We start from the raw sequence: 57,671 nt of genomic DNA, 5'->3' as shown, positions 1-57,671 counted from the left end.
GGTTCGCCTGAGCGCTGCACAGCAATCAGACCTGGCACCTGTCCCGCCAAGTTATTGCTTAAACTCCTTGTAGGCATTCTTAACTCTTCTCCTTTCACAGTAGCCACAGAACTCACCAAACTCTCCTTCTTCTGAACACCAAAACCAACTACTACCACTTCATCCAAAGCCTCAGAATCTTCTTGAAGCATCACTTCATAGAACTCCTTATCAGTAACGGTAATGATACTCTCCTCATAACCAACAAAAGTCACCCGTATCTTAGGCTCAGAGGTTATTAGATCAATGCTAAAAGTTCCATCTATTTCAGTAGCCACCCCATTAGTGGTCCCCACTTCCAGCACATTGGCCCCGGGAATAGTGACACCATTTGGATCTTTAACCACCCCCCTAATGGTCCTTTCCTCCTTTTCTAGATTTAACTCCCCTCGGCCCTTAATAATGGTGATTGTTTCTCCTCGAAGCCTATAGTCTAGGCCTTTGTCCTTAAGTATCTTCTCCAATACATCTTCCACTTTCGATTCTCTCAAGGAGACACTGATTTTATCTGCATCATTAAGGTCCTTTTCATTGTAAAAGAAACTATAACCTGATTGTTCGGACACCCTATCCAAAACACTCTTTAATGGCTGATCTTTTACGGAAAGAGATATTTGTTGGGCATTGGTTGAGGCATATACCCCCACCTGAAAAACCATCATCAATACTAATATCAATTTCATAGTTATTAAAATTTTGGGCAATCTGGCCCTGCCCCTCCGTGAAAACGGAAGTAGGTTATCGTACAATAATTCCATACTTTTGTAATGGTTTGGTTGTTAATAAAATTTTGAGAGATTTTGCTAATGCCTTACTTCAACCGGGAGTGTTGGCGCACTCTCGGTTTACTTTTGCCTAGCCTATGAGCTATCCATTTCCATGATTTATTTTTTTTATTTCATTACCATCACCTTGATAGTTTTATCTTTCAACTGAAGTTTCACAGGACTAACATCTTGAATAATCATCAACACCTGGTCTAAAGGTGTCTCTCTGCTAATTTTTCCAGAAAACTGATTTTCCTTTAGTTTTTTCATTTCACCACTCACCTTTACCCCATACCAGCGTCCTATTTCCCTGAACACCTCTGAAAGTGCAGCTTTTTCAAAAAGAAACATATTGTTTTTCCAGGCCAATACCTGTGTCATATCTACTGCTGTCTTTTTCAGATTAAAGCCATCGGCAACAGCCCCTTCACCCGGCTTCAAAATTTCTTTCTGTCCATTTTGGGAAAATTTCACCTTCCCCTCAACAAGTACCGTATTCGTTTTCCCAAAAAAGGATTTGACATTGAACTTTGTCCCTAGTACTTCCACCAAACTGCTTTCCGCTTCTACAATAAATGGTCTGTTTGGATCATGCGTAACTTCAAAAAATGCCTCCCCTTGCATGACTACCTTACGTTGATGAGAACTAAAATCAGGAGAAAAAGAAAGTTGCGATTGTGCATTTATCAAAGCCTCCGTTCCATCTGTAAAAGTAACCGCGAGATTTTTTTGGGCGGGCACCCTTAATTGATATAACCCTTTGGACTTAGTATCAGGATTTAATTGAATGAAGGAAACCTTTTGGTCATTTCCTTCTATAAAAAAATCTTCTCCATCTTTAATACTTATGTTTTTTGAGGTCAAGGGAATTTCCCGGCCATCTGATAAGCTCAGTATAACATGGTCAGAGGACTGCATGAAAAGATTATTCTTATTGTCTCCTTGAAAATCGGTGAAAAGCCCACTGCTGTTATAAAACAATCCATATCCCAGTCCGATTAAGCCAATAACTAAAACAGCAGCATATTTAAGAAGAGAAGAGTGGAAAGCATTTCTTTTTTTACGGTTACTTACATTTTCCCAGGCCTTGTCTACGTCAAGACCTTCCATAAAATCCAATTTTTCCTGGACCTTGTCCGCTTTTTTATAATAATCTAGCAGTCCTTTATACTCTTCTTTTTCAAGCAAAAAAAACAGCCTTTCTTCCTCCTCTTTCGACGTCTTCTTTTGAAGAAATCTTTCAATCAATCCTGCCAATTCAAAAGTTTCTTTATTCATATTCTTAGGTATTTCCCTTATTACACTACCTAAGAAACTTTAATCTGAAAAATGGGTGAAAAAAGAATTAAAAAAATTTAAAATATTATTTCAACAATTAATTATTTCATGAAAACAATAGCAAAACCAATAAAACTGTGTCACCTAGCTTTTCCCTTAAAAGCATCAAACCACGCTGCTTTTGGGTTTTCACGGTATTCACGCTTACCTGCAGAATATCTGCTATTTGAGGATTCTTCAGTCCTTCCAAATACCCCATCCTAATTACTAAGCCACAACCTTTTGGTAATTCATTTATAGCTTCATGGAGTCTACCGAGTATTTCTGCATGAATGATATCTCCCATGCTATCAGTAAAACCGTCATGACTCATCAGATAATGATGACGATGTTTATCCTTGACTTTTTGATGCCTGAAATTATTCAAACATGCATTTTTAACAGAAGTATATAAGAATGACTTAATCGCATGGGATTGGTTAGAGATACTAGATTTTTTTTCCATATATACATGAAACACATCTTGTACAATGTCTTCCGCATCCCCCTCATCCTCCAAAAAATTCATAGCATAAGCACAAAGTCTAGGATAATATTTCCTAAATAACAATTCCACTTCCCTCATATCAAGTATTGCTTTATCAACCCTATAGCTACTTTTATCAATACCATAATGAGGTTTTTGATAAAGTTCAGGGCAAAATTATTCGAGACAAATCAATAAAGTTTATCAAGATTTTATTTGAAATAATTGTATCAATCTACAAAAAAAACATAAAAGAAAAATAACATGCTAAAATAGTATAAAAACATGCAAAGTTTTTATGTGACAAAATTTTCATCACTAAATCCCCTATTTTAAAACATGATTTTCTTATCTAGAAAAGTGGTTTTAATTGAATAATTAAAAAATGGCTATTCCAAAGTAAACACAAATAAAACAGTGATAACAAGTCCTAGACCCGTTACCACTTTTTACTTACGTTTAAATAGAATAATATCTCTAAATAGTATTCTTTGCCTTTATATCAAAAAACACAAAGTCATTTATTAAATCAAATCCTTAATAAAAGGATCTTCATAGTTTTCAATAAAGGCCAGGATATTATCATAATTCACAAAGTCTTCTTTTGGATGGGCGGTGGTCAATACCACTGCTTTCATCCCTGCATTTTGGGCTGCCTCCACACCTTTTGGGGCATCTTCAAAGACAATACAATCCTCCGCTTCTACACCAAGGGCCTCAGCACCCAATAAAAAAGTCTCTGGATGGGGCTTGCTTACCGCTACATTATCAGCCGTGATAATGGCCGAAAAATAATCCCTAAGGTTCAAGTGATCCAAAACAAAATCCACATTAAAAGGAATAGCTGCAGAACCAATGGCCATTTGCACACTTTTACTTTTGGCCCTTTCAAAAAATCCATCCAAGCCTGGAATGAGCTTCATATGGGGTAAATATTCCTTTTGGTACCTTCTCTCCTTTTCCATGGACCAATCCTCCGCTTCCTGCGGGGTAAACTTGTTCTTACCGAATACTCGCTCCAACACCTCTGGATTTTTCCCGTACATCTCCTGCTTTACTTCATCCCAGGAAAGATCCGCTCCCAAATCCTCATTAAATAGCTTATACCAAGCCTTGGTATGAAAGTGCATGTCATCAATTATGGTCCCGTTTAGGTCAAAAATAAAAGTCATTTCCTTATTGCGCATCATGTTAATGGTTTACTCGTGATAGTAGGTATTATTAAGTTGATCAAACATCTTAAAAAAATAAATGGTTTCCGATTCATATTTTTATTATCAGAAATCCATGCAGATCAATAAGCTTCAAAATACATTTAATCCTATATGTATATCCGCAATTGCACCACTGTATATTGAATAGTACGATAATCTTTCAAAAAGTATTTGAAAGTCCCGAGAAATTAGATTTTATTCCGTGCAAACCTGTCTTCCACCAGGTAGATCTGTGGAATTCGTGAGAAATAAAGCTACTGGTGTGAAAATGGATAACCATATAATTCTCAAAAAAAATTGGACATTAAACTGTCTTAGGCTACTTTTAAAGATACTGACCGGATGTATCAAATCCCAGATCAATTTTATTAGAATTATCCATGACGGACTTCACAAAACCTTTTTCTGAATTACCCACAACACTACAAAAAGAACTGACAGCACAGTTCAAAGAAATAAATTTCCCCAAACAAAAAAGGCTTTACCTACAGAATCACTCTGGAATTGAGGGCTTTGATTTTATTGTAAAGGGAGGCTATGAAGGGTATTTTTATGATAGAAATCAAAAGAAGAGAAGAGTAGAACAATATGGTCCTGGGACATGGTTCGGAGGAATTTCCTATTTATATAATAAAGGCATAAGCCTACAAACTGTAGACACGCTTCCTAATACCCGAATACTCAGGTTAAGTCATGACCAATTTTCTATGATTTGTGAACAATACCCAGCATTCAGGAATCACTTTGTCAGGGAATTTGGAGAAAGGATGCTGGACATGGAGTTTGTCCATTTTATTAAAGGGGCCACCTACTACCCCCAGCAAAACAACATTACTTCGGACAGTTTTTATTCCCACAAAGTGGATTCACTCAATCCCAGGGAATTGGTCACTTGTCATGAAAACACTCCCATCACTGAGGTTGCTCAAATTATGGGAAGAGAAAAAACAAGCTGTATCTTCATCCGCAACATGGAGGGGAAAATCGCTGGATACATTACCGATATCACCCTTAGGGATCAAGTAATCGCCCAAGGTTTATCTACCGAAAACCCTATCCAATCCATCATGAAAAGGGATATTGTCTCCATTGATACAGAAGCCTATATCTATGAATCCCTACTCTTGATGTTTCAGACCAAAACCAGGTATTTGTTGGTTGAAAGGAATGGGGAATACGTTGGCTTTATTTCCAGGACCAAATTATTGAGTGAACAGTCCCAATCACCATTTCTGTTTATTCAATCTGTAAAACAAGCTACCACCACAGCAGAATTAAAGGAAAAATGGTCCCAGGTTCCTGCCATCGTAGAGCAACTGTTACAAAGAGGAGTAAGGTCCGAAACAGTCAATGAAGTCATCACCACTGTATCGGATACCATTGCCCTTAGGGTTATTGATGAGGTCCTTCATGAAGTGGGGCCAGCCCCCTCAAAGTTTGTATTTATGGTACTGGGCAGCGAGGGGCGCAAGGAACAAACCCTCAAAACAGACCAAGACAACGCCATTATCTACGAAGACAAAGCCAATGAACAACGGGAATTGGTACGGGAATATTTTCTGGACTTTGCAGACAAGGTTTCCGAAAAGCTAGATGCCATAGGCTTTAGCTTTTGCAAAGGTGGCTTTATGGCCAAAAACCCCAAATGGACCCATTCCCTCTCCCATTGGAAGCGGAACTATGATTCTTGGATGAAAGAATCCACCCAGGAAACGGTCATGAAATATTCCACTTTTTTTGACAAAAGACCTATTTATGGGGATTTCACTATTTTGGATGAGCTCCATGAATACATGGACAAGCAACTCGATGTTCCTTTGGAAAGGTTTTTTTATAATATGGCCACCAATGCTTTGCAATACGAACCGCCGTTGACCTTTTTTAGGGGAATAAGAACTTTCACTGTGGGTGAGCAAAAGGTTTTTGATATCAAAAAAGCCATGACGCCCATAGTAGATATCACCCGCGTATTTGCCTTAAAGCATAAAATATTCCTTACCAATACTGGTGAGCGACTTGATGCGCTTACAAAAGCCGGACATATTACCGAAGAAGAACTATTGGAACTAAAACAAGCCTATTATTATCTAATGAGTCTGAGATTAGACAGACAGGCCAAACAGATCATGCTAGACAAAATGCAACCGGAAAACTTCGTCGATATTGAGGGACTTACCAAAATAGAAAGGGTAACGATCATTGAAATTTTCAAGGTGATCAAAAACTTCCAAATGAAGGTTAAAATAGCATTCACCAATACGATCTTCTAATTTTTTCACCATTTCCATTTTTGGGGCATTAGTCATTACTTTATTATCCTGCCCCTCTAACAATTTTTCTCTGGATTTTTAACTGATTTTTCTCATTCAACGCACTAGACACTTCTAATAAAGTGTGCTTTTTAGTAAATTATTACACTGGACTTTGCATTAGACATTTTCTAAATGAATCAATGATTTTATCGATTCTGGATATTAAGATGACTGATGCATTCTTCAGGTTTTTAATTAAACCCGGATTATCCAATGGACTTTATAGACTACTATCAAATCCTGGGCATCAACAAGAATGCCTCTCAAGACGAAATCAAAAAAGCCTATCGGAAGCTGGCAAGGAAATATCACCCTGACCTCAACCCAAATGATAAGGCTGCAGAAAAAAAATTCAAGGAAATCAACGAGGCCAATGAAGTCTTGGGCAAGCCAGAAAACCGAAAAAAGTATGACCAATACGGTAAGGACTGGAAGCATGCAGAACAATTCGAAAAAGCACAACAAGAAGGATATGGCAGACCTCATACCGGGGAGCATTCCTTTGGCGGGGACTTTGGGGGATTTTCTGGGGGAGATTATTCTGATTTCTTCGAGTCCTTGTTTGGACAGGGCCGAGGAGCTGGATTTGGATCGCGAGGACAGCATGTCAAATATAAAGGGGCAGACCTTCGAGCTGAGCTTCAGCTGGACCTAAAGGAAATCTACCATACACATAAGCGTACCCTTACCATTAATGGCAAGAAAATCAGGCTGACCATACCTGCAGGAGTAGAAAATGGGCAGGTCATCAAAATCAAAGGACATGGCGCAGAAGGTGTCAATGGTGGCCCCAAGGGAGATTTATATATCACATTTAACATTATCAATAATACCTCTTTCAAACGTCACGAAAGCAACCTTTATAGTACGGTTGATCTGGATCTTTATACGGCCTTATTAGGTGGAGACATTACAGTGAACACCTTTGATGGCAAAGTAAAATTGAAGGTAAAACCTGAAACTTCAAATGGCACCAAAGTTAGGCTTAAGGGCAAGGGTTTTCCCAAATACAAAAAAGAGGGACAGTATGGAGATCTATATATCACTTATAATATAAAAATGCCACAACAACTCAGTGATAAGGAAAAGGAATTAATCAAGGAATTGGCTAAAATTCGAAACAAATGATACCCGAAGGATATATCAGTATAGAACGTTTGAGCAGTCTTTATAAGGTAAGCTTAACATTCTTTGAAGAATTGGATGATTATGGTTTGGTAAGGTTCCAAACCCTGGAGCATTTAAGGTGTGTTCATGAGGACGAAATAAAAAAAATTGAGACAATCATCAGACTCCACCATGAACTAGAAATTAACACCCCCGGTATAGAAACCATCTTACATTTATTAAAAAAAGTGGAGAACCTACAGGAGGAGCTACAAAGAATTCAAAACAGGCTTGACCTTTATGAGGATTAAAAGCTATAAAAGAAAAAGCACCGAGGCTAAGGTTTATAAAACTTTGCCTTGGTGCTTTATAATATATTAAAGGCTAATAAAACCCGCTATTTTCACTTACTTTCTTTGATCACGTTAGAAATCAAAGCTACTTTTTCTATTGGCTCAGAAGCATTGGAATAGATTCTAACGATACTTCTCTGTTTCCCCATTTTCCCAGCAGAATTAAAAGTCACCTTAATCTCAGCAGACTTTCCAGGAGCCACTGGCTCTTTTGGCCATTTTGGCACAGTACATCCACATGTTGCTGCGACATTGGAGATTTTCAAAACCTCAGTACCTGTATTGGTGAATTTGAAAGTATGCTCCACCTTGGTTCCTTGTGAAATATCTCCAAAGTTCTTTTCGGTTTCTTCGAAAGTGATCACAGGTCCCTTCACTGCCTCTTCTTTGGCTTCAGCTTTTTCAGTTTGTGCTTGAACTGCAAAAGCAGCAAAGGCTACAAAAAACATTAAAACTAATTTTTTCATCATAGTCTGTATTTGGTAATTAAAATTTCAGTTCAATTTCCATTCCAAAGATAGGATATACCTTAAAGAATTCGATAGTCTAACGTTAGTCTACCGGGTAAAAGTTTCGATTTTTTAACTAATAACCAAGTTCGGCTTTCAAAAAAACATTGGAAACATCGCTATCCCGGATTACTGTACAAAAAATCGGGGATTAAAATTGACCAAAAACAGCTCATCTGTAGCCCTGGTCAAAGCCGTATACAGCCACCTGATATACTCGGTATCTAACTGCTCTTCTGTTACATATCCCTGATCAACAAAAACTGCATCCCATTGCCCTCCCTGGCTTTTATGACAGGTAAGCGCATACGCAAACTTTACCTGCAATGCGTTTAAATAGGGATCTTTTTTTATGTACTCACTGCGTTCTTTTTTATTTTCGACTCCTGCATAATCTTCCACTACCTGACGGTAAAGCTCTCGGGATGCTTCTGCTCCCAATGAGGTGGTAGAGGTATAAAGCGTATCCAAGATAACTTTCGCTTCAAAAAAGGGCTCCTCAGGGTAATCTATCAACCTCAATTCCAAAGTAGCAAACCGTAATCCATAATTTTCCTCAAAGGACCTGATCTTAACCACTTCCACAAAATCCCCATTGGCCAAAAAGCTGACTTTGTCTGATTCTGCCATATAGGTATAATTATTCCTGACGATCATTAGCATGTCTCCAGTAGAAATCTCCTCCTCGTAAAAATGAATAGCCTGACGGATATATTGATTAAACTGCACAGCCGTTTTATTGGAACGGGTCACCACTATGGTATTTTCGACCCCATATTTATCATAGGCATATCTCAATCCTTCCTCAAGACGTTCACTGGTCATCCTATAAAAATCATGAAATCCCTTTACCTTAAAGGATATTATTGGCTCCTTCCTCAATACTTCGGACCTCAGTTTAGTGGCATTATACAGAATACCAGAATCCAATTGCTGTCGCATCACTTCAGTCAACTCTGCCTCTAAGACATCCAAACCAAAATGATGCCCCATATATCCTCCATCCAGCGCAGGACTGTTCTTAGACCCAACGGGAGGCAATTGGGCGGTATCACCAATCAATATCAACCGGTTTGAGGGATGCTGAAAGACAAATTGTATCAAATCCCGGAGCAAATTACCTCCCCCCAACTCATCATCAGCCAACATAGAGGCCTCATCCACGATAAACACGGTCTTCTTATAATAATTCTTTTGGAGATCAAAACCAGTCCCAATCATCCCTTCTTTGGATTTTGGCCTATAAATGATCTTATGAATAGTAAAGCCCATTCTTCCTGAATAAGAAGACATTACTTTGGCTGCTCGACCCGTAGGCGCCATTAATAAAGAGCGCAGCCCCATTTTGGAAAGGGACTTCACTACTGCAGCAATCACGGATGTCTTCCCTGTTCCTGCATAGCCTCGAAGAATAAAAGTAGCTTTCCGGTCAAATCCGGGGTCAAAAAATGTATCCATCAGCCCAAAAAATTGAGACTGTCCATTTGTAGGCTGATGAGGGAAATTTTGCCGCATCATTACCGAAGGCTTTGGGATATGTTCCTTATCTTTATTCATCAAAAGCGAATCTACGGCTTATATGCAGAATATTGAAAAAGATATCCATGAGAAATTTGGTGGAAGATTGCGCACCAGGGTCAATGGTATTTTGATTGAAGAGGATAAAATCCTGATGGTCAAACATAGAATGGGAGAAAACAAAAGCTTTTGGAACGTGCCTGGAGGAGGAATGGATTATAACTCCAACGCAGCAGAAAATCTCCAAAGAGAATACTTAGAGGAAACAGGCCTTGAGATTGAAGTAATGGACTTCCTTACGGTAACAGAATTCCTCCAACCACCCCTTCATGCCATAGAGCTATTTTTTGAAGTAAAGCGAAAATCAGGGAATCTTATCAAGGGAATTGACCCTGAAATGCCACCCGACAGACAAGTCATTGAGGCCGTTGAATTTATGAGCATAAATGCTATCAAAGCGATAAAAAATTCAGAAAAACACCAACTTTTTTGGAATTTAAATTCGCTGAAAGACATAAGAATATGGAAAGGATATTTTAATTTTGAAAATAAATGCATAAAATAGCATCCTATTATATACCATCAACCTTTATATAAGAAGAATAAATCGACTGAAAAATGAATCTGACTAAAATCTTATCAATTGTTTTTCTATTAGCTGCATTGGCAGTGGGATATAGACTCTACAAAGGCGTAGACGATGTCATGCAAGAAGAAAAACGTATAGCACGTATCGAAGCAAGGGTAATTGAAAAATTACAAATGTTGAGAGAAGCGCAAATTGCATATTTAGCTTCCAATGGTGAATATGCCGGAAATTGGTCGGACCTGAAGAACTTCATTGAAGAAGGCCAAATTTTTATCATTCAGAAAACTGAAGAAACCAAATTATTGGATTATGGTGAGGAAGAAATCACCATTACCTATGACACTTTGGGAGCAGTTAATGTAATGGATTCTCTTTTCAATGAGAGAAAATATCCTGAATTCAACCTTAACGCACTTAATGTCGTACCAGGTTCAGGCGGAAAAACATTCACTTTCTTTGCTGATAAAGTTGAAAGAGGAGCTAACAAAATCTTGATTGATGTATTTGAAATTAAAGATCCTGCTCCTGTTAATCCAGAAAGAAGAGCCAACAACAATGAAAAAGCTTTGAGAGTGGGATCTAGAAATGATGCATCTACTTCAGGTAACTGGGAATAATTTTGACTAAGTCAATAGAAAATAATCTAGTAGAATTTTATAGCGATAAGCTTGATGTAAGTGCTACATCAAGCTTATCGCTTTTATTATGCACAGAAAACTTTACCGTGATAGCCAAAAATCAAAACGGTTCTATTCTGGGCGTAAACTCTTATACACTTGATTCAGAGGATGCCCTCGACCAAATAATCAACTCAGATAATTTCATCCAAGCACTACCTGATGATGCTGAAAGCAGGCTTTTTGTTTATAATGAAAAATTCTGCTTGGTTCCTGGTATGCTATTCTCACCGAAAGAAAAAAGCACCTACCTTTCTTTTAGTGCCGAATTGGTGAATCAAGAAGTTTTCTATGATGGGTTAGAAAACAATAAAACCATTTTAGTGGGCAGTATTGACCTAGAAATCGCTCAAAAGCTCAGCCAAAAACTCCCCAAGCTAAAGTTCAGCCATGGAAGTGCATTGATCCTGGATTACTTGCTATTGGAAAAATCAGAGATGCTCAACCAGGAGATTTCTATAGTCATCGAAAAGGAACAGGTATATATTGCCGGTTTCGCCAATAAGGAACTTAAGTTGTTCAACCACTTTGAAATAATGGACAACCAGGATTTCCTAAAATACACGTTCAGTGTGCTCCACCAATTGGCTTTTGTCCGTATGCACTGTAAAACCACCATTATAGGCAATTTAGAGGATGTGCATGTACAAGAAGATGTACTAAAGCAATACTTTAAAAACCTGGTGATAACAACCCCAAGAACCAACCTAAATTACCTCACAGGAGCTGAATCTTATAAGGAAACCAAAAGACTGGCAGCCTTCTGGGCCAATTGACAATAAAACCATGAAAAAAATTGCGATTTTTCCAGGATCATTCGATCCCTACACCAATGGACATCATGATATTGTCATGAGAGGATTGGAAATTTTTGACGAGATCATCATCAGCATTGGATATAATTCTTCTAAAGCTACTCGGTACTTTGACATTGATCTAATGGTCGAAAAAATCGAAAGCGTTTACAAAGATATACCCAATGTCAAAGTAGTGGTTTATAACGAGCTTACTTCCAACTTGGCCAAAAGTCATGACGCCAATTTTCTGATCAGAGGCTTGAGAAACACCACTGATTTTGAATATGAAAACACCATTTCCCAAATGAACCGCTACCTCAATGAAAAGCTGGAAACAGTCTTTCTGATCACATCTCCACAATATGCTGCGGTGAGCTCAACGGTGATCAGAGAAGTACACAAATATGGGGGAAATGTAAGCGAGTTTCTGCCTTACGAAGTGTGAACCTTAGGCACGCGCTTCAAAAAACGTTTGTAAAGATATCTCATAGAAGGATAAGAATTCACCAAGGCCACCTTGGCTTCCTGATGACTTAACCACTTGATATCATCAATACCTTCTTCTTTCTGAGGTTTCATCTGGCTATCATCCTTACATTCCATCGCAAACCAATAAGTTTTCTTAAGGATACTTTTTCTATTTTGAGTATAGGTATGCCAAGTTTTGCAAATCAATTCTCCCCTTTTCACATCAATAGCACATTCCTCCTCCACTTCTCTCACAGCACACTCCTCCGGAGTCTCTCCCTTTTCAAACTTACCTTTGGGTAAATCCCATTTCCCAAGCCGATGTATAAACAATATCTGCTCACCTTTGGTCACCACGCCTCCTGCTGCTTTGACAATACTGAACCTACTTTTAATAAACTTCTTCAGTGTAGCCACATCTTCAGCAACTATGGTAATGGAATCAAGGTTTTTCAGCTTTCTAGTTCTAAGCAAATACAAAAGCTTGACAATAATATCCTTGGAAGGATGTGTAATCAACACATCATCATGGAAATCCGCATAAGCAGGCAGGTCCTTGGGATTATCGTATACACATTCAAAGGTTTTATCTTTATGCAATTTATCCGTTGAGAGGATATCCAAAGGCTTATCGTTGATGAAAATTCTCATAAGACTAATGTTTCGAGTCAAAATTGCACAATTTTCTTAGCCATCACAATAGTCCTTACATATTTATGAATTAATTTTGGGCCATGGAATTATTCAGCAAAGACATTGCGGGTCAAGTAGCCCGCAAACTACTCGATATCAAAGCCATTAGGTTACAGCCTCAAGAACCATTTACCTGGGCCTCAGGATGGAAATCTCCTATCTATTGTGACAACCGTCTTTCACTTTCTTTTCCGGAAGTAAGGACCTTTATCAAATCCCAATTAGTAGAAGCCATTAAAGCCAATTTCCCTGAGGTTGAAGGCATTGCTGGCGTCGCCACTGCAGGAATTCCCCAAGGTGCCCTGATTGCAGAGGAAATGGATCTACCTTTCATCTATGTCCGCTCCAAGCCAAAAGGCCACGGAATGGAAAATATGATTGAAGGAAAAGTCACCAAAGGAATGAAAGTGGTGGTTATTGAAGACCTTGTTTCTACTGGTGGAAGTTCTTTAAAAGCAGTAGAAGCATTGAAAGCAGCAGGTTTTGAAGTACTGGGAATGGCTGCCATTTTCACTTACGGCTTTGACCTCGCAGCTAAAAACTTTGAAAATGCTGGTGTCAAACTGGTTTGCCTAAGCGATTACGAAGCCATGCTACCACAAGCTGTGGCTGACAACTATGCATCCGATGAAGATTTACAATCTTTAGCAGAATGGAGACAAGCTCCTGATGCATGGGGCAAATAAAATAGAAACACCCTCTATAAATCATTCAAAGCCCATCACTGACATTATAAAGTGGTGGGCTTTTTTTTTTAAAAGATTTATTCTAAGAAAGCTTCGGCTACTAATTATTCTTTTTTCACCAAACAGTATAGCCTCCTATCCTACGCCAATCCAATTCTTCCTAATTACCATAGGTCTACAATCATGACCTTACATGGAGATTCCCATATCTTTTAACAAAAAAAATATACTAGTCCCGAAATATTGAATATTATTGCAATAGGTAATATTAAAAAGAAAATGAAAACAAAACAGACTATTAAAACTTACGCAATAGTTTTATTTACTTTTGTATTCAGCTTTTATAATTCTTCCATTTTTGCTCAGCAAAGCACAAATTCGCAGGAGGATCAATCCATCAGGATAGCTGACACAAAAAAACTCAACAACACGACGATCGAGATCAGTCTAAACAATCATCAAAAAATACTTATTGATTTTTATGGTGATCATATTTTTAGGCTATTTCAAGACAATTCTGGAAAGGGATTGAGGGCTCCAGAAGCCAAACCGGAAGCCCAAATTTTGGTTAATAATCCAAGAAAAGAGGTAAAATCTCTCCAAATATCGCAAGACAGTGATCAGGTATCCATCTCCACAGATAAGATCCAACTTTCTATTGACAAAAACACCTTGCTTTTTGAGATCACCAATTTGGAATCCAAAAAGCTCATCCTAGAAAGCTTAGAACCTATCACTTTTGCAAAGGACCAAGTTAGCATCACTCTTAAAGAAAGTACAAACGAATACTTTTATGGTGGTGGGGTTCAAAACGGCCGGTTCTCTCATAAGGGCAAAAAAATCTCCATTGAAAACCAAAACAGCTGGACGGATGGAGGAGTGGCATCGCCCACTCCTTTCTTTTGGTCTTCAAAAGGCTATGGCATGATGTGGTACACCTTTAAAAAAGGTGAATATGACTTTGGAGCAAAAGAGGAAGGAAAAGTAATATTATCACATGAAACCGATTATCTTGATGTATTTTTCATGATCAATGACGGGGCAAACAAGCTTCTAAATGACTTTTACCAATTGACTGGTAATCCTGTCCTCATTCCAAAATTTGGTTTTTATCAAGGTCACCTTAACGCCTATAACAGAGATTATTGGAAGGAAGATGAAAAAGGGATTCTTTTTGAAGACGGCAAAAGATACAAGGAAAGCCAAAAAGACAATGGAGGGATCAAAGAATCCTTGAACGGGGAGAAGGACAATTACCAGTTCTCTGCAAGAGCAGTCATTGACCGCTACAGTGACCATGATATGCCTTTAGGCTGGATATTGCCTAACGATGGATATGGTGCAGGATACGGACAGACCGAAAGCTTGGACGGAAATATCCAAAACCTGAAAGACTTGGGGGATTACGCTCGCAAGCACGGGGTAGAAATAGGTTTATGGACCCAGTCTGACCTTCACCCGAAAGAAGGTATCAGCGCTCTTTTGCAAAGGGATATCATTAAGGAAGTGAGGGATGCCGGGGTAAGGGTACTCAAAACCGATGTTGCCTGGGTAGGTGCCGGATATTCATTTGGCTTAAATGGAGTTGCCGATGTAGGACAAATCATGCCTGAATATGGAAATAATGCCAGACCATTCATCATATCCCTTGATGGTTGGGCAGGTACGCAACGATACGCAGGCATTTGGTCTGGTGATCAAACTGGGGGCTTATGGGAATACATCAGGTTCCACATCCCTACTTATATTGGGTCTGGACTTTCTGGACAACCAAATATCTCTTCTGATATGGATGGTATATTTGGAGGCAAAAATCCATTTGTTAACGCAAGGGATTTCCAATGGAAGACCTTCACGCCAATGGAACTTAATATGGATGGATGGGGAGCCAACCCAAAATATCCACAGGCCTTGGGAGAACCCACTACTTCCATCAACAGAAATTACCTAAAACTCAAATCCGAGCTGATGCCATATACTTACAGCATCGCTAAAGAGGCTGTCAATGGTTTGCCAATGGTCAGGGCCATGTTCTTGGAAGAGCAAAACAGCTTTACTCAGGGAAAAGCCACCCAATATCAATTCATGTTTGGTCCTAGCTTTTTAATAGCTCCTATCTACCAAGAAACAAAAATAGATGAGCAAGGAAATGATATTAGGAATGGCATCTATTTACCGGAAGGACTTTGGGTCGATTATTTCTCTGGCGAGCAATATGAGGGCAACCAAATCATCAACAGCTTTGAGAGTCCAATCTGGAAATTACCTGTATTTGTTAAAAGAGGAGCCATCATTCCGATGACCAACCCTAACAATAATGTTTCAGAGATTAACAAAGATCATCGCATCTTTGAAATCTATCCATTTGAGTATTCTTCTTTCACTGAATATGATGACGATGGGATCACTGAAGCCTACAAAAACGGTGAAGGCACTCACACCCTGATTGAATCAGATGTGGACACTAAAAACAGGTTAAAAATCACCGTGCACCCAACCGAAGGGCATTTCGATGGATTCTTAAAAGACAAATCCACCGAGTTCAGGATCAACCTTACACAAGCTCCTAAAAAAGTCACCCTAAACATTGCTAACAAAAAAGTAAAATTAAAGAAGGCTAAAAGCCTGGATGAATTTAAAAGCCTAAGCAATACTTACTTCTATCAGGAGCGCCCTGACTTCAACCAGTTCTCAACACCAGGGACTGAACTGGCCAAGCTGTCTATCATCAAAAATCCACAACTTTTGGTAAAGACAGAAAAAACGGACATCAGTAATCACGGCATTGAAATCCAGCTAAAAGGCTTCAAGTTTGCCCCAGAAAACACCCAAAAAGTACATACTGGACCACTATCAACACCGGAAAACGCAGGTGTAAAAGAGGAAAATAGGGAAGCCTATACACTAATACCAAGTTGGAACAAAGTCCCAAATAGCGACTATTATGAGATCGACTTTGAAGGCATGAGATATTCAACCATCAGGGACACTGAACACCTTTTTGAGGGACTGGAGGCCGAAACAGATTATACATTTAAACTACGCGCGGTAAATAAAGAAGGCTTTTCAGATTGGGTGGAATTTAGTGCTACCACCAAATCAAACCCACTGGAATTTGCTATTCAAGGCATTAAAGGAGAAACAAGTGCTGATAACCAAGGAGGTTATCAAATAGACAAACTATTTGATTTCGATGAGGGAAACACTTGGCATACCAAATGGGGTGAAAATTCCATTCCTTTTGATATGATCATTGACCTCAAATCCTTCAATCAACTGGATAAACTGCATTACTTGCCAAGAAGAACTGGCGGCAACGGAATCATACTTAAAGGGAAGATTTACTTCAGTAATGACAAATCCAATTGGACGCTAGCGGGTAATATAGATTGGGAAAAAGACCATGAAACTAAGGTGTTCAATTTTGACAAACAACCTACTGCAAGATACATCAAACTAGAAATCACTGAAGGTGTTGGTGATTATGGATCCGGTCGGGAAATGTATATCTTCAAAGTTCCAGGTTCGGAAAGTTATATCCCAGGCGACATCAATAACGACGGTTTGATTGATGAAAATGACCTCACCTCTTATATCAATTATACTGGACTTAGACAGGGGGATTCCGACTTTGAAGGTTATGTAAGTATCGGGGATGTCAATAAAAATGAGCTCATTGATGCATATGACATTTCTCTTGTAACCACTCAACTTGAAGGTGGAGCTGACCTATCAGCTAATGATGAACTTAGCGGTAAAATAGAGATAAACACAAATAAGGTTAATTACAAGCTTAACGAAATTGTTGAGATCACTGTAAAAGGAACTGATTTGAATGCTGTCAACGCCCTTAGCTTTGCATTAGCCTATGATTCGGAAAGCTATGAGTTTATTAGTACTACTCCACTTAATATGGGCGAAATGGAAAACATAACCAATAACAGACTCCATAGCAATGGAGAACAGGTGCTGTACCCAACCTTTGTAAATTTGGGAACGAAAGCCACTTTAAAAGGTAATTCGGAACTATTCCTAATTAAGTTTAGAGCCAAAAAGCCATTAAAATTCAACTTAGAGACTGAAAAAGGCCTGTTAGTTGACCCCTCATTAAATACCATCAAATTTTAAAAGTAAAAGCCCCGGAAATCCCGGGGCTTTTACTTTTAAAACTTTTCTTCTACACCCAAGCCAAAAAGGGCAAAATCATATTTTACCGGATCATCAAAATCAAATTCCCGAAGTCTTTCCGTCAGTTCCAAAGCAGTCAACCAATCTGTTTGTTTCCGTTCTATCAGCCCTAATTTTCTAGCTACCCTATCCACATGTAAGTCGCAAGGACAAATTAATTGAAAAGGTTTGATTTTATCCCAAATCCCAAAATCCACTCCCTTATCGTCATGGCGAACCATCCACCTCAAAAACATATTGATCCGCTTACATGCCGCCTTTCTCTTGGGAGTAGCCACATGCTTTCTGGTGCGCTGAGGGGCATTGGGATCTTTAAAAAAGAACTCATGGAAATTACTCAGCAATTCACCCATAATATCCGCTTCATTCCTCCATCCCAATACAAAGGCTTCCTCCAAACTCTCATGATGAGTAAAGAAATCTTTAAAGAAACTAATAAACCAAAGGGTATCTATATCATTAAATGTCCTATGCTTAAAATCCAAGAAAGGCTTTAAGTCTGACTCCTTATGATTTAGCATAAAGTCATAAGGAGCATTGTCCATCATTTCCATCAACTCCAAGCACTTATTGATAATGGTTTTTCGCTGTCCCCATGCCAATGTCGCTGCAAAGAAACCTGCAATTTCAATATCTTGTTTTCTGCTAAACCTATGGGGAATAGAAATGGGGTCGAGTGTAATAAAATCAGGCTGGTTATAGAAGGATGTTTTTTCCTCCAAAAAATCTTTTAAATCCATAAACTTATTAAAGCGCTACTTTCACTTCTCCTCCCTGAGTTCCGTCAAACCATTTGAAAGACAATTGATTCTCTTCCTTTTCTGCCAAATGCCAATCAAAGCATTTGATATTGGTCAAAGGAGTTAAGCGGTCCTCCTCAGGCTCATAAAGACAAACTTCAAAATCAGGAAGTTTCTTGGGATCAACGGTATTCCACCTTTCCATCAAATAGCCTTCTTCTATGATCCTTATTTTTCCTCCAAAATAATGATCCTCTAATACAGAAGGCACTCCATCTTTTCTTCTCAACTGATAACAAGACGGTCCAAACATAATTTGCTTATGTAATTTCCCTTCTATCAAATCCACTTCCTTGGTAAGCTGTTTCCAATCAGGGATATTGATTTCCTTAATGGATTCTTTTCTTTTTATCTTGGTTAGCAATGTGGAAATTCCCGAGAAAAAGTAAGTAATCCCAATAAATACTATTCCAAAAGTGGCAAGAATAGGATAGGAAATAACGAATATCAAATTCCAGATAAACCTGAAAATATGATGAAATATGAGTTGTACTTTATTCATTCGGCAGTTCAAACTTAAGGCAAAAATAGGCTTTTTATTAGCAATAATCAAAATGCTCATTATCAGTACTAAAAACAAAAAAAAGACCCCATTAACAATGAGGTCTTCTTTTTATTACCGGTTAAAGCAGATTTAGTAGGATACTTCTACCCTAAATCTGTTATTTACCGCCCTGAGTTGATCAAATGCAGCTTGGGATAATTTGATCAAAAGTTTATCATTATCTCCTGTATCAGGCAACTTGCCCACTACCCTTGCAAAAATCATCACATCATTTTCTTCATTTCTAATTCGCATGATCGTTCCTACAGGAGCTTTTCTGTGCAATACCAAATATTTTTTGTGATTCCCAGTTCCCTGAATGACTTCGGCCTGTCCTGATTCTTTGATATTCTTATATTCAGTACTTTCCTCAGAAGCTTTTTCCACTTTATAACTTGAGGTAGCAGTAACAGTACTTTCTTCATCTTCTACTTGACTCACCTCAGTCATTGGAGTAGCATTATTTACTGCTCCTTCCTTCCTTCCTACCTTGAGCTTCTGGCCTTCTTTTAGGTTATTTGAAGAAAGCGCATTCCAATTAATAAGATCTCCCATATTAGCATTATAACGCTTGGAGATGGAATATAAAGTTTCCCCCTCTTTCACAGCATGAGTAATCCATCCCACTTCCGCATCAGCAGGGATATTTTCAATTCTTTCAGTAACTGCAGGCGTGTTTTCCTCAGCCACCTTCTTGTCCACTTTTTCTTTTTTCTCTTCTACTTTTTTCTCTTTACCCTTCTTTTTCCCTTCTTCCATCATCTTCTTGCGCTCTTCTGGCAAATCTTCTACCTTGGTAGGTATTGCCCTTACTTCAGGGGCTTCCCTTTCCACCACTTCCTGAACTGGCTTCACTCCCTCAATAACCAACCCTTGACCAACACTTAAATCATTTCCCTTGAGTTCGTTCCATTTTTTGACATCATCAACTGCAACAGCATATTGAGTAGCAATAGCAAAAAGGGTTTCTCCAGGTCCCACCTTATGAAGCACAGCTCCTTCAGGCAGCGTTGCCTTTGGGATAAAAGGCACCTTAATACGCTGGCCAATTTTAAGTCCCTGCTTTAATTCGCTATTATTTTGAATAATCTCCCCTACAGGAGTCTCATACCTCCTTGAAATAGAAAACAATGTTTCCTTTGCCTTAACTTCATGGATGATAAAAGTTTTATCGCCTATTTTCTCTACTCCCACTGAATCAATAGCCACATTTCCGGCATAAGCGGCACTGGTAAATACCAGAAACAAAAGAATTATAAAACTTGACTTAATTATTAATCGCTCCATACTCACTTTAAAACTCATATATTTTTCAATTATCGATTCACACCTTCCATGCCTAGCATGACATTAGGCAATACGCAAATTACTACAAAAATATTGCTAAATTTTTCATTAAAAAGAAAAAAGCTGGAGATCTACTACAATTGTTTGCACCTGTATTAAGTTCAAAACTGCTATATTTAATATTACCTTTAATTTAGGGTATTCATATACAAAGCATTATATTTCATTAAGCGTACCGTACACCACCTTAACTTATTGGTGGTAAACAAACTGGACAGCTATAAGTTGCATTTAAATCAAACCATGAAAAATTATTTTATATTCATTTGCATCATTTTTTCTTCCTTGATCATCAACGCATTTGCTTTTCAAGAAGATGATCAAAAAAAAGTTGTCTATGTGCTGGAAATAATGGACAATATTGATCCTCGTATGAACCGTAAGGTGAGACTTGCTCTAGAAGATGCCAAATCAAAAGAAGCAGATTATTTTCTGGTTCATATGGACACATATGGTGGGGCAGTAAATGATGCTGATGATATCCGTACCTTATTGCTGGAATCAAAAATCCCCACTTTGGTCTTTATAGACAAAGACGCAGCCTCTGCTGGAGCCTTGATCTCCATAGCTTGCGATAGCATCTATATGGCTCCGGGGGCAAGTATTGGTGCTGCCACAGTAGTCATGGGGGGCGGAGGAGATGCTGCTCCGGACAAGTACCAATCTTATATGCGCTCCATGATGAGAAGTACAGCTGAAGCCAATGGCAGAAACCCTAAAATCGCAGAAGCTATGGTGGATGAAAAGCTAGCAGTTGAAGGTATTTCCGAAGCTGGTTCGGTCATCACCTTTTCAGTATCAGAGGCCATAGAAAATGGATTTTGTGAGGCACAGGTAAATTCAATTGAAGAAATCATAGAAAAACAGCAAGTCGATAATTACGAGATTATCGAATATGAACTAAACACCAGTGAAACTATCATATCTTTCTTCTTAAATCCAGCCGTGAGTGGCTTCCTGATCTTAGTCATTTTTGCTGGTATTTATTTTGAAATCCAAACACCTGGGGTGGGCTTCCCATTAGCTGCATCAATTATAGCTGTGACCCTCTATTTTATCCCTTATTATCTAACTGGCCTGGCAGAAAATTGGGAAATCGTCGTATTTATTTTAGGTATCATATTACTCGCATTGGAATTATTTGTGATACCGGGATTTGGTGTCGCAGGCATACTTGGAATCATAGGCATTCTTACAGGTCTCACCCTCGGCATGATCCCTAATGATATATTCGACTTCACCTTTGTACCATCAGGAGAATTATTCATCGCTATTGTTACCGTCGTGCTATCTGCAGTAATCGCTATAGGTCTGATTTTCATAATGGCACCTAAGGTAAACCAATGGAAAGCGTTCAGCCATATCGCTTTGGCCGATACCCAAGACAAAAAAGCGGGCTACACTTCTTCATGGTATGGGGAGGAATTATTAGGCAAAGAAGGCCTTACCCATACCCGACTTATGCCAAGTGGAAAAATCATTATTGAAGACGACATCTATGATGCCCATTCAAGAGGAGAATTTATTGACAAGGGAGAAAAAATCAAAGTTATCAGTACAGAAGGCACATCCCTTACGGTCAAAAAACAATAAGGCTTAAATTGATCTCATTTGAAATTTATCTTTTATTAAAATTCTTTAAGTTTGTTCTTCCAAGAGTAGCATCATGAACGAATTTCAAACAATTTACCAAGCTATTGGTGAAGAGAAAATCAAAGAATTAACTAGGTATTTTTATGAAGGGGTTGAGTTCAATGAAGCCCTTCGATCCATTTACCCAGAAGACCTGGCCCCTGCTGAAGAACGGTTATATTTGTTCCTTCTTCAGGTATTTGGAGGTCCCACTACCTATTCTGAGGAAAGAGGACATCCTAGATTACGCATGAGACACCTGCAGTGGGCCATCGATGATAAAATGCGGAATCACTGGCTCAACAATATGCTCAGTGCGCTTGACAGAATTGATGTGGATCAAAACGTAAAAGAATTGATGATGAGTTACTTTGTAAAAGTAGCCAACCATATGATCAACAGACAGTAAAACATGGTATTTTTTAGAAGAATATATTCTATTTACGGTACGATTATCTTCATCCTTTCCTTTGTACTGCTTTTGCCCCTGTTTCTAATTACCATTGAAATCCCCAAACTGCAAAAATATGGACGGAGACTGAATGGCATATGGTCCAGGATCTTCTTTACAGGACTCTTTATGAGGGTCAAAGTCCAAAATAGACACTTACTCAAATCCCACAAACAATACATCATCATTGCCAACCATTTCTCTTATCTTGACATTCCCGTAATTGGTTTGATGTCCAAAGATGCCATGTTTATAGGCAAAAGCTCATTGGGAAAGGTTCCTTTATTTGGTTATATGTTTCGAAAGTTGCATATAGCAGTAGACAGGTCCAGCTTCAGGAGCCGGGGAGAAACGCTCAAACGGACCATGGAGGCCATTGACCAAGGCTCTAGCATTATTATTTTCCCTGAAGGAGGGATTAGATCTAAGCACCCACCAGAAATGGCTGACTTCAAAGATGGCGCTTTTAATATTGCTTTTGAAAAACAAATCCCTGTAATTCCTGTAACTTTATCCTATAATCATTTAATTTTGCCCGACGATAACAAATTCTTATTGAACTATAAACCGATGAAGGTGGTCATCCATCCTCCAGTTTTTCCTAAGGGAGAGACAAAACAGGCCATAGCTGAGATGAAAGCTACTTGCTTGAATTTGATACAGGAACAGCTCTGGAGGGACAATGGAACAAAAACAGATCAAGCATCTAATTCAGCTACCACACCAAAAGAACATAAATCATGAAAATCGACACCAATACACTAAAGAAAATCGCTCACTTGGCGAGGTTGGAATTTGATGAGAACAGTGCAAAAAAAATGACCCGTGATATGAGCCAAATCTTGGACTGGGTAGAGCACTTAGAACAAGTAGATACTGAAGGAGTAGAACCCATCACTACTATGAGTTCTGAAATCAATGTATTAAGAGAGGATGCAGAAGGCAAGCACTTAGAGCATGAAAAAGGCCTAAAAAATGCCCCTCAAAGAGATTCTGATTATTTCCGTGTTCCTAAGGTCCTTGAATAATGCCCAATCAATCATTGGAAAAAAAACATAATATCATCTTTTTAGGACTGCCAATCGCCCTTTGTGTCATTGGCAGTTTTCTTTTATTGTATCAATATTTTTTCGCTTGGAATGAAGCCCTGCCCATCCAAGCGGGAATCTTCTCTGAAATGGTAGAAATTCCCCTGGATATTTTCAATTGGGGAATCGAAAGATATTCTCTTGAGGCAGAAAATTACTTGATCTTCCAAAATTTTGAGACCTTACTCCCTCCAACACAAATACCAAAAACCTTAACTTTTGGCATCATTACATGGTTATTGATTAGTTTGGGAATCAGTCTAATCACTACATTTAAGCGCTATCACTTTATTGGCGCAATGGCATTGTTAATTTTTTTATTAACGATTTCTGGAGTCAATTCATTAAACATCGGAGGAATAAGCAGCAATATAGCACTTATCACCCTATTGGCAGGAACGATCATTCCAGCAATGTTGATACATATTTTCTATGACCACATATCCCTGCTTAAACGCACATTAATCATAAGCCCTATTGCCATCATCACCCTTTTGGGGCTCATTGCAAGTAGTTCTGTGACAGCTCCTATGCTATTGATGTCAGAAAATATCAGCTTGGTAGCTATGGCAATTACAGCCATCTTCCTCCTCTATATTGGTCACAGTTTGATCAACAGCTTCTTTTTGATGTTGGCAAAGCTCAATCAGGGTATAGGGCTTAAAATTTCTTGGCACTTAACTGTTTTTACACTTGTATATGTTGGATTGCTTGTTTTTATATTACTTGATTTAACAGGCAACCTCGAACTCCCCTTCCGTGCCCCTATATTTCCAGTATTTCTTTTAGCAGGATTACTTGGCTGGTTCGAAACAAGATCAAAAATCAACCAGATCAATCAACCTTATTCCTTGGCAATTATCGGTCAATCACTTTATTGGATTGGATTTGGAATCAGTGCTTTTATATTCTGGAAAGCCCAGTTTTCAGCTAACCGACCCTTATTGGACTTCTTGAACCACTGGACGGTTTATACCCAGCTGGCCTTTTCTTTATTATTCTTCATTTACCTTTTGGCCAATTTTACCGGTTTTATGAATTCGGGAAAACCTGTTGCGGATGTCATTTACAGACCAAAGTTTTTTGCCTATCACCATATGAGGATTGGTGCTATCATGGCCCTTTTTTCGCTAATCGTATTTTCTGACGCGATTATAGGTCCACAAATAAGCACGAGCTCAACCAATTTCTCAGCGGACTATTATTATGCCAGCGAAAGACCTACAGAGGCCCGCATCCTCTATGAAAATAGTTGGATCAGGTACAGAAAGAATGAAAAAGCCAAAGTAGCCACTATCCTTTTATACCTAAAAGAAAACCAATCTACCATTGCAAAAAAACACATGGAAGAAAGCCTTGAATGGAGCCCTTCTGTACATGAAATTATCTTGGCAGCCAATTATGCCCACAACAGGAACAGGTATTTTGATGCCGTATTCTACCTTCAAAAAGGACTGGAATTCTTCCCTGGCAATACTTACTTAGAAAACAACCTTGCCTTACTGCTAAGTAAAGGCAATAAGGCCCAAGAATCATTTGAACTTATCACCAAGGCTGCAAGTAAAAACCAATCCGCCTATGCGAATATGATCGGTTTACAGGTAAAGCATCTTATCAACTTTGACCAGGAAAAAAATCCCAAGGACGACCTCATAGCCCAAATCAACACCATGGCGATGAATAATCTCAAGGGGAATTTGGCTACATTCGATCTTCAAGCAGACCAATCGGAGCACATAACCTTAAAGCAAGCTATTATACGCAATCAATGGAGTAATAGACCCAAAACAAAATTGGAGGAAGACCTATCCCTTATTGAAATATTGCAAGAAGCGGCCAAGACCACCGAGGACCTTAAACAGTTAAAAATATCAAGAGTGATCAGGTTCTATCAAAGCGGTAAAATTGGAGAAGCTTTGAAGCACCTCAATGGATTGATGCTGGATGATAAAAACTCAGCGGGATATTATCATGCCTTAGCTGCTAAAATCTTAATCGGCCAAGGAGACTTGGAAAAATCGGCCAAGGAATTGGTACTGGCAGAGGAATATGGATTCAGGAATTTCAAGAGTAGCTTAATCCCTATTTTACACTATGGCAAGCAGCCTTCAAAGGCTCTTGAAATTGCAGAAAAGTATAATACCAGCTTTCCAGCCTGGCTGGACCTTGAAGCTGAAGAAAAAGGAAAACCAAATACGGAAATGAAATATTTCCAATTCCTGTCCGAACTGATAAAGGGGACCAAACAGGATTTTCTCCAAAAAATTGAAACATTGCCTAACCACTCTATGAAGCCTATTTTGGCCCATGAAATTTTAACTAAAAAAGGACATTGGCTGAACAAACAGGAAATCAATATCCTAAAAGACTATTTACTTAAACAAAAGGAAATTGACCAAGACTATATTCAAGAGCTTTCAGAAACACTGATATCCAAAAAATATCCTTCATCAGTTTCAAACTCTAAATTGGCCCAAATAACAACTTCCCAAGGGAAAAGTGAACCTAATCCTTATAATACCCCTTTTGTTTTGATGAAAGTGGCGCAGATCAATGACCCTGTAGTCCAATATGAATTATTAAGAGATGCTGCAGACTTCAATTCCGATCCCATCCTATGGATTGAAATGATCAAAAAGAGTGAAAAGATAGGTCTTGGCAATTATGGTCAGGCTGCTTTGAAGGAACTTTCAGGTTGGGTAGATGAAAATACTGTACAAAACTTGCGGGTTCAAAGCCAATAATTTCCATTTAGATAAATTAACAGTATTAATAAAAACATTTTCTCTTAAAACTGTATCTTTAGGGAAAGAACAAATTTTATTTTTATCATGGGGAAAATTATTAAAACAAGCGAGATCAAGAAGACCTATATCATGGGGGCTGAACAGGTTAAGGCATTAAAATCTGTTTCCATCGATATTGAAAAGGGAGAATATGTAGCCTTTATGGGACCTTCCGGATCTGGAAAATCTACCTTGATGAATATCATAGGATGTTTGGACACCCCTACTGCAGGCAAATATATTTTGAACAATAAGGATGTCAGTGATATGTCGGAAAATGAACTGGCCGAAATCCGAAACAAGGAGATTGGTTTTGTTTTCCAAACTTTTAATCTTTTACCAAGAGCAACATGTCTCGAGAATGTCGCCCTGCCGCTTATCTATGCTGGTTTCAACAAATCTGACCGAGAAGACAAAGCTTATATGGCCTTAAAAAGCGTTGGTCTGGAAGACCGCGTAAACCATAAGCCAAACGAACTTTCTGGTGGACAAAGACAACGGGTCGCCATCGCCCGCGCTCTGGTCAATGATCCCAGTATTATTCTGGCAGATGAGCCTACGGGAAACTTGGATACAAAAACGTCTTATGATATCATGAACCTCTTTCATGAACTTCACAAAAAAGGCAATACCATTATTATGGTTACCCACGAAGACGATATTGCTCATTATGCTCACCGTATCGTCAGGTTAAGGGATGGGTTGGTCGAAAAAGATGAAATCAACTCCAATCCAACAACAATTAATTTTCAAGTTGTCACCGAATAAGGCTATAAAAATCAAAAGTTAATGCTTAATTTTGCATTTCGATTAATTGGTTAAAACCAGTATTCGCAGTGTTTTGTTTTCCCTATACATAAACAGCTTAGCCTGTTGAGTAAAACGATCAAAAGTAAAAAAACATTTAAATGAAAGTTTACACTAAAGGAGGAGACAAAGGGCTAACATCTTTATTAGGAGGCAAAAGAGTATCTAAAGCCCATATAAGGATCGAATCATATGGCACTGTAGACGAACTAAATGCCTATATAGGCTTATTAAGAGATCAGGAAATCAATAAATCTCGAAGTGAGATTCTGAAAGGAATTCAAGACCGGTTATTTACCATAGGCGCTGCCTTGGCAACAGACCCCAATAAAAAAGGGATCAAAAAACCAGACATTCTGGAAGAGGACATCCTTGGATTGGAGAATGAAATCGATAAAATGGAGGCTAACCTACCTCCACTAAAACATTTCATTTTACCTGGAGGACATACTGTAGTGTCATTTTGCCATATTGCCCGTACAGTATGTAGAAGAGCAGAAAGAAATGTGATTGCCCTGAAAGATCTTGAGCCAGTTGATGAAGTAATTATTAAATATTTAAATAGACTTTCCGATTATCTATTCGTTATAGGAAGAGTTATTTCTCAGGAATTAGAAGTAGGAGAAGTTACGTGGGAACCTAGAGTTTAAAACCATGAACAAGACAATTGACATCCAAATTACTAAAACAAACAATTCAAAATTAGCAGGAACTAATTTTGAAAATCTTTCATTCGGTCAAATAATGAGCGACCATATGTTTGTGGCCGATTATATAGATGGTGAATGGAAAAACTTCAGCATCCAACCTTATGCCCCACTTGAACTCAATCCAGCGAATGCTACCCTACATTATGGACAGTCCGTCTTTGAAGGATTAAAAGCTTACAAGAACGACAATAATGAAATCCTACTTTTCAGAGCTGATGCCAACCAAAGAAGGCTTAATGAATCAGCCGTAAGAATGTGTATACCTGAACTCCCTGAAGAGATTTTCATGGAAGGACTTAGAGAACTTCTAGAAGTGGACAGGGATTGGGTTCCTGCCCAGGCAGGCTGTTCTTTATATATCAGACCTTTTATCTTTGCTACAGATGATTACTTAGGGATCAGGCCATCAAAATCTTATAAATTCATGATTTTCACTTGTCCTGTTGGTCATTATTATGCCAAGCCTGTATCAGTGAAAGTAGAGACAAAATATACCAGGGCTGCTGAAGGAGGAACTGGTCAGGCAAAAGCCGCCGGAAATTATGCTGGCTCACTTTACCCTGCGCTATTAGCACAAGAACAAGGCTATGACCAATTATTATGGACAGACGGTAAGCACCATGAAAACATCGAAGAGAGCGGCACGATGAACGTCATGTTTATTATCAATGATGTTTTGATTACCGCACCTACCACAAAAGGAACTATATTAAAAGGGATCACAAGAGAATCCGTACTTACCTTGGCACATGAAATGGGGCTTAAAGTTGAAGAAAGGTTCTTATCTACCTCCGAGCTAAAAGAGGCATTGGAAGCCAATACGCTCCAAGAAGCATTTGGAACCGGAACCGCTGCAACTATTGCTCACATTGACAGGATCAATGTAAATGGCCAAGACTATATTTTACCAGAGAAACCCACTACTGCATTCTCTTATAAAGTATTGGAAACATTGGATGCTTTAAAATATGGAAGAATTGCAGACACGCATGGATGGATCATAAAGATTTAAATGAACAATAATTTTCAAAAAGGCTTTCTCCAGTACGGGGAAAGCCTTTTATTATCAAGCCCTTTAATACCCCAAAACCATTCATACCTTTAAAGGCCGACCAATATTTTTAGCATAATGAAAAATTCTCACTACGCCTACACCTGTTTATTTATCTTTTTTTACTTGATTTTAGGCCTAAGCCAAAGTGAAGCCCAACGCTACTTGATTCTACAAAAAGGAGCTAAGCAAAAGTCTAGAATTGTTTATAACGAAGGTGATCTGATCACCTATAAACCTAAAGAGGTTGGCTACTTTATGAATGACAGAATTATCGAAATCACGAGGGAATTCATAGTTTTAAGCGAAAATATTATCAGGCCTGAAAACATTGAAGCTGTAGACATTCGCTATACAGATGAAAGAAACAGGACAATCAGGACCTTGAGCACCCTTACCGCGGCAGCTGCAGGGCTTTTGCTCACCGCAGAAACCATAAACAGTCTTTACCGAGAAGGGAACCTAAACTATTCTAAAGGTACTTTGATCGTATCCGGTTCTCTCCTAGTCAGTAGTTTCATTCTCTCAAAACTCAAAAAAAAGGTTTTTAAAAATGAGGGCAGAAACAAAATACAAATCATCTATCTGGACATTGACACCCCTGATCCGATTGATGAATAAGGCTTTGCAAACCCTAAGCCTGCTTAGTAGCATAGCCAGCTATTGTACATTCATTTGGAATTAGGTAAACCCATAAAATTTACCGAAATTCGCATTTCAAATTAAATTTAAACCAATATTTTATGACATCAGACCAGTTGAAAGACTTGAAGGCGCGTATCACGGCCTTAAGGAGGTATCTTTGACTACGATCGTAAGAAAGCAGAAATAGAAGATTTTGAGGCAGTCTCTGCCCAACCAGATTTTTGGAACGACCCTACCGAGGCCGAAAAGACCATGAAGCAAATCCAGTCCAGAAAAGCTTGGACAACTGCTTATGAAAAAGCAGAAACCCTTGTGCAGGACTTGGAAGTATTACATGAGTTTTATACGGCTGGAGATGTAAAAGAAGAAGAAATCAAAAGGGACTATCAAAAAGCCCTTGATGAAATTGAAGACCTAGAGCTCAAAAAGATGCTTAGCGGTGAAGAAGACCAGCTAAGTGCCCTCATGGAAATCAACCCTGGAGCAGGCGGCACAGAGAGTAATGACTGGGCCTCCATACTCATGAGGATGTATATCATGTGGGGAGAGAAAAATGGCTATAAAGTCAAAGAAGTAGATCTCCAAGAAGGTGATGTAGCAGGAATTAAATCTGTCACCCTGGAATTCGAAGGACCGTTGGCCTATGGGTTTTTGAAATCTGAAATCGGAGTTCATAGACTTGTAAGAATTTCTCCATTTGACAGTGGTGGCAGACGCCACACTTCATTTGCCTCTGTTTATGTTTATCCTGTGGTAGATGAATCCATTGAAATCGACATCAATCCCTCTGACATCGAGCTGCATACTTCTCGATCAGGAGGAGCCGGAGGACAAAATGTCAACAAGGTGGAAACCAAGGTGCAGCTAACGCATAAACCTACTGGAATTGTGGTGGTTTGCCAGATAGAACGCTCCCAACTGGCCAACAGAGAAAAGGCCATGCAAATGCTTAAATCACGTCTTTATCAAATGGAGATGGAAAAGCGCAATGCAGAAAGAGCAAAAATTGAAGCTGGCAAAATGAAGATTGACTTTGGATCCCAGATCCGAAACTATGTACTGCACCCATACAAATTGATCAAGGATGCCCGTACAGGCCATGAAACTTCAGACGTCCAATCTGTACTGGACGGAGGGCTTAATGAGTTCATTAAAGCTTATCTTTTAGCACAAAGTGAAGAAGAGGCCAGTGACAATTGACACCATTCTATCATCAAATGATTTGAAAGCGCACCGGTAATATACTGGTGTGCTTTTCAATTTATTGACCTTGTTTAAATGATCGTAAAAAAATTCATACCACCATTTTTTACCCTGCAGTTCCTGCAACTCTGCTTTAGCTCATTTCTCTTTTTTGCTAGCTTCAATATGATAATTCCTGAGCTTCCGGAATACCTGAGTAAATTAGGCGGGGAAGAATACAAAGGACTAATCATATCCCTATTCACATTGACTGCAGGACTGTCCAGGCCTTTTAGCGGTAAGCTGGCCGATAAGGTTGGCCGGGTGCCAGTAATGATCTTTGGAGCCGCCGTCTGTTTTGTAGTCAGCTTACTTTACCCCTTGATCAGTAGTGTAGCAGGCTTTCTTCTATTAAGGTTTTTCCACGGATTTAGTACTGGATTCACCCCTACCGGCATCGCCGCTTATGTTGCCGACATCGTTCCATTTAATAGGCGTGGAGAAGCCATGGGCTTACAATCCCTGTTCAGTTCCTTGGGAATGGCAGCAGGACCTGCTTTTGGAGGACTTATAGGAGAACTTTATGGAATCACCCCTCTTTTCTACTGCTCATCAGCTGTGGCTACCATTTCCATTTTATTATTGATCAAATTAAAGGAAACCATTCCTCACAAAGAACCCTTACAACTGGAACATATTTACTTGAAGAAAAGTGAAATTCTGGAAAGAAGGGTATTTCCTCCAACCTTCGTATTGTTCTTCAGTTATATTTCTTTTGGCATTGTACTGACGATCATCCCTGATTTCTCTGCTTATCTAGAAATTCAAAACAAAGGGATTTTCTTTGCTGTATTCACCCTTAGCTCACTCATCATTAGACTTTTGGCAGGAAGGGCCTCAGACAAATATGGAAGGATCCCCGTATTAAAGCTGGCTACACTATGCCTCGCATCTGCCATGACGGCCATTGCATTTAGCCAATCCAGTGAAATGCTTCTATTTTCAGGCATACTTTTCGGCTTTGCCATAGGCATGACCTCTCCTACTATTGCTGCTTGGACCATAGACCTTTCCCTGCCTGATTACAGAGGCCGGGCTTTGGCTACCATGTATATTGCGCTGGAAGCCGGTATAGGTATCGGTGCACTGGCCTCCGGCTGGGTCTATGCCAATAAAAACGAAAACTTCCCTTTGGTATTTATGATAGGCACGGGTGGTGCAATCATCGCACTACTCTTTTTGCTAATCAGAAAAGCAAATATCAAACCTGATCTTCAACCTGATTAATACACCTTTGGTTTTTAAGCAAAGCCTTTATATCCTGCTTATCCCAATTGGCTTTTATCTCACTGAGATTGGTTTCATAGTTTTGTTTGAACTTACGCCGATAAATGGCTTCTACAAATCTTCTGACATCGGTAGGCGTTTCCAAAATAAGTTTAGGAACCTTACAAGGCTTATCATCCTCGCCTTTTGCCACCATAGTAAAATAACAGGTATTGGTGTGTTTTACCGTTCCAGCTTTGACATCCTCCGATATCACTTTAATTCCGACAATCATGGAACTGTTTCCTACGTAATTCACCGATGCTTTCAAAGATACGAGCTCACCAACCTCTACGGGTTGCAAAAAATCTACTGTATCTACTGAAACAGTCACACAATACCCTCCACTATGTTTGCTGGCAGTAACATAGGCCACCTTATCCATCAATGACAATAATATTCCTCCGTGTATTTTCCCACCAAAATTAGCATATGAAGGAATCATCAATTCTGTAATGGTGGTTCTGGAAAAGGCTGAAGCTCGTGCCGTTTCTTTGATCGTACTCATGGTTGGTCGGGTTATTAATAAACTATAAAGTCGTGAATATAAAACAAAAATATAGCACTCTCCATTTTTACCTTATTTTATATCAAAACAATCCGTTCAAACCAAGCTTCACCTAGCCCTTTTTAGCAATCCCCTTTTCTTGATACATTAAGCTTAAACTTAATTTATTGAATCTAAGCAATAACAATCCTCCTGTAATGGTCAACCCAATCAAAAGACCATACCAAACACCTCTTTCAGCCAGCCCCCAATGAAACGCTAACAAATAACCTAAAGGTAATGCGATCACCCAGTAGGCAATCAAAGTAAAAATTGTAGGCACCTTTACATCTGCCATGCCCCTTAATGCACCCAAACCCACTACCTGAATCCCATCAGAAAGCTGAAACAAACCTGCTATAACCAACAAACTAGCTGTCACCTCCAATACCTGAACATCATCTATATACAATAAGGGAAGATAATTCCTAAGCGAGATAAAAGCGATCGCAAAAACACTCATAAAGATCGTCACCATTCCAAAAATAGTAAAACCAGCCTCCCGAAGGGTTTTAATATCCTTTCGCCCCAACTGATTACCTACCCTTACTGTTGCAGCTGCAGAAAGTCCAGAAGCCATCATATAACTTATTGAGGCCAAATTAATAGCGATTTGGTGAGAGGCTAAAGCATTTACTCCTATCCATCCCATCATTATTGCTGCCGTACTAAATGCCCCCACTTCAAAAACAAATTGAAACCCAGTTGGTAAACCCAATCTCAACATTTTGGAAAACATAGGAAAATACAGTTTCCTGAAATCAAATTTAATACGGTAGGCCTTAAATCGTTTTGAATTCCAAACGAAGTACCACATGATCAATAGCATCAGCACCCTGGAAATCAAAGTTGCCCAACCGGCCCCATTTAAGCCCATTTCTGGAAAACCCCACTTTCCATATATCAAAAGCCAGTTTAAGCCTACATTGATCAGGTTACAAAAAACAGTAATCATCATAGCTTGTTTTGTCTGACTGAGACCTTCAGCAAATTGACGGAAGGTCTGAAAAAACATCAATGGAATCAAAGACATACTGATAATCCCCAAAAAGGGAATCCCGAGGTCCACCACCTCTTCAGGCTGTTCCATATGATATAATAATGGAGCAGCCATTACAATCACCAAAAAAAGAAATATCCCTGTAAAGCCATTGATCGCAAATCCATGATTGAAAACCCTCGTAATTATCCTTGGCTTACCTTCTCCATCAGCAGCCGCTACCAAAGGAGTAATCGCCATCGAAACACCGGTTCCAAACATCATGATCACAAAAAATATACTATTGGCCAAGGATGCAGCAGCCAATGGAACCGCACCCAAACGCCCAACCATTACACTATCCGCCACACCTACCATTACCTGACCAAGCTGACTTAACATCACAGGGTAAGCCAAGTAATAGGTCCTTGAAAAATGCTCTTTAAAATTTAGTTGCCTTAACATCATTGGCTTATTCTTACAACCCTAAATTAGACTTACCCCTATTCAACAAAAAGGTCATAGGCCAAACATCCTGCCCACCTTTAGTAAAACCGCCACACTGATTACATCAGTTATCTCTCCCCGCATCACCATATCCAACACCTCTTTAAGGGGCAGTTTCTGAACCCGTATATCTTCTGTATCCTCATGCTCCGTTTCTCCAAAACTCAAGTCCTCAGCCAAGAAAGCAAAACCCTCTTCATCAGTAACAGAATTTGAAGTATGAAACCTCATTATTTCTGTCCATTTTGAAGCCCTTACTCCTGTCTCTTCCCTCAACTCACGTTTAGCACTTTCCAGCAAGTCCTCTCCAATGGGCCCACCACCTTCAGGGATTTCCCAGCTATACTCATCTATGGTATACCTATATTGACCAACCAGCCAAGTATTCAAATCCTTGTCTACCGGAACAATAGCCATACACTTATTCAAGAATTTCACCTTCCCATAAAGCCCATCACTCCCTCCAGGCGTAATTACCTCATGCTCTTCCAACTCTATCCAAGGGTTGGAATATATAGTTTTCTTACTTTTCGTTTTCCAGGGATTTTCTTCCATAACAGTAAAGATCAATCAAAAAAAAAAGGGCGACCAAAAAGCCACCCTTCTATAATTATGAAACTTTTATCTTACATAGGGATTGGCAAAACTTTACTATCCTTGAAAGTAGAAAGAATAACCATAGACTGCATAGAATCCACCTCTTTAATCTCACTCACTTTCTCCAACATCAACTTCTGATAAGAAGTAATATCCTTAGATATAATTTTCAAGATAAAATCACCTGTACCAGTAATATGATGACACTCAATCACCTCTGGAACCGCATCAATTTCCTTCATAAAGGCATCGATATTGGCTTTATTATGACCGATCAAACTCACCAAAACAAATGTGCTTACTCCCAAACCAATTCTTTCAGGATCAAGCTTCGCGTGATAGCTTTTGATAATTCCTGACTGCTCCAATTTCTTTACACGCTCCAAGGTTGGAGCGGGAGATAGACCAATATCCTTTGAAAGTTGAGCATTGGTAATTTTCGCATTAGCCTGAAGGATTTCTAGGATTTTGCGGTCAATTTTGTCGAATTTTACTTTTATGCTATTATCCATGTTCTATAGTATTTGCAAAATTTTATGTCGTGCAAAGGTAATATATTTTCAAATTATTTTAAAAGAATTCACTACAAAAAACGGTAGCAAATGCAAAATATTGTTAATTCTTCCTCTATATATTTAAAACTTTTCCACTGATTAGCAATATTAAATAATGAATTTTCAAATTATCTCCTGATTACTACATTAGTGAACGACCGATTTTAAATTAAAGTTTATTCTTTTTTAAAAAATCTCGCGCTTCCTTATGAACGGGGTGTTTTCTTTTGGCGTATTTCTTTACTTTTTTAAGGTATTCTTTAGCTTCTTCCCCATTATTTTCTTTGGCATAAATTTTACCTAAATTCAATAAAGCATAGAGATAATATCCACTTTCCTGATTCTCTGATTCCTCTCCAAATTCAGCAGTTTTGATATAATATTTTTTCGCCTCATCTAGCCTATTGTTTTTATGATAAAACTGGGCTATAAAAAAGGCAGCATACCTTCCACTGTTTGACTCATAACCAGTTTCTCCATTTTCTATGGCAGCCAATATTTCCTCAGAAACCTCCTTAGCCTCCAATTCCTTCCCTAAAGCATATAATTGCCTGGCATAAAACCGGTGAAAATATGGATTGTGAGGATATTTATTATGTAAATAATCTGTTATTTGAAGCGCATCAAATGGCCGCTTTTCCTCAGAAGCATATAGCCTGAACAAAAAATACTGAGCCTCCACCCTCGCGTAAAAAGAATTTGCAGCAACTTCCTCCAATTGACGAAGCCCTAAAGCCTTATCTCCTTTCGGAAACAGGGACATCACTGGCCTCAATAAAGGATAATTCTCCGGAATCCAAACGGAAAAATAATTATACAAAGCATCTCCCAATAATAACTCAGGGCTTAATTCTTCTTCTCCCTTGCTCATCTCCATATACTTCAATGCATTTTTACCTGCAAAAGCAGTAGCCGTCCAACTTTCTCGCTCGCTCAACAAACGTCCCTTAAAACCATAGGCAGCAGCTAAAAAAAAACTGGCTTCTTTATTTTCAGGATCTTCCTCCAACAATGCTTCTGCTTTCTCTATGGTCTCATCCATAAATCTAAAAAACAGGTCATCGTATTGTTCGCTTTCTGTATCAGGAATAATCTTCCACCACTGGCTTAAACCCATCAAAAAATACGGAAGGGGATGGTCCGGATAGTTATAACGCATAACAGCAAAGCCCTTCTCAGCAGTTTCAAAATCGAAATCATACATACTGTTGATCGCTTCTGTAATGCGAAATTGCAGGCCTTTATTGAGTAAAAGATATTCTTGTTTTCCCTTCAGACCGGTTGAATCTGAATGCACCTGCCCTCCATAACACACAGAAGTAAGGAAGACCAAAACAATTAAAAGGTATTTACTAAATTGCATATATATTTTTTTCCAAAATTACGATGAATTCCCTGCATTCAAGAATAAATTCTGCTGAATCCACCCAATTTCATTCATGTATAACGGGGATACCTATTCCAGATTATTTCCTTTTGAAATTATTTTCACCTTTTTCTGGATTCAGGACAAAACGCAAGAAACTATTAGTAAGTTTCGTTTCCTTGAACTTTTTATCAAAAATCTCTATTCACATCCCCTTTCACTCTAGCTACCATAATATCAACTACTTAAAAAAGAAATTTCCTAATACAATTCAATAAAAAACACCTACTAAAAGAACACCCCTAGGAGCAAGCTAAATATCTAGCATAAAATTTGTCATGCAAAACGCCTCTTTTTTTTGACTACATAACTAGTTAAAGGCTAAAATCATTTTTTTTCGGTCTAAATCCCCTTTTAATGGGATGTAAATTTTTAAAAATGCGATAAAACCTGTAATCTCGTATTATAAAAGAAACCAACTAGAATAATACTAACCACATATTAAAATGAAGAGAATCAGCATCATAGCACTTTTCACTTGTATCACCCTTTCCTTTACCACTTATGCTCAAAATGCACCTAACCAGGTAGAGGATAGCAAATCTCTGAATGGCGGTACAATTGAAAGCCAATTTGATTACCTTAACTCCATCTCCAACAATTACCAAGAGTATAAAGTAGTCAAAAAGACAAATCTAGAAAAAATCAAATCCAATATTCTAGATTCGCTGAGCGTGTTCAAGGACCAGATCATTGAAAAAAATGTGAAAATCAATGATCAAAAAGCCCAAATCGAAGAATTGAACAGCGGTATTGAAAATGCTCAAATGGAACTCAACGAGGCACTCGAAAGCAAAGATAGTTTTTCAATATTAGGACTGCAGGTATACAAAACGACCTACAGCACAATCATGTGGGGTACCATTATCTGTCTGGCCTTAGCGCTAGCATTCTTTGTCTTCAAATTCTCAAGAAGTCACAAGGTTATTTCCAATACTCAAAAAGACCTTTTGGAAATAAAGGAAGAATTTGAAAACCACAGAAAGAACACCCTTGAAAGAGAGCGAAAACTAAAAAGGCAATTGGTTGATGAAATGAACAAAAAGCAGGGCATTTCTTCATAAAATCTTCTTAAGGGGGATTTCCCCCTTACCCTTTTTCGGTATAATCCGCTCATTTTTTTAAAATTGGTTAATTTCCCCTTATTTCCTGAATTATTTTTTATTTTCGCCATTCACATCAGTGTAAATTTAACATGATCAATTACAAAAAAGTCAATGACCTTACGGGGTGGATTGTATTTTTATTAGCCACGCTAGTTTATTTACTAACTATTGAGGAAACTGCCAGTTTTTGGGATCCAGGAGAATTTATTGCCGTATCCTATAAATTACAAGTACCGCACCCTCCAGGAGCGCCATTTTTCCTATTGATCTATCGCATGTTTGGGTTCTTGGCCTTTGGTGATGGGCTGAGTGTAGCTTATTGGATGAACGTGGGCAGTGCCTTGTTCTCAGGATTTACCATACTTTTCCTCTTTTGGTCTATTACATTACTTGGACGCAAATTATTCAAACTTGAGAAAGGAAAAGAAAGCAAAGGACATACCATCGCGCTAATGGGGGCGGGGATCATTGGTTCATTGGTCTATACCTTCTCTGATAGTTTCTGGTTTTCTGCTGTTGAAGCGGAGGTTTATGCGATGTCCTCATTCTTTACCGCTATCGTCATATGGGCTTTCTTAAAATGGGATGTGATCGAAAACCCGAAAGACGAAAATCGATACATGATTTTCATCGCCTATTTAGTCGGACTTTCCATAGGAGTTCACTTGCTCAACCTAGTTACTTTACCAGCTCTGGCATTGGTAGTTTATTTCAAAAAATTCAAATCTACCAACTTAAAAGGAGCTATCATCGCCTTTTTATTGGGTGGGGTAGCCTTGGTAATCATCAATAATATCATCATTCCTGGATTACCAAGTATCGCCGGTACTTTGGAGATATTCTTTGTTAATAGTATCGGACTCCCCTTCGGTTCAGGAATCATCTTTTTTGCCGTAGTTTTCCTTAGCGCACTTATAGCCGCATTGGTTTATTCCGTCAAAACGAAACACGCAATATTAAACACAGTATTACTTTCACTCACCTTTATTCTGATAGGTTACGGATCTTATGCTTTAATAGTAGTCCGTTCAAATGCTGATACGGTAATTAATGAAAATGCACCAAAAGATGTATTAAGCTTCGTAAGCTACTTGAAAAGGGAGCAGTATGGCTATAGACCATTAATGCACGGACAGTACTTTACTGCAGAAGTTGTCGATCAAAAGGAAGGTGATCCTGTTTATGTTAAGGGGGAAGATAAATATGAGATTGTTGACTATGGAATAGTCAATGAATATGATCCAGAAAAAACTACTATTCTCCCTAGAATATATTCTACACAACCCAACCACAAACGTATCTACCGTTCTAAATTGGGCTTGAGGGAAGGAGAAGAACCTACCTTTGCTGACAATATTTACTTTATGTTTTCCCATCAGTTGGGACATATGTACTGGAGGTATTTCATGTGGAATTTCTCAGGAAGGGAAAGTGATTATTCAGATGCTCCTGCATTGACCTTCTTTTCTACTTTTGAAGATTTCCCTAAATATATCACCGAAAACAAGGCCCATAATAACTACCTGATGCTCCCCTTACTATTAGGTATAATAGGCTTATTTTTCCAGGCTAAATATGATCAAAAATCTTTCTGGGTCACCATGATGTTATTTTTGATGATGGGAGCTGTCTTGGTACTTTACCTGAATTCTCCTCCAATAGAACCACGGGAAAGGGACTATATTTATGTAGGGTCATTCTACGCCTTTGCCATATGGGTAGGAATTGGTGTTTTGGCCATTGCCCATGCCATTGCAAAAGTCAACAAAAATTTTGCGGTGGCCTCTATCATGGCCACCTTGGTCACCTTCCCTGTCCCAATGCTTATGGCCAACCAAAACTGGGATGACCATAATCGTTCTGACAGATATTTCTCTGTAGATTCTGCTAGAAATTTCCTAGCATCCTGCGAAGAAAATGCCATCCTATTTACCGGTGGGGATAATGATACCTTCCCGCTATGGTATGTGCAGGAAGTAGAAGGCTTCAGAACAGATGTTAGGGTAATTGTATTAAGCTATTTTGATACTGACTGGTATGTGGAACAAATGACAAGGCCTGTCAACCAATCCGCTGCCCTACCTTTCTCATTGGAGAAAAAGAACTTCAAGAAAGGGACCAATGATGTATTGTATGTCAATGAAAGACAAGGGCTCAATGCTATTTCTGCCAAAGAGTATTTGAGGCTTTTGAAAAACGAAAGTGACCTTCTCAAGATCAACTCTAGTTTTTCTACACCTGTATACCAGGTACCTTCTAAAAATTTGATCTTAGAAGTTGATTCTGCGGCAGTGATCAAGCAAGGAATCATTCCGGAAGGAATGGAAGATCTGGTGCTTAGCCAAATGAACCTAAGGGTCAAAGGCAGGTACTTGACCAAAGGAAACCTAATGCTTCTTGACCTGATAACGACTAATAACTGGGAAAGACCAATTTATTTCAATAACACTTCCTTATCATCTATAGGCTTTGAACTTAGAAATCATGTAGTAATGGAAGGACTTACCTACCGATTGCTACCTATTCAAAAGCCCGAGTCAGCAGATGAGTTTTTAGTCAATACAGATCTTGCTTACGAAAATGTCATGGAGAATTTTGCTTACAGGGGCATGAACAATCCTGACAACTATTTCGATGAAGAGTATAGAAGGTTTACCTCCAACCATCGAAGTGCCCTTAACACCATTACTGGTGCTTTATTGAGCGAAGGTGATCTGGAAAGAGCTGCAGATATTCAGAAGTTGAGTTTGGAAAAATTCCCAAATGAAGCCATTCCTTATGACTTGGCAAATGGTCAATCTGTAATTTATCTCTTTGAAATGGGTGAAGATGATTTGGCCATGGACATCATAGAAAAACTCTCTGAAAAGTCCTTTGAAACCCTCAAGTTCTATAGAGACAAAGGAAGAGAGATGGACCGTGATGCTATGATATCTTTGGAAATGATGCGCTATTTCGTACCACTATTACAAGAACGAGGTTATGATGAGCTAGCCACCAAAATCCAAAACAATTTGGATATCGTGCTCGGCCCATCGGGCACCCCAGGAATATTAAACAATACTAAATAATCACCAAATAAGAAAAGCGGCCTTAGCCGCTTTTCTTATTTTTACACGATCTAATTGCTTCATTTTTTTTTTTACACTTAGGCTCTAGGTGAAATCCCTCATAAGCTTAAGTGTTTGGAAACAAATTCGCTATCGATCTATTTCATCGTTCAACTCCATATGCAATATTGGATAAGGTTTCCCCATAGCATCCACCGCTGACCTACTAACTATGCGAAACCCTAAATGAAGGTAAAAACCTACTGCCTGCTTATTATCTTCATTAACATCCACTTTATTCGATTTAAGGTGTTTTATGGCATGATCCATCAAGAGCTTTCCTATCCCCTTACCCATGACATCAGGATGAACAAAAAGCATCTCAACTTTATCCTCAGCCACTCCAATAAACCCCAATGGCATTCCGTTTTCATTTCGAACGCAAGCCAAATCCACCAGTCCCAAATACTGGTTTAAAATCAATGGCTTAAAATACTCTATATCTCCTACCTCCAGAAAATCATGCGTAGCGCGGACAGATGCTTCCCATATTTCCACCAGAAGCGGAAATTCACCAGTATCCACTTGATCTATTGCATATTTCATTCCAGCCATTCTTCAGCCTTTCTTCCCCAGAACATAAAACAAATCCAAACCTTTATCGGGATGGTCTACCACTAAAAAATCATCATGACTAATACCGGTTACAGCTTCTCCACCTTGCTTATGAAGCTTATTCCGGTTCATTCTATTCAGAATTTCATAAGGCATTCTCAATATAGCAGCAGGCAGTTTGTACTGCAGATCAAAAATATCAAAACGCATGATTTTCTGAACCGACTTTCTGTTCGCTTCATGGTATTCCCATACTTTTCCATTTCCCCCAATACCCTTTGCATCAACCTTATCAAAAATACTTTCACAAAGATCTTTAAGCTGCTTACCTGTATATTCCCTGATATGCCAAGGATTTCTACTTAAGGTATGTCTGATATTGGGAGTAGAAATTATGGCCTTCCCCCCTGGCTTGAGCACCCGATATATTTCTTCTAAAAACAACCTGTCATCCTCAATATGCTCAATCACCTGAAAACTCACCACAGTATCAAAGCTATCTGATGCCACCGTACCCAAGGGAGGAATCACTGCTTGTTCAAAAACCACATCAGGATATTTTTTTTGAAGATTCTCAATTACCTCTCCAATTTTGTCCAAGCCATGATATGAGGTCACATTTTCCCTTAGCACCTCCACTCCTCTTCCTTCTCCACAGCCTATTTCCAATAATTCACCATTTACCAATGGCTTGGCGGCAATGTATGCTTTTAATAAACGTTGATGAATAGGGTTGTCACTGACCAACTTATCAGAGGCAATTTCCGTTGTATAGGTAGCCATTTAAAATTTTATTATTTTCAACAAAAATAAGGTTAATTTTTAAAACCGAATGATGATAAAGATAAAGACGCTAAATTTTAAACTTCTAGGTGCCCTTGCCCTGATCTTCTTAGGCTCATGGGCAGCAGAGGCCCAAAGTAGCCTCAAAAACATTGATCAAAACTTACGATATTCACGGTATTCCCGAATTTCCCCAAAGATTGTCCCCATAAAAATCTCTGATAGGGAATTCAAATTACAAATGCCAATAGAAAAGATTGAGGAAAACCCCAATTTTGATGATTATATATTTTCCTATGCCATTGTGGAAGATTTTGATGAAGAAATCAATGAGGACAATATCATTCCATTGACTTCTTCTGATCTAAAACAAGACACTGATAGGCATTTCTATTTTGAAGAAACTGTACGTATCCCAGAAAAACAAGAGGAGGCCTATGCCGTAATTATCTGCAAAGACATGAGGCAAGGAGACCAGTATGTATACCATACCGATCTTATCAGTCCCTTCATAGCAGAAATCCCCAATTTTGGGGCCTATTATGAAAACAACATCCCTTTTGACCAGAACTTTATCAACAAAGAGGAAGCCTTAATCTTCAAGAGTAACAAAACTTTAAGTCTCTTTAGCTTCTATTATCCCCGTGATTTTGATATCCCCCTACCTCCTATGGAGACCCGTCCTGCCCCAGTGCCTAAAGACATTAGGGTGGTAAATAATGGGGACTTTCTTATCAATGTTCCTCAACCATTCAATGAGGACGGTTATTATTTCATACAATCAGATACTTCTGGTCAAACAGGCTTTATGGTCAAAACTACCTCCGAAGCATTCCCTAGGGTGGCTAGCTATAATGAGATGGTAGATATGTTAGTATATATTTCTACCAGAAGTGAGCATGAAGCTTTAAGAGAAGCTTCGGACAAAAAAAAGGCCTTGGACGAATATTGGTTAAACCTCACCAAGGACACAGAAAAAGCACAGGGAATTATCAGGGAATACTTTAGGCAAATTGAATTTGCTAATATTCTTTTCACTGACTTCAAGGATGGATGGAAAACGGATAGAGGCATGATTTACACTATAATGGGACCTCCTACAGATGTTTTCTTTGACAAAGACAGAGAGATTTGGATTTACGACAAATTGGGAAGTAATTCAAAAATTAGGTTTACCTTTGCACGCGTAAAAAACATTTTCACACCGAATTATTACAAGCTGAACCGATCCAGGTCTTATCAGCCTGAATGGTTCCAAAGTATTACATTATGGAGAAGCGGAAAGATGGCTTTTTGATAGAAAAAGGAGCTCACGAGAAAGATTTTATTTTTGGCACCAGGGCAGTGATGGAAGCACTTCATGCCCAAAAGGACATCGACAAGATCTTGGTCAATAAGGAACTGAACAACGATCTTATCAAAGAACTATTAAGCACTGCCAAGCAAGAAAGGGTTCCTGTAGTAAGGGTTCCCGAGGCAAAACTTAATAGGATCACCCGTAAAAATCATCAAGGAGTGGTCGCTCATATGTCTGCCATCCAATATGCCTCAATGGACAATGTAATCGAGGAATGTTTCTCCAAAGGAATTGATCCTATGATTTTGGTCCTAGACAGAATTACAGATGTCAGAAACTTTGGTGCGATAGCAAGAACTGCCGAATGCGCAGGAGTACATGCTATTCTTATCCCAGAAAAAGGCGCTGCCCAAATCAATTCTGACGCTGTCAAAACTTCTGCAGGAGCACTTAACTTTCTTCCTGTCTGTAGGGCCAAAAACCTGTTCTTTGCTGTCAAGGAATTAAAAAGAATGGGGCTTAATATTGTTAGCTGTACTGAAAAAACCGAAAGGGATATGTACCAAGCTGACTTTACCGTTCCCACTGCCCTGATCATGGGATCTGAAGAAGATGGTATTTCTGATGAGTTAATGCAGCTTAGTGACGAATTTGTAAGAATCCCTATGGGAGGAAATATAGAAAGTCTTAATGTATCTGTAGCTTGCGGAGTAATGATTTACGAAGCGATAAGACAAAGAAAGACAGCTAAATAAAAGTATTGAAAGGCCTCTTGGTTCATCTCCAAGAGGCCTTGTTTTTTATAGGACAAATGGACATTTATATTGGAAGCCTTCCTTATAGTGCTATGTTGATGAAGCCTAATACCAACTGTTCTTTTTGACTTGACAACCTTAAAGAGATTGGGTCACATATTGATTTTGTTGAGGAAGAAAAAAAGCACCAGCTAAAAAAACCGGTGCCTTTCACATGAATAAAAGAAACTACTAATCCTCTTTAATTTCTTTACCTTCAGCATTATACTTTTTAGTGATACTTTCTTCACCTTCTCCAAACATAACTTTATAGATTACACTTCCTTCATCATCGGTCATTTGATAGACCTTGGAGATAGTCCAATCTTTGGTTTCGTCGCTGTCTGCAATAGCATCTTTAACAGGTTGGGGAAGATCTTCTGGTAATATCTCCACTTTATCCTGATCACTCAATTCTACATTAACTGTCGGTAATATCTCCATAGCCTGAAGCCCAGAAGATATCAGCATCCCGATAGCAAGGATAAACACGTATTTTTTCATGGTTGATTTTAGTTAGGGTTATTTATTAATTATAGTTCCAAAAGATTACCCCTATGGTCAAAAGACACTATGATATCTTCATGATCTTCAGTAACAAAAGTCAAATCATAGTATTTCTTTTCTCCATCGGTAACTGAATAAGCCTTCTCCAATTCCAGTGTCGATAGTAATGAATCATTATCTATCAATGAAGTAATTTCTTTAGGCAAATCCTCTTCTTTGATCTTGACTCTTACTAATTCCTCACTGGGTGTCTGAAGCTCACTGACACCATCAATATCTGGCATAGACTCCCTCATATGGATACTTTCTCCTTTAGTATTCAATTCTTCGGAATTGATCTTATCTTTTCCATCACCACATGAGACCAACACAAATGCCGGAATAAATATTTTAATCAATAGTTTTTTCATGATCTATTTATTTACCTGTAGAAAATACTGGTAGGTGCAGTGCTCAGCTTAGTCTGGTATTCTGATACATTTGATTCAGTCTTGAGTCTGTATCCTGTCAAACCCAACAAGGTCAAAACCACTATCAAAATCCCTGTCAATAACATGAATATTAATTTTCGAAAACTGCTCATATTAATCATTTGATAATCAATATTCATAAGTTATGCCATTCACAAAAAGGCCTTCAGCAGTCTATCTGAACATAATACAGGCAAAAAGTGTGGAATTACTACACAGAATGTGGAACAAACTTCAAGTAAAACAAGAAAAACTTACCTGCCAAAATCAATAAATACCATAACAAAATTCTACGGTCTCCATCTTAAATTACCCAACAAAAATCATTAAGTATATAGGAATAAAAAAGCACAGCCTACATAGGCTGCGCTTAATTTTAATATGAATAAACCCATTCAATTTTATTAACGGATAAATGAATGAATTCTTTTAACACCTAATAAAAAATTAGCTAATGCTACTTCCTATCGCATCTCATTTCCACCTTTCGAACATAGTCTTAACATCAACCTAAACAAAAGCCTCCTAATTTGACTTGAAACGAATACCGGCCAGACAGTATTTGCCAAATTTTAACCATTATGAGCAAAGCACAAGACACAATTCTCCCTGCCTAGTTTATTCATAAAGTAATTTGTATGTGAACTAAGCTCTTTAACCATGAAAAACCTTAAAACATTACTGATCGCTTTATTCCTTCTGATTCCAATGATCACCACGGCACAGGTAACATTGGAAGAGGAAATCCAATTGATTCAAGCGGAATTTGGACTTGATAAGAAAAAATTAATTGAACTGTACATGGATTTGCCAGAGAACTATCAAACCAGTTTTTGGATGGTTTATGGACAATATGAAGAAGAAAGAAAATCAATAGCCAGGGACCGAATGATCATCATTAATGACTACCTAAATAATTTTGAAAACTTGGATGAAACCAAAACCGATGAACTGGCCAAAAAGACTATAAAAAATGACATTAACATCAGTAAACTACACGCCAAATACTACAAAAGATTCAAAAAGGCCACTTCTGCTTCTATCGCAGCCAAATTTTTGCAAGTAGACAATTATATCCACAGCAGTATAAAACTTTCTGCCCAGGAGACCTTACCCTTTATCGATGAAAGGTGAATAAAAAAGGGCAGCAAATGATTTGCTGCCCAAAAATCTAATTAAATCAATAAAACTTTATTTACCCCATAAAGTAAATTCATTGAAATTAGCTTCAGTTCCACCATCAATGGAAGAGATACCTACTATTCTAATATATCGGTACTTCATACTGTTTTCCTCAATTACTTGCTCAAATGAACTTTTGGTATTTCTAGAAACATCCAATATTTTCACCCATCCTTTCGAAGTTGCCTCTGCTTCCCATTCTTCTACCGTTCCACTATCTATGTCTGATGTATTTGCTTTAGTCAAATCATTGGTTGCCCAAATTTGATAATTCCCTGGTGTTCTTTCACCGCAGCACTCTGGCCGCTCATCTATTCCAAACTTTGTTACTACCTGTGCAGAGCCCAAATCAAAACTCATCACCCAAGGGTAAAGGTCATAATTAGAGGGATAACCCCAAGCTGATCGAAATAAACACTCATATCTCGAAAAATTTCAAAAGGATCCCCCACACAACCCTAAAATATTTCAAACATATAAAGCAAAAAAATCATTGATCAAATTCATCAAATTTTAGCAAAATCTTCTTCCCAGTCCCCATTCTTCAGCTAAAGATATTTTATATTATGATAACTTTTTTAAACATAAAACTGAACCTCAACACACCTCCCTGTAAAAAGTTATTATCAAACATCAAACCTCATAACAAATGAAAAAGCTCTTACTTATCTTTGTCGCTGCATTAATTACCACAATGGTACATGCACAGGTAGAATTAAAACCTGCAATCGGTTTAACATTCTCTAACGTCACAAAGGATCCAGATTCTGGAGAGGCTAAAGCTAAACTAGGTTACCAGTTTGGGGGCAGTGTTTTATTTGGAGACAAATTCTATATAGAGCCCGGTTTATTCTATGCTCAAAAGAGCACAAAATTCTCGGATACAAATGCCTCTGGAGATGACCTAGATATGGACATCAAAGGTTTGAGAATACCTGTCTCAATAGGTTATCACCTATTGGGTAGTGAGGCCAGCGCTATTGGATTGCGTGTTTTTGGAGGTGGCTCATCATTTATCGTTACAGGAGTAAATGGAGAGGGCTTGGACAAGGATGATTTTGAATCCCCTACATGGGGCATGTTTGCAGGGGCTGGATTAGATTTTACCATTATATTTCTTGATGCCAAATATGAATGGTCACTTACCGATGTCTCTGGATTGACAGACTTTGATATTGGTAAAACCAATTCCTTTTTTATCAATGCGGGTATCAGGTTAAGTTTCTAATTAAATCAATCGCTTTTTTTAATAAGCAGTCCTTCATACTGAATGGCTGCTTATTTTATTTATTCAGACTATAATTTTAACGATCGGTTACCTTTCAATATTTTAAGACAATCACCCTAGGTCATATGACCTATTTTATGTAATTTTATTATTGAAAAACACACAAATAATGAAAGTAAAAACCATAATATCTAGTCTTATTTTAGCATTAAACATTTCATTCATACATGCCCAAATACAAATCCATCCAAGCAAAGTGGATGTCCAATTGACCAATACTGGACAAAGCCCACTACTGCAAGGTCCCGCAGCATTAAACCAAGACGGTTATTTCGTTTGGGGAGGAAGTGTGGTCAAAGGAGAGGATGGCAAATATCACATGTTTTACGCCCGGTGGATTTCTGGTGAAGAACATGAAAAATTTTCTGACGGTTGGCTGATCAATTCTGAAATCGCCTACGCTGTATCAGATTATCCTGATCATGGTTTTGAATTTGTAAAAGTAGTATTGAGAGGTAGGGCCAGAGATGGCTACCCCGAAGCTTGGGATGCACAATCTGTTCATAACCCACATATAAAAAAATTTGACGGCAAATATTACCTGTATCATACTGGATCAAAATACCCGGGAAAACAGCCTCCAGGATCTCCCGGAGCGAAACTTAGCAAAAGGGATCTCGTACAACAAAGCCAACAACTTGGCGTGGTCACTTTTGATAGTATAGAAGACCTTCTGGAAGGAAATATCACCCGATATAATAAGCCATTACTGAGTCCAAGAACTAGGGTAAAACCTAATAATGTCCTTAATCCATCCCCAAAAGGGACAAAATCATTACCAGACAACCTAATCGTAGTTAACCCTGCAGTGGTTTTCCGACCAAGTGATGGAAAGTATTTGCTGTATTTTAAGGGGAATATTTATACACCATCCTGGAGAGGGGTACATGGTGTAGCCATCGGTGACACTCCTATTGGACCTTTCTATCCAAAAGACAAATATGTCTTTGACGTAAAAGACGAAAACGGCCAATTGGCCTCAGCAGAAGACCCCTATGTATGGTACCACAGCAAAAGCCAAAAATTCTATGCTGTATTCAAAGACTTTACCGGAAAAATCACAAAAGGGGAGCCGGGACTTGCCATCATGAACTCCACTGATGGTGAAAAATGGGAGCAAATGGAACAAAGCATGTTTATGCCGCTAGAACTACAGCTCAAAAACGGTAGCAAGGTACAAGTGAAGAGGCTCGAGCGACCGCAGCTATTAATTGATGAAAATGGTTTGCCCAAAGTCCTTTATGCAGCCTGTGCCATAGAGGGCCCCAATGCAAAGAAAGATGGTAGCAGCTTTAATATCCAAGTACCTTTAAAAGGTGAATTCTTGGAATAAACGGTACTATACTATTTCAAACTTTATGCATGAAATTTGTAAGGCTTGATAATATACTTTTGTCAAGCCTCTTTTTTTACTCTTTTCAAAACGATAAGGCCAGCACCCAAGTCTACTTTTATAATTCTCCAAAGACCTATTCCTAATTGATAAACACCCTATATAATCTTTTACTGATTATTTTCTACTACACAAGCCCATAGATACTTTCAAAAAGCTTCACAGCTATATAGGAAAGGCACTTCCTTCATTCCTAAGTCTTAATCATATTATAACACCAAATAACCTCCGGATTTTACTTGGTTCAACTCCAGTTTGATCCGAAGGTGATCCGTAAGTGATCCATGAGAGATCCAAAGATTATTTTGATTGACAATAAGAAAATGGAAAACAAATAAGGTCAATAAAAAGACTGACCCAAAAATAAAAAAACAGGCAACCCTGCGGATTGCCTGTAAAAAAATAAATATGAAAATCAGTTAATTATTCCCATCCTTCGGTTTGTTCCAAACTAGGATTCAGAGAAAGCTCATTCACTGGAACTGGGAAATAATAGTTTTTACTTTCATCAAACTGATAAGTCTGATCGGACATAATATAGCCATCTGCATTTAATACGATGTCCGTACCTATGGTAAATGCATCATGATCGGCTATATCTGTTGCATTAAACCTCAGTCCCAATACAGGTTCAGCCAGTTTAGTTCCTTCTTTCCATCGGATCAAATCGTCATATCGGAATCCTTCAAAAGCCAACTCCACCCTTCTCTCTCTCCTCACATCATCAATGATACTTCCCTGGTCCAATACCAAATCAGCTACGCCAGCCTTGGCTCTTAGCTGGTTGATGGTCATATCTACATCACTCTGGGTAATGCTGCCTAACTCCGCTTTCGCTTCAGCATAGATCAACAAAACTTCTGCATATCGAATAATAGGCGCATCAATAAAAGCCCTATCCCAAGCTTGTACATCTTGGCTCTCATTAAAGAATTTAGCTACTTGATACCCTGAAGGGGAAGCCGTGTTAACCACTCCTTGTGGACTAGCATTAAGATATAGTTTATCCCCCACAAAATAAGTATTTGGCTGAGCAAAAGTACCTGTCAATCGCTTATCCCTATTGGCAAATTCCTCCGCAATGGTAGCATCCCCCTGGTACAATGGACTTTCCTCGATTGACAATCCATCTGTACACAAATAATCATTGATCAAGTCTTTGGTTCCACCAAACTGAGCCCCATCTACGTGCGTAATAATATTGGAAACATTATGATAGATCTGTAAAGCCTCATCATAATCTCTAAAGAATACCACTTCATTGTTACCGTTTAAATTGATGTTGGCAAATAGGGCATTATAATCTCCATTAACATCAATCATATAATTACCACTGTTCATCAGTATTTGAGCTGATTCAACTGCAGCCTCTAGATAGGTATTCTCTCCTCCTAGACCATGATATTTCCTAAAACTTCCTTCATGCAGTGCAATCCTAGCACGATAAGCATGAGCTATATTCTTGTCGAATCTATTTGTAGCTGCACTTGTTGCCATCCATTGGACAGCAAAATCTAGATCGGCCATAATAAAAGCCATCACCTCATCCCTGCTGGACTGAGAGGCATAGAGCAATTCATCATCCTCTGTAAGCACCCTGTCTATAATAGGCAGCTTACCATATAGCTTTAGTTTATCGTAATAGTCTAAAGCCCTCAACAACCTGGCCTCCGCGATATATTGATTTTTCTGTCCTTCCTCAATATCAGCTCTTTCAGCATTTACCAACATTTGATTCACATCGCGGACCAAAGCCCAGTCCCAATCTGACAAGCCTGGTTGATTGGCAGAGTTGATACCTAACCTCACCTCATTTGGGGTCATCATAAAGGAATTGTCACTGTAATTGTCATTGGTCAACATATAGGCATTAAAACCACCTCGACCAAAGCCTTTACTATTGAAATAGGCCCCGTATAACTGATTATTATAAGTGGCTAAATCAGCTGGATTATTCCAGAAATTTTCATCGTTTATTTGAGTCTTTGGATAGGTGTCCAAAAACTCATCATTACATCCAGCCAACACCCAAAGACTGGCCAGAAGATATATTCCTATTTTTTTCATGATCATTCTTTTTTAGTTGACGAATTAAAATCCTACTGTTACACCGAAAGAAATCCTTTTGGACAATGGATACAACTTACCGGATTGTCCTCCACCTGAACTAAAGGAAGTATTCCCAAGTGCACCTTGACTTGGAGACAATGCTTCAGGATCAAAGTTTTCATTCAGACTTGTAAAGGTGAGCAGGTTCTCCCCTGATACAAACACCCTCATGTTACTTACCTGAATCTTACTTAATAAGGTACTAGGAAGAGAGTAACCAATGGTTAAATTTTTCAACCTCAAATAGCTCGCATCCTGCAGATATCTCGTTTGTATCTGGGTATTTCTATTTACAACACCTCCTTGACTTGGCCTAAAATAATAAGCACCTGTGTTGACTGGCAATCCGTCTGATCCATCACTCCATACATTAGCATATAAATCATCCGTAACAACTACATTACCATATCCACCATCACCACCAAACATCAAAGGACCGTCCACCCAGTAATCTCTCTTGGCAACTCCTTGGAAAAAGACACTAAAATCAAAACCTTTCCAGTTCGCTCCTCCTCGGATACCATAGAGGTACCTTGGTGAAGCATTACCAATGATCTTTCTATCACCGGAGTTGTCCACCGTATTTTCACCTACCGATATTTCTCCATCTTCATTAAGGTCTGCATAATGTACATCACCTAATCCAACAAGATTACCTGCTCCCAGAGGTGTGTGATTAGCAGCATTATCAATCTCTTCCTGGCTTTGGAACAACCCAACTGTCTCATATCCCCATATTTCACCAATGGTCTGACCTTCATAATAGCTTCTTGACAATGACTTGGTTGGATTATCAAACTTGGTAATCTCACCTTTGGAATCGGAAATCACAAAGTTCAGATTATAGGAAAAGTCACTTCCTACCCTATCATTCCATCCAACAGAAGCCTCCCAACCTTTGACTTGAAGGTCTGCTGCATTTTTTTGAGGGGCAGCTGCTCCAAACACACCTGGCAGGGCATCTCCTTGGACTAGCATATCCATAGTTTTCCTAGTAAACACATCAACACTGGCATCCAACCTTCCCTGAAGGAACACGAAATCAGCTCCAAAATTGGTTGTGGCCACTGTTTCCCATGTTCTGGAAGCGGCGATAGGGTCCATAGGATTCAAACCAAGTGGCCTCGTGCCATCCATTATCCAGTTAGTCTGTGGGACGGTACTATATCCTACATAAGGATATAATGCACTGGAATTTTGGTTACCCAAAGCCCCATAAGAAGCCCTTAACTTAAATAGATTCAACCAGCTAAGGTCCTTCATAAATTCTTCGTCAGAAACCCTCCACCCTGCAGATACAGATGGGAAGAAACCATATCTGTCATTCTTAGCAAACCTTGATGATCCATCATATCGACCGTTCACTTCTAAAAGATATTTACCCAAAAAGCTATAGTTCACTCGGGCAAATCCACTTCTTAAGGCCCAGTCTGTATAATTATCAGTTACAGTAGGATCTCCTAATGTATTTGAAATGGAAATCACATCATAACTAATCATGTCGGTATTGAACATATTATCATCGCTAAAAGTGGCCATTTCTTGATTGAATCCAACTGTTGCCTCTAAGCTATGTCCACTTTCCCAATCCTTACCATACTTTCCATAAATATCAAAAGCATAGTAATTGTCCACTTCATTTATTTTCTGTATGTAAGAAGGCCCTCCATCCTTTCTCACATCCATATTAGCCCAAGGAGTAGTAGATTCAAAATCGACATTATTCAAAACTCTTTGTCTGAATTTAGGATTGTAGGTAAAGTTTGAGAATACTTGGAAATCACCAAACTTCATTTCTACTCCTGCCTTAGTATTCAGGTTATAACCTACTCGGTTATCACGGCCACCTTGTTCCAATGTTGCTACTGGATTCAATCGAATAAACGTGGCATATGGCACGCCATCCAAATCAAAATAAGGGGTCAAAGTCGGTCTTGCTCTCCACACCGTATGAAAAATAGATGGTCCGTGACCTGGAGGCAGATTATGAACATCTTGCTCAGATTTAGAAAAGTTTACCTGAAACTTGGTGGTCAACCAGTTACTCAAATCCGTACTCATATTGGTATTAAAGTTGAAGCGCTCATAACGATCATTACCAATTTTCACTATCCCATCTTGACGGGTATAAGCAAATGAAGCTCTATATGCGGTATTCTCCGTTCCACCAGCAACACTCAAGTTGTGGTTTTGACCAGGTGCGCCTTTTGCAAATACCAAATCTGCCCAATCGGTATTGGCATGCTCATAGTAGGCCGAACCTGAAGGCTTCAAAGTATAGTCATTCGAAATGGTTCCATTCACTCTATCTTGAATCAACCCTAAATGTTCCTCATTAAAAACCGTACTTGCTCCTGTAGAATTCCTCATACTGTTCACATACATAGCATACTTATAGCTATCAGCCTTCTTAGGTAAGATCGTCGGTTGCGCTGCAAAGAAATTTCCGGAATAGTTAAACTGAGGTTTGGCATTTCTACTACCTTTTTTTGTAGTCACCAAAATTACCCCAAAGGCTGCACGTGCACCATAGATAGCCGCTGATGCTGCATCTTTAAGTACAGTCACACTTTCTATATCCTGAGGGTTGATATTATTGATGTCCATTTGAGCACCATCCACTAATACAAGCGGTGAACCACCATTGATACTGGTTGCACCCCGAATGTTAATTGAAGCTCCACTACCAGGTGCTCCGCTACCCGGAGTAATATTTAATCCTGGGACAACACCTTGAAGCCCATCAGTAATATTGGTGATTGGCCTGTTTTGAAGGACATCTCCATCTGTCATTCCTACAGCTCCTGTAAGGTTTCCTTTTTTCTGAGTACCATATCCTACTACAACCACTTCCTCTAAGTCACTCACATCTTCTTCCAAAACCACATTGATAACGGACTGATTACTTACCTGAACAGTTTTTGAAAGAAAACCAACAAAAGAATAGATCAAGTTTGATCCTTCTTCCACACTTATAGAATACTTCCCATCCAGGTCTGTTGCTGTTCCATTTACTGTTCCTTGCTCCACTACAGTTACTCCAGGAATAGGCTCACCATTTTTATCCGTTACAGTTCCTGTTACATTTACTTGAATAGTAATAGGAGAAACAGTACTCCTTCTTTTATGTTCCTTTACACTTATGGTATTATCCACTTGCTTAAAAGAAAGCTGATGACTGGTGGCCAAATCCACCAATACACTTTCTAGCGTTTGGTTCTCCTGCTTAATATTCACAGGCGGTAAATTTCTGACCAATTCATCCTTATAGATAAATTTAAAGTCAGTTTTGGCATTAATTTCCTTAAAGGCCTCAGCTAAGGAAACCTCTTTTAGATCAAGACTAAGAGATACCTTAGTAATGTCTAATGATTCTTGTGCCTTGGTAGGCGCTGCATAGATCAGGTTCAGGAAAAGCAGCTGAAACACAAACCCATACAGATAGTATTTTCCTATCATACATATTGCATGTAATGTTTTTTTCATAATTTTGAGTTGTTTTACTGTTTTACATAAGGCATTAAAACATCGACAATTAGCCTATAGCCTGAGAAACTTGGCTTTTGTCGACTTAGCCAATGATTCTTCATTGGCTTTTTTTTGTTAAGGTTTATTCATTGGCACTATTTTTAAATTCAAGGGTTATTTTTTTACGGTTTATTGAATAATCAAAGCCCATAGTGTATCCAAGGCTTTCCAATACATTTTTTAATGAAGCATCTTTAAATTCTCCAGATACTTTTTGATCTTTCTTGGGAGGATTTTTCAAGAATATTTCCACGGCATACCAACGCTCCAATAGTTTGGTCACTTCAGAAAACCTCATTTGAGTAAATGTCAAAATCCCATCTTTCCAGCCTAGCGCATATAAATCATTAAATGAACCTTTACTAAGTCCAGTAGACTTTAAAACAGCCTCCTCTCCTGGCAAAAGAAACACATCTTTAATACCTGAATCTAGGCTGTAAACCCTTACTTTGCCCGTAGACAACTGCACACTTGGATGTTTATCTTGGTACGCATTGATATTGAAGGAAGTCCCCAGAGCGACAGTAACCATTTCTCCAGACTGTATCCTGAACGGCAAAATGGTATCATGAGCCACTTCAAAAAATGCTTCCCCTTTAAGATCAATATCCCTATGATCTTTGCCGAAATTATCTTTATAAGCGATTTCACTTTCAGCATTTAAATAGACTGTCGTTCCATCGGGCAAATACAGTTTGGATTTTTGGCCCTTAGGATTTGACTTTATAATTGTAACTATTTCCTCTTTTATCGACTCATCCTTATTAGAATAAATATTTAGAAAGGCAATGGACGCAATTAACACAAAGGATAAAATTGCCGCTGTTCTAAACCAAAAGTAATTCCAAATACCATCTTTCCATTGTTCATTAGCAACCATTCTTTTGGATTGTGGTTGAATGCTATTTTCAATTCTGTCAAAAAGTTTTCTTTGAATACTATCATCCATATCCTTACCTTGATTGCTTAAGGCAATCAATATGAGTTTAGCTTGCTTATAAAGCTTATAATTACCTTCACAAGCAGCTATCCACTTGGGCCAATAAAGATTATCTGCTGGCTCATTTTCAAACACCCAATTTTTAAAAGATTGATCGAATAATAGATCTTCTATTTTAGAGTAAGATTTCATTTTTTTGTCCATCTATGCTACAGAGGACAAAACGGGCCAAATCTCATCGCCCTTCTGAAAAAAATATTTTTTTTATAAAAATTAATTCAAACAAAAAAAATCCCATATGTATATCCGCAATTGTACCAGTAAGTTTTACCATTCAGAACATTTGCTAAAAAGAGAACACATATCTCTCAGAAACACTAAATTAAATCTGTGTAGATCTGTGGAATCTCCCGATAAACCGGGACAGGCTGTGAGAAATAAGTTTACTGGTGTTAAAACGGATAATCATAAAATCCCATCTATATATCCACTATTCCAACAGTAAGTATTATGTTTCATAACCTTATGACAAAAAAGACAAATATTTCACAGAAATAATTATTTAAACCTGTCTACCGCGAGATAGATCAGTGGCAGTCTGTTAAATCCGTGAGAAACAAATTTATGGTGTAATAACGGATAATTATAAAATCCCAAATCAGGATATTATAAAGCAAACAAAAAGATTAAAAAACTGATTGCTACCTTTCTTAGATCCAAAGTATTCCTTAACGTTCTAATTCCCTTAAATATCAAATTATAAACTGAAGGAACTTGAACCCCCATAAGTTCTGAAATATCTTCATAATCTAAGTCTTCGAGCACTCTTAGATAAATCGCTTCTTTTTGTCTCAAAGGAAGATTCTCCAAGGCTTCATTGATTTTAACACCTGATTCGGATATGATCTGGTGCTTATGGAGTAATTCCTCAAAAGATTCTTCCCATAAAAACTTAGCATGATAATCATCAAGCGACTCCCTTTTGTATTGCTCATTAACGGTTTTAATTATCTCTCTCCTAAAGGAAGTAAAAAGGTAAAATTTAATAGATTTTTGAATAGTAATAGTCTTTCTTAAATTCCAAATATGTACAAATACGTCATGGATGACGTCTTGAATTAAATCCTCATCCTTGGTAAAGCCAAAACCATATTTGTACAAATCTTTTGAGTAGGCATTATAGATATTTGCAAGGGCATCTCTATCCCCATCAGAAATTCTTCTCCAAATCTTATTATCATTATGACTATGCCTTCCTTCCATGCTTCTAGGTAGCGAAATCAATGCCCTATACACCGACTTCCATTAATTAACAATTACTAAATATAGGCTTTATGCCCTAAATTAAAAATTAATCAATAATATATTTTTGTAAATCAGGGTGTTCGACCATAATCCATCACATTTTTATTATAAAAGATCCCTGAATTGGAAGAAGCTTCCTAAAGCTGGATAGTCATTCAATTATGAATACATTCAAAATTCCCGTTACAAACCCTTTACAGTTTTCACAAAGAAAACAATCACATTAAAAAAAAATGCAACTGAGATTAGCCCACTTTTAATACTTTTTAACACTTTTCTCCTTCCATGATGCCAGCAGTATAATCATATAAGTTTGAAATTATTCATCCCCAGAAATATTGCTTGATCCTAGAAACCTACGTTACACTGCTTCCATGGAAGACCTTTGCACACTAGTTTCCCCCCCAGTAAAAACTTAAACCCTATAAAACGCAAAAAGGCCCTTCCACGTGATGTGAAAGGGCCCATGATAAGTGAGGGCGGCGACCTACTCTCCCGGGTGTAACCCCAGTACCATCGGCGCGACAGGGCTTAACTTCTCTGTTCGGGATGGGAAGAGGTGGATCCCCTGCGCCGTACCGCCCAAATTCTTCTGGCTAGGTCG

Annotated in this window: 52 protein-coding genes and 1 rRNA gene (1 of these 53 running past the window's edge); 27 read left to right on the top strand and 26 right to left on the bottom strand. The window is 38.5% G+C overall.

The genetic code is table 11. From position 1 onward, the window contains the following. The 4 genes from H7U17_RS08185 to H7U17_RS08170 form a co-directional block, all read right to left on the bottom strand. Positions 1–722: the start of a TonB-dependent receptor gene (locus H7U17_RS08185; protein WP_186756222.1), read on the bottom strand. It extends 2,629 nt beyond the left edge of the window; only the first 722 of its 3,351 coding nucleotides appear in the window; the start codon lies at positions 720–722; its stop codon lies beyond the left edge, outside the window. Positions 723–932: 210 nt separating this feature from the next. Beyond that, positions 933–2,084, bottom strand: a complete 1,152-nt coding sequence (locus H7U17_RS08180) for a FecR family protein (protein WP_186756221.1) — start codon at positions 2,082–2,084, stop codon at positions 933–935. Positions 2,085–2,190: 106 nt separating this feature from the next. Next, positions 2,191–2,709: an RNA polymerase sigma-70 factor gene (locus H7U17_RS08175; RefSeq protein WP_186756220.1), complete on the bottom strand. Its 519-nt coding sequence runs from the start codon at positions 2,707–2,709 to the stop codon at positions 2,191–2,193. Positions 2,710–3,134: 425 nt separating this feature from the next. Beyond that, positions 3,135–3,797 (bottom strand): HAD family hydrolase, encoded by a 663-nt coding sequence (locus tag H7U17_RS08170; protein ID WP_186756559.1) that lies wholly within the window; start codon positions 3,795–3,797, stop codon positions 3,135–3,137. A 407-nt stretch (positions 3,798–4,204) separates the two neighbouring features. On the opposite strand from H7U17_RS08170, the gene H7U17_RS08165 reads away from it, so the two are divergent. The 3 genes from H7U17_RS08165 to H7U17_RS08155 all read left to right on the top strand — a co-directional run bounded on the left by H7U17_RS08165 (position 4,205) and on the right by H7U17_RS08155 (position 7,554). After that, positions 4,205–6,094, top strand: a complete 1,890-nt coding sequence (locus tag H7U17_RS08165; RefSeq protein ID WP_186756219.1) for a DUF294 nucleotidyltransferase-like domain-containing protein — start codon at positions 4,205–4,207, stop codon at positions 6,092–6,094. Positions 6,095–6,349: 255 nt separating this feature from the next. Next, complete coding sequence (locus tag H7U17_RS08160) at positions 6,350–7,264, top strand: DnaJ C-terminal domain-containing protein (protein ID WP_186756218.1); 915 nt, start codon at positions 6,350–6,352, stop codon at positions 7,262–7,264. After that, complete coding sequence (locus H7U17_RS08155; protein ID WP_186756217.1) at positions 7,261–7,554, top strand: chaperone modulator CbpM; 294 nt, start codon at positions 7,261–7,263, stop codon at positions 7,552–7,554. Before H7U17_RS08160 ends, H7U17_RS08155 begins: the two co-directional genes overlap by 4 nt. A gap of 92 nt (positions 7,555–7,646) precedes the next feature. On the opposite strand, the gene H7U17_RS08150 is transcribed toward H7U17_RS08155, so the two are convergent. Further along, the gene (locus H7U17_RS08150) at positions 7,647–8,063 is read right to left on the bottom strand and encodes a DUF1573 domain-containing protein (RefSeq protein ID WP_186756558.1); all 417 of its coding nucleotides are present in this window, start codon (positions 8,061–8,063) and stop codon (positions 7,647–7,649) included. A 171-nt stretch (positions 8,064–8,234) separates the two neighbouring features. Then, positions 8,235–9,662 carry an ATP-dependent DNA helicase gene (locus H7U17_RS08145; protein ID WP_186756216.1) on the bottom strand — a complete coding sequence of 476 codons (1,428 nt, stop codon included), beginning with the start codon at positions 9,660–9,662 and terminating at the stop codon, positions 8,235–8,237. Between the two features lie 22 nt (positions 9,663–9,684). On the opposite strand from H7U17_RS08145, the gene H7U17_RS08140 reads away from it, so the two are divergent. Genes H7U17_RS08140 through coaD form a run of 4 tightly spaced genes read left to right on the top strand, consistent with a single transcriptional unit; the run spans position 9,685 to position 12,131 of the window. Then, positions 9,685–10,188: an NUDIX domain-containing protein gene (locus tag H7U17_RS08140; protein ID WP_186756215.1), complete on the top strand. Its 504-nt coding sequence runs from the start codon at positions 9,685–9,687 to the stop codon at positions 10,186–10,188. 53 nt (positions 10,189–10,241) lie between these two features. Continuing rightward, on the top strand, positions 10,242–10,829 hold the full coding sequence (locus tag H7U17_RS08135; RefSeq protein ID WP_186756214.1) for a hypothetical protein: 588 nt from the start codon (positions 10,242–10,244) through the stop codon (positions 10,827–10,829). Between the two features lie 2 nt (positions 10,830–10,831). After that, positions 10,832–11,665, top strand: a complete 834-nt coding sequence (locus tag H7U17_RS08130) for a DUF3822 family protein (protein WP_186756213.1) — start codon at positions 10,832–10,834, stop codon at positions 11,663–11,665. Between the two features lie 10 nt (positions 11,666–11,675). Next, positions 11,676–12,131: a pantetheine-phosphate adenylyltransferase gene (gene coaD, locus H7U17_RS08125; protein WP_186756212.1), complete on the top strand. Its 456-nt coding sequence runs from the start codon at positions 11,676–11,678 to the stop codon at positions 12,129–12,131. On the opposite strand, the gene H7U17_RS08120 is transcribed toward coaD, so the two are convergent. Next, positions 12,119–12,805 carry an NUDIX hydrolase gene (locus tag H7U17_RS08120; RefSeq protein WP_186756211.1) on the bottom strand — a complete coding sequence of 229 codons (687 nt, stop codon included), beginning with the start codon at positions 12,803–12,805 and terminating at the stop codon, positions 12,119–12,121. The genes coaD and H7U17_RS08120 overlap by 13 nt on opposite strands. Before the next feature lie 83 nt (positions 12,806–12,888). Between H7U17_RS08120 and pyrE the strand changes: the two genes are divergently transcribed. Then, a complete protein-coding gene (pyrE, locus tag H7U17_RS08115) occupies positions 12,889–13,533 on the top strand; it encodes an orotate phosphoribosyltransferase (RefSeq protein ID WP_222439168.1) in 645 nt (214 codons plus the stop codon). A gap of 279 nt (positions 13,534–13,812) precedes the next feature. Then, positions 13,813–17,661, top strand: a complete 3,849-nt coding sequence (locus tag H7U17_RS08110) for a TIM-barrel domain-containing protein (protein ID WP_186756210.1) — start codon at positions 13,813–13,815, stop codon at positions 17,659–17,661. A 35-nt stretch (positions 17,662–17,696) separates the two neighbouring features. Here the strand turns inward: H7U17_RS08110 and H7U17_RS08105 are convergent, their stop codons facing one another. The 3 genes from H7U17_RS08105 to H7U17_RS08095 all read right to left on the bottom strand — a co-directional run bounded on the left by H7U17_RS08105 (position 17,697) and on the right by H7U17_RS08095 (position 20,370). Then, a complete protein-coding gene (locus tag H7U17_RS08105; RefSeq protein ID WP_186756209.1) occupies positions 17,697–18,461 on the bottom strand; it encodes a TIGR02757 family protein in 765 nt (254 codons plus the stop codon). A gap of 7 nt (positions 18,462–18,468) precedes the next feature. Beyond that, positions 18,469–19,023: a hypothetical protein gene (locus H7U17_RS08100; protein WP_186756208.1), complete on the bottom strand. Its 555-nt coding sequence runs from the start codon at positions 19,021–19,023 to the stop codon at positions 18,469–18,471. Between the two features lie 132 nt (positions 19,024–19,155). Then, positions 19,156–20,370, bottom strand: coding sequence for a LysM peptidoglycan-binding domain-containing protein (locus H7U17_RS08095; RefSeq protein WP_230981322.1), 1,215 nt, complete (start codon positions 20,368–20,370; stop codon positions 19,156–19,158). Between the two features lie 285 nt (positions 20,371–20,655). Between H7U17_RS08095 and H7U17_RS08090 the strand changes: the two genes are divergently transcribed. The 11 genes from H7U17_RS08090 (at position 20,656) to H7U17_RS08040 (ending at position 32,051) form a co-directional block, all read left to right on the top strand. Further along, positions 20,656–22,005, top strand: a complete 1,350-nt coding sequence (locus tag H7U17_RS08090; protein WP_186756207.1) for an NfeD family protein — start codon at positions 20,656–20,658, stop codon at positions 22,003–22,005. Between the two features lie 73 nt (positions 22,006–22,078). Further along, on the top strand, positions 22,079–22,453 hold the full coding sequence (locus H7U17_RS08085) for a globin domain-containing protein (protein WP_186756206.1): 375 nt from the start codon (positions 22,079–22,081) through the stop codon (positions 22,451–22,453). Between the two features lie 3 nt (positions 22,454–22,456). Further along, on the top strand, positions 22,457–23,239 hold the full coding sequence (locus H7U17_RS08080) for a lysophospholipid acyltransferase family protein (RefSeq protein ID WP_186756205.1): 783 nt from the start codon (positions 22,457–22,459) through the stop codon (positions 23,237–23,239). Beyond that, entirely contained in the window at positions 23,236–23,523 is a 288-nt protein-coding gene (gene gatC, locus H7U17_RS08075) for an Asp-tRNA(Asn)/Glu-tRNA(Gln) amidotransferase subunit GatC (protein ID WP_186756204.1), read from the top strand. The genes H7U17_RS08080 and gatC overlap by 4 nt, the downstream gene beginning before the upstream one ends. Then, on the top strand, positions 23,523–26,327 hold the full coding sequence (locus H7U17_RS08070) for a hypothetical protein (RefSeq protein WP_186756203.1): 2,805 nt from the start codon (positions 23,523–23,525) through the stop codon (positions 26,325–26,327). Before gatC ends, H7U17_RS08070 begins: the two co-directional genes overlap by 1 nt. Before the next feature lie 87 nt (positions 26,328–26,414). Continuing rightward, complete coding sequence (locus H7U17_RS08065; RefSeq protein ID WP_222439167.1) at positions 26,415–27,137, top strand: ABC transporter ATP-binding protein; 723 nt, start codon at positions 26,415–26,417, stop codon at positions 27,135–27,137. A gap of 140 nt (positions 27,138–27,277) precedes the next feature. Then, positions 27,278–27,826, top strand: a complete 549-nt coding sequence (locus tag H7U17_RS08060; protein ID WP_186756202.1) for a cob(I)yrinic acid a,c-diamide adenosyltransferase — start codon at positions 27,278–27,280, stop codon at positions 27,824–27,826. A 4-nt stretch (positions 27,827–27,830) separates the two neighbouring features. Beyond that, entirely contained in the window at positions 27,831–28,898 is a 1,068-nt protein-coding gene (locus H7U17_RS08055; protein WP_186756201.1) for a branched-chain amino acid aminotransferase, read from the top strand. A gap of 117 nt (positions 28,899–29,015) precedes the next feature. Continuing rightward, a complete protein-coding gene (locus H7U17_RS08050; RefSeq protein WP_186756200.1) occupies positions 29,016–29,558 on the top strand; it encodes a hypothetical protein in 543 nt (180 codons plus the stop codon). Between the two features lie 122 nt (positions 29,559–29,680). Beyond that, positions 29,681–30,782, top strand: a protein-coding gene (prfB, locus tag H7U17_RS08045) for a peptide chain release factor 2 (protein WP_186756199.1) whose coding sequence is annotated in 2 segments (ribosomal slippage) — positions 29,681–29,740 and positions 29,742–30,782 — 1,101 coding nt in all. Because the reading frame shifts where the segments join, the coding sequence is not laid out codon by codon here. Positions 30,783–30,860: 78 nt separating this feature from the next. Next, positions 30,861–32,051: an MFS transporter gene (locus tag H7U17_RS08040; RefSeq protein ID WP_186756198.1), complete on the top strand. Its 1,191-nt coding sequence runs from the start codon at positions 30,861–30,863 to the stop codon at positions 32,049–32,051. Here the strand turns inward: H7U17_RS08040 and H7U17_RS08035 are convergent. The 5 genes from H7U17_RS08035 to H7U17_RS08015 all read right to left on the bottom strand — a co-directional run bounded on the left by H7U17_RS08035 (position 32,026) and on the right by H7U17_RS08015 (position 36,637). Continuing rightward, positions 32,026–32,598 (bottom strand): acyl-CoA thioesterase, encoded by a 573-nt coding sequence (locus tag H7U17_RS08035; RefSeq protein ID WP_186756197.1) that lies wholly within the window; start codon positions 32,596–32,598, stop codon positions 32,026–32,028. The genes H7U17_RS08040 and H7U17_RS08035 overlap by 26 nt on opposite strands. 112 nt (positions 32,599–32,710) lie before the next feature. Next, positions 32,711–34,084: an MATE family efflux transporter gene (locus tag H7U17_RS08030; RefSeq protein WP_186756196.1), complete on the bottom strand. Its 1,374-nt coding sequence runs from the start codon at positions 34,082–34,084 to the stop codon at positions 32,711–32,713. A 51-nt stretch (positions 34,085–34,135) separates the two neighbouring features. After that, on the bottom strand, positions 34,136–34,678 hold the full coding sequence (locus H7U17_RS08025) for an NUDIX domain-containing protein (protein ID WP_186756195.1): 543 nt from the start codon (positions 34,676–34,678) through the stop codon (positions 34,136–34,138). 71 nt (positions 34,679–34,749) lie between these two features. Next, positions 34,750–35,232: an Lrp/AsnC family transcriptional regulator gene (locus H7U17_RS08020; protein ID WP_186756194.1), complete on the bottom strand. Its 483-nt coding sequence runs from the start codon at positions 35,230–35,232 to the stop codon at positions 34,750–34,752. Positions 35,233–35,443: 211 nt separating this feature from the next. Continuing rightward, a complete protein-coding gene (locus H7U17_RS08015) occupies positions 35,444–36,637 on the bottom strand; it encodes a tetratricopeptide repeat protein (RefSeq protein ID WP_186756193.1) in 1,194 nt (397 codons plus the stop codon). A 509-nt stretch (positions 36,638–37,146) separates the two neighbouring features. On the opposite strand from H7U17_RS08015, the gene H7U17_RS08010 reads away from it, so the two are divergent. Together H7U17_RS08010 and H7U17_RS08005 are read left to right on the top strand one after the other, a co-directional pair. Further along, the gene (locus tag H7U17_RS08010) at positions 37,147–37,764 is read left to right on the top strand and encodes a hypothetical protein (RefSeq protein WP_186756192.1); all 618 of its coding nucleotides are present in this window, start codon (positions 37,147–37,149) and stop codon (positions 37,762–37,764) included. Between the two features lie 131 nt (positions 37,765–37,895). After that, positions 37,896–40,877, top strand: a complete 2,982-nt coding sequence (locus tag H7U17_RS08005) for a glycosyltransferase family 117 protein (protein ID WP_186756191.1) — start codon at positions 37,896–37,898, stop codon at positions 40,875–40,877. Positions 40,878–41,006: 129 nt separating this feature from the next. Here H7U17_RS08005 and H7U17_RS08000 read toward each other — a convergent pair whose 3' ends face one another. Together H7U17_RS08000 and H7U17_RS07995 are read right to left on the bottom strand one after the other, a co-directional pair. Beyond that, on the bottom strand, positions 41,007–41,462 hold the full coding sequence (locus H7U17_RS08000; RefSeq protein WP_186756190.1) for a GNAT family N-acetyltransferase: 456 nt from the start codon (positions 41,460–41,462) through the stop codon (positions 41,007–41,009). Positions 41,463–41,474: 12 nt separating this feature from the next. Then, positions 41,475–42,254 (bottom strand): class I SAM-dependent methyltransferase, encoded by a 780-nt coding sequence (locus H7U17_RS07995; RefSeq protein ID WP_186756189.1) that lies wholly within the window; start codon positions 42,252–42,254, stop codon positions 41,475–41,477. A gap of 49 nt (positions 42,255–42,303) precedes the next feature. Here H7U17_RS07995 and H7U17_RS07990 point away from each other — a divergent pair, with 49 nt between their 5' ends. Together H7U17_RS07990 and rlmB are read left to right on the top strand one after the other, a co-directional pair. Further along, positions 42,304–43,551, top strand: coding sequence for a GWxTD domain-containing protein (locus tag H7U17_RS07990; RefSeq protein ID WP_317172711.1), 1,248 nt, complete (start codon positions 42,304–42,306; stop codon positions 43,549–43,551). After that, the gene (gene rlmB, locus H7U17_RS07985; protein WP_186756188.1) at positions 43,524–44,306 is read left to right on the top strand and encodes a 23S rRNA (guanosine(2251)-2'-O)-methyltransferase RlmB; all 783 of its coding nucleotides are present in this window, start codon (positions 43,524–43,526) and stop codon (positions 44,304–44,306) included. The genes H7U17_RS07990 and rlmB overlap by 28 nt, the downstream gene beginning before the upstream one ends. Positions 44,307–44,537: 231 nt before the next feature. Here rlmB and H7U17_RS07980 read toward each other — a convergent pair whose 3' ends face one another. Genes H7U17_RS07980 through H7U17_RS07970 form a run of 3 tightly spaced genes read right to left on the bottom strand, consistent with a single transcriptional unit; the run spans position 44,538 to position 45,435 of the window. Then, the gene (locus H7U17_RS07980) at positions 44,538–44,849 is read right to left on the bottom strand and encodes a hypothetical protein (protein ID WP_186756187.1); all 312 of its coding nucleotides are present in this window, start codon (positions 44,847–44,849) and stop codon (positions 44,538–44,540) included. Positions 44,850–44,878: 29 nt separating this feature from the next. After that, on the bottom strand, positions 44,879–45,262 hold the full coding sequence (locus tag H7U17_RS07975) for a hypothetical protein (RefSeq protein ID WP_186756186.1): 384 nt from the start codon (positions 45,260–45,262) through the stop codon (positions 44,879–44,881). 11 nt (positions 45,263–45,273) lie between these two features. After that, entirely contained in the window at positions 45,274–45,435 is a 162-nt protein-coding gene (locus tag H7U17_RS07970; RefSeq protein WP_186756185.1) for a hypothetical protein, read from the bottom strand. A 547-nt stretch (positions 45,436–45,982) separates the two neighbouring features. Here H7U17_RS07970 and H7U17_RS07965 point away from each other — a divergent pair. Then, on the top strand, positions 45,983–46,456 hold the full coding sequence (locus H7U17_RS07965; protein WP_186756184.1) for a hypothetical protein: 474 nt from the start codon (positions 45,983–45,985) through the stop codon (positions 46,454–46,456). A gap of 57 nt (positions 46,457–46,513) precedes the next feature. Here H7U17_RS07965 and H7U17_RS07960 read toward each other — a convergent pair whose 3' ends face one another. After that, a complete protein-coding gene (locus H7U17_RS07960; protein WP_186756183.1) occupies positions 46,514–46,864 on the bottom strand; it encodes a DUF5000 domain-containing lipoprotein in 351 nt (116 codons plus the stop codon). A gap of 289 nt (positions 46,865–47,153) precedes the next feature. On the opposite strand from H7U17_RS07960, the gene H7U17_RS07955 reads away from it, so the two are divergent. After that, positions 47,154–47,732: an outer membrane beta-barrel protein gene (locus tag H7U17_RS07955; RefSeq protein ID WP_186756182.1), complete on the top strand. Its 579-nt coding sequence runs from the start codon at positions 47,154–47,156 to the stop codon at positions 47,730–47,732. Between the two features lie 169 nt (positions 47,733–47,901). Then, complete coding sequence (locus H7U17_RS07950; RefSeq protein WP_186756181.1) at positions 47,902–49,125, top strand: glycoside hydrolase family protein; 1,224 nt, start codon at positions 47,902–47,904, stop codon at positions 49,123–49,125. A gap of 483 nt (positions 49,126–49,608) precedes the next feature. On the opposite strand, the gene H7U17_RS07945 is transcribed toward H7U17_RS07950, so the two are convergent. The 5 genes from H7U17_RS07945 to rrf form a co-directional block, all read right to left on the bottom strand. Next, on the bottom strand, positions 49,609–51,252 hold the full coding sequence (locus H7U17_RS07945) for a RagB/SusD family nutrient uptake outer membrane protein (RefSeq protein ID WP_186756180.1): 1,644 nt from the start codon (positions 51,250–51,252) through the stop codon (positions 49,609–49,611). Between the two features lie 24 nt (positions 51,253–51,276). Beyond that, entirely contained in the window at positions 51,277–54,780 is a 3,504-nt protein-coding gene (locus tag H7U17_RS07940; protein WP_230981321.1) for a TonB-dependent receptor, read from the bottom strand. A 124-nt stretch (positions 54,781–54,904) separates the two neighbouring features. Further along, positions 54,905–55,954 (bottom strand): FecR family protein, encoded by a 1,050-nt coding sequence (locus tag H7U17_RS07935; protein WP_186756179.1) that lies wholly within the window; start codon positions 55,952–55,954, stop codon positions 54,905–54,907. 474 nt (positions 55,955–56,428) lie between these two features. After that, positions 56,429–57,025 (bottom strand): RNA polymerase sigma factor, encoded by a 597-nt coding sequence (locus H7U17_RS07930; protein WP_186756178.1) that lies wholly within the window; start codon positions 57,023–57,025, stop codon positions 56,429–56,431. A gap of 516 nt (positions 57,026–57,541) precedes the next feature. After that, a 5S ribosomal RNA gene (rrf, locus tag H7U17_RS07925) occupies positions 57,542–57,653 on the bottom strand. Positions 57,654–57,671 lie beyond the last annotated feature (18 nt).

The sequence above is a fragment of the Echinicola salinicaeni genome, from assembly GCF_014280965.1.
Taxonomy (GTDB): Bacteria; Bacteroidota; Bacteroidia; order Cytophagales; family Cyclobacteriaceae; genus Echinicola; species Echinicola salinicaeni.
Note: the sequence above shows the minus strand (reverse complement) of the source record. Positions and strands in the feature narration are given on the sequence as shown.

Excerpts from the sequence above, each read along its gene's own strand:
- H7U17_RS07960 (WP_186756183.1), bottom strand. The coding sequence starts at position 46,864 with ATGAGTTTTGATTTGGGCTCTGCACAGGTAGTAACAAAGTTTGGAATA.
- H7U17_RS08040 (WP_186756198.1), top strand. The coding sequence starts at position 30,861 with ATGATCGTAAAAAAATTCATACCACCATTTTTTACCCTGCAGTTCCTG.
- coaD (WP_186756212.1), top strand. The coding sequence starts at position 11,676 with ATGAAAAAAATTGCGATTTTTCCAGGATCATTCGATCCCTACACCAAT.
- H7U17_RS08160 (WP_186756218.1), top strand. The coding sequence starts at position 6,350 with ATGGACTTTATAGACTACTATCAAATCCTGGGCATCAACAAGAATGCC.
- gatC (WP_186756204.1), top strand. The coding sequence starts at position 23,236 with ATGAAAATCGACACCAATACACTAAAGAAAATCGCTCACTTGGCGAGG.
- H7U17_RS07935 (WP_186756179.1), bottom strand. The coding sequence starts at position 55,954 with ATGAAATCTTACTCTAAAATAGAAGATCTATTATTCGATCAATCTTTT.
- H7U17_RS07930 (WP_186756178.1), bottom strand. The coding sequence starts at position 57,025 with ATGGAAGGAAGGCATAGTCATAATGATAATAAGATTTGGAGAAGAATT.
- H7U17_RS08025 (WP_186756195.1), bottom strand. The coding sequence starts at position 34,678 with ATGGAAGAAAATCCCTGGAAAACGAAAAGTAAGAAAACTATATATTCC.
- H7U17_RS07975 (WP_186756186.1), bottom strand. The coding sequence starts at position 45,262 with ATGAAAAAACTATTGATTAAAATATTTATTCCGGCATTTGTGTTGGTC.
- H7U17_RS07990 (WP_317172711.1), top strand. The coding sequence starts at position 42,304 with ATGATGATAAAGATAAAGACGCTAAATTTTAAACTTCTAGGTGCCCTT.
- H7U17_RS08015 (WP_186756193.1), bottom strand. The coding sequence starts at position 36,637 with ATGCAATTTAGTAAATACCTTTTAATTGTTTTGGTCTTCCTTACTTCT.
- H7U17_RS08080 (WP_186756205.1), top strand. The coding sequence starts at position 22,457 with ATGGTATTTTTTAGAAGAATATATTCTATTTACGGTACGATTATCTTC.
- H7U17_RS08120 (WP_186756211.1), bottom strand. The coding sequence starts at position 12,805 with ATGAGAATTTTCATCAACGATAAGCCTTTGGATATCCTCTCAACGGAT.
- H7U17_RS08145 (WP_186756216.1), bottom strand. The coding sequence starts at position 9,662 with ATGAATAAAGATAAGGAACATATCCCAAAGCCTTCGGTAATGATGCGG.
- H7U17_RS08035 (WP_186756197.1), bottom strand. The coding sequence starts at position 32,598 with ATGAGTACGATCAAAGAAACGGCACGAGCTTCAGCCTTTTCCAGAACC.
- H7U17_RS08060 (WP_186756202.1), top strand. The coding sequence starts at position 27,278 with ATGAAAGTTTACACTAAAGGAGGAGACAAAGGGCTAACATCTTTATTA.
- H7U17_RS08010 (WP_186756192.1), top strand. The coding sequence starts at position 37,147 with ATGAAGAGAATCAGCATCATAGCACTTTTCACTTGTATCACCCTTTCC.
- H7U17_RS08050 (WP_186756200.1), top strand. The coding sequence starts at position 29,016 with ATGAAAAATTCTCACTACGCCTACACCTGTTTATTTATCTTTTTTTAC.
- pyrE (WP_222439168.1), top strand. The coding sequence starts at position 12,889 with ATGGAATTATTCAGCAAAGACATTGCGGGTCAAGTAGCCCGCAAACTA.
- H7U17_RS08110 (WP_186756210.1), top strand. The coding sequence starts at position 13,813 with ATGAAAACAAAACAGACTATTAAAACTTACGCAATAGTTTTATTTACT.
- H7U17_RS08165 (WP_186756219.1), top strand. The coding sequence starts at position 4,205 with ATGACGGACTTCACAAAACCTTTTTCTGAATTACCCACAACACTACAA.
- H7U17_RS08105 (WP_186756209.1), bottom strand. The coding sequence starts at position 18,461 with ATGGATTTAAAAGATTTTTTGGAGGAAAAAACATCCTTCTATAACCAG.
- H7U17_RS08065 (WP_222439167.1), top strand. The coding sequence starts at position 26,415 with ATGGGGAAAATTATTAAAACAAGCGAGATCAAGAAGACCTATATCATG.
- H7U17_RS08070 (WP_186756203.1), top strand. The coding sequence starts at position 23,523 with ATGCCCAATCAATCATTGGAAAAAAAACATAATATCATCTTTTTAGGA.
- H7U17_RS07980 (WP_186756187.1), bottom strand. The coding sequence starts at position 44,849 with ATGAAAAAATACGTGTTTATCCTTGCTATCGGGATGCTGATATCTTCT.
- H7U17_RS08180 (WP_186756221.1), bottom strand. The coding sequence starts at position 2,084 with ATGAATAAAGAAACTTTTGAATTGGCAGGATTGATTGAAAGATTTCTT.
- H7U17_RS08150 (WP_186756558.1), bottom strand. The coding sequence starts at position 8,063 with ATGAAAAAATTAGTTTTAATGTTTTTTGTAGCCTTTGCTGCTTTTGCA.
- H7U17_RS07950 (WP_186756181.1), top strand. The coding sequence starts at position 47,902 with ATGAAAGTAAAAACCATAATATCTAGTCTTATTTTAGCATTAAACATT.
- H7U17_RS07970 (WP_186756185.1), bottom strand. The coding sequence starts at position 45,435 with ATGAGCAGTTTTCGAAAATTAATATTCATGTTATTGACAGGGATTTTG.
- rlmB (WP_186756188.1), top strand. The coding sequence starts at position 43,524 with ATGGAGAAGCGGAAAGATGGCTTTTTGATAGAAAAAGGAGCTCACGAG.
- H7U17_RS08055 (WP_186756201.1), top strand. The coding sequence starts at position 27,831 with ATGAACAAGACAATTGACATCCAAATTACTAAAACAAACAATTCAAAA.
- H7U17_RS07940 (WP_230981321.1), bottom strand. The coding sequence starts at position 54,780 with ATGAAAAAAACATTACATGCAATATGTATGATAGGAAAATACTATCTG.
- H7U17_RS07955 (WP_186756182.1), top strand. The coding sequence starts at position 47,154 with ATGAAAAAGCTCTTACTTATCTTTGTCGCTGCATTAATTACCACAATG.
- H7U17_RS08085 (WP_186756206.1), top strand. The coding sequence starts at position 22,079 with ATGAACGAATTTCAAACAATTTACCAAGCTATTGGTGAAGAGAAAATC.
- H7U17_RS08135 (WP_186756214.1), top strand. The coding sequence starts at position 10,242 with ATGAATCTGACTAAAATCTTATCAATTGTTTTTCTATTAGCTGCATTG.
- H7U17_RS08095 (WP_230981322.1), bottom strand. The coding sequence starts at position 20,370 with ATGAGTTTTAAAGTGAGTATGGAGCGATTAATAATTAAGTCAAGTTTT.
- H7U17_RS08090 (WP_186756207.1), top strand. The coding sequence starts at position 20,656 with ATGAAAAATTATTTTATATTCATTTGCATCATTTTTTCTTCCTTGATC.
- H7U17_RS08000 (WP_186756190.1), bottom strand. The coding sequence starts at position 41,462 with ATGAAATATGCAATAGATCAAGTGGATACTGGTGAATTTCCGCTTCTG.
- H7U17_RS08155 (WP_186756217.1), top strand. The coding sequence starts at position 7,261 with ATGATACCCGAAGGATATATCAGTATAGAACGTTTGAGCAGTCTTTAT.
- H7U17_RS08005 (WP_186756191.1), top strand. The coding sequence starts at position 37,896 with ATGATCAATTACAAAAAAGTCAATGACCTTACGGGGTGGATTGTATTT.
- H7U17_RS07995 (WP_186756189.1), bottom strand. The coding sequence starts at position 42,254 with ATGGCTACCTATACAACGGAAATTGCCTCTGATAAGTTGGTCAGTGAC.
- H7U17_RS08175 (WP_186756220.1), bottom strand. The coding sequence starts at position 2,709 with ATGAGGGAAGTGGAATTGTTATTTAGGAAATATTATCCTAGACTTTGT.
- H7U17_RS08020 (WP_186756194.1), bottom strand. The coding sequence starts at position 35,232 with ATGGATAATAGCATAAAAGTAAAATTCGACAAAATTGACCGCAAAATC.
- H7U17_RS07965 (WP_186756184.1), top strand. The coding sequence starts at position 45,983 with ATGAAAAACCTTAAAACATTACTGATCGCTTTATTCCTTCTGATTCCA.
- H7U17_RS08100 (WP_186756208.1), bottom strand. The coding sequence starts at position 19,023 with ATGAATAAAGTACAACTCATATTTCATCATATTTTCAGGTTTATCTGG.
- H7U17_RS07945 (WP_186756180.1), bottom strand. The coding sequence starts at position 51,252 with ATGAAAAAAATAGGAATATATCTTCTGGCCAGTCTTTGGGTGTTGGCT.
- H7U17_RS08030 (WP_186756196.1), bottom strand. The coding sequence starts at position 34,084 with ATGATGTTAAGGCAACTAAATTTTAAAGAGCATTTTTCAAGGACCTAT.
- H7U17_RS08140 (WP_186756215.1), top strand. The coding sequence starts at position 9,685 with ATGCAGAATATTGAAAAAGATATCCATGAGAAATTTGGTGGAAGATTG.
- H7U17_RS08170 (WP_186756559.1), bottom strand. The coding sequence starts at position 3,797 with ATGCGCAATAAGGAAATGACTTTTATTTTTGACCTAAACGGGACCATA.